At 55.1% G+C, this 54,627-nt stretch carries 44 protein-coding genes and 2 pseudogenes; 17 read left to right on the forward strand and 29 right to left on the reverse strand.

Features of this window, described 5'->3' with window-relative positions:
- The first annotated feature begins 185 nt into the window (after positions 1-185).
- On the forward strand, positions 186-362 hold the full coding sequence (locus tag E8K88_RS18410) for an integrase core domain-containing protein (protein ID WP_240754570.1): 177 nt from the start codon (positions 186-188) through the stop codon (positions 360-362).
- A 28-nt stretch (positions 363-390) separates the two neighbouring features.
- On the opposite strand, the pseudogene E8K88_RS15855 reads toward E8K88_RS18410, so the two are convergent.
- The 11 genes and pseudogenes from E8K88_RS15855 to E8K88_RS15905 all read right to left on the reverse strand — a co-directional run.
- Positions 391-864: pseudogene (locus tag E8K88_RS15855) on the reverse strand (transposase); the annotation flags it as partial.
- 95 nt (positions 865-959) lie between these two features.
- Positions 960-1,457 carry a hypothetical protein gene (locus E8K88_RS15860; protein ID WP_136407657.1) on the reverse strand — a complete coding sequence of 166 codons (498 nt, stop codon included), beginning with the start codon at positions 1,455-1,457 and terminating at the stop codon, positions 960-962.
- 366 nt (positions 1,458-1,823) lie between these two features.
- A pseudogene (locus E8K88_RS18640) lies at positions 1,824-2,006 on the reverse strand (RHS repeat-associated core domain-containing protein); the annotation flags it as partial.
- 272 nt (positions 2,007-2,278) lie between these two features.
- Entirely contained in the window at positions 2,279-2,725 is a 447-nt protein-coding gene (locus tag E8K88_RS15870; protein ID WP_136407658.1) for a hypothetical protein, read from the reverse strand.
- Complete coding sequence (locus tag E8K88_RS15875; protein WP_136407659.1) at positions 2,722-6,825, reverse strand: RHS repeat-associated core domain-containing protein; 4,104 nt, start codon at positions 6,823-6,825, stop codon at positions 2,722-2,724. The genes E8K88_RS15870 and E8K88_RS15875 overlap by 4 nt, the downstream gene beginning before the upstream one ends.
- A 38-nt stretch (positions 6,826-6,863) precedes the next feature.
- Positions 6,864-7,421 (reverse strand): hypothetical protein, encoded by a 558-nt coding sequence (locus tag E8K88_RS15880; RefSeq protein WP_136407660.1) that lies wholly within the window; start codon positions 7,419-7,421, stop codon positions 6,864-6,866.
- 556 nt (positions 7,422-7,977) lie between these two features.
- Positions 7,978-8,433 (reverse strand): ankyrin repeat domain-containing protein, encoded by a 456-nt coding sequence (locus E8K88_RS15885; RefSeq protein WP_136407661.1) that lies wholly within the window; start codon positions 8,431-8,433, stop codon positions 7,978-7,980.
- Between the two features lie 282 nt (positions 8,434-8,715).
- The gene (locus tag E8K88_RS15890) at positions 8,716-9,474 is read right to left on the reverse strand and encodes an ankyrin repeat domain-containing protein (RefSeq protein WP_168797357.1); all 759 of its coding nucleotides are present in this window, start codon (positions 9,472-9,474) and stop codon (positions 8,716-8,718) included.
- 118 nt (positions 9,475-9,592) lie between these two features.
- Positions 9,593-10,849 carry a Tle-like phospholipase domain-containing protein gene (locus tag E8K88_RS15895; protein ID WP_136407663.1) on the reverse strand — a complete coding sequence of 419 codons (1,257 nt, stop codon included), beginning with the start codon at positions 10,847-10,849 and terminating at the stop codon, positions 9,593-9,595.
- 3 nt (positions 10,850-10,852) lie between these two features.
- Positions 10,853-11,968, reverse strand: coding sequence for a DUF2169 family type VI secretion system accessory protein (locus E8K88_RS15900; protein ID WP_136407664.1), 1,116 nt, complete (start codon positions 11,966-11,968; stop codon positions 10,853-10,855).
- A 14-nt stretch (positions 11,969-11,982) separates the two neighbouring features.
- Positions 11,983-14,253, reverse strand: coding sequence for a type VI secretion system Vgr family protein (locus tag E8K88_RS15905; RefSeq protein ID WP_136407665.1), 2,271 nt, complete (start codon positions 14,251-14,253; stop codon positions 11,983-11,985).
- Positions 14,254-14,887: 634 nt separating this feature from the next.
- Here E8K88_RS15905 and E8K88_RS15910 point away from each other — a divergent pair.
- The 8 genes from E8K88_RS15910 to mmsB all read left to right on the forward strand — a co-directional run bounded on the left by E8K88_RS15910 (position 14,888) and on the right by mmsB (position 20,932).
- Positions 14,888-15,340 carry an HIT family protein gene (locus E8K88_RS15910; protein WP_136407666.1) on the forward strand — a complete coding sequence of 151 codons (453 nt, stop codon included), beginning with the start codon at positions 14,888-14,890 and terminating at the stop codon, positions 15,338-15,340.
- 327 nt (positions 15,341-15,667) lie between these two features.
- Positions 15,668-17,188, forward strand: a complete 1,521-nt coding sequence (locus tag E8K88_RS15915; protein ID WP_136407667.1) for a CoA-acylating methylmalonate-semialdehyde dehydrogenase — start codon at positions 15,668-15,670, stop codon at positions 17,186-17,188.
- Positions 17,189-17,216: 28 nt separating this feature from the next.
- Positions 17,217-17,531 (forward strand): YdhR family protein, encoded by a 315-nt coding sequence (locus tag E8K88_RS15920; protein WP_136407668.1) that lies wholly within the window; start codon positions 17,217-17,219, stop codon positions 17,529-17,531.
- Positions 17,509-17,904, forward strand: coding sequence for a lysozyme inhibitor LprI family protein (locus E8K88_RS15925; protein ID WP_168797358.1), 396 nt, complete (start codon positions 17,509-17,511; stop codon positions 17,902-17,904). Before E8K88_RS15920 ends, E8K88_RS15925 begins: the two co-directional genes overlap by 23 nt.
- Before the next feature lie 43 nt (positions 17,905-17,947).
- Positions 17,948-19,108, forward strand: a complete 1,161-nt coding sequence (locus tag E8K88_RS15930) for an acyl-CoA dehydrogenase family protein (RefSeq protein ID WP_136407670.1) — start codon at positions 17,948-17,950, stop codon at positions 19,106-19,108.
- Between the two features lie 33 nt (positions 19,109-19,141).
- Positions 19,142-19,552 carry a TfoX/Sxy family protein gene (locus tag E8K88_RS15935; RefSeq protein ID WP_136407671.1) on the forward strand — a complete coding sequence of 137 codons (411 nt, stop codon included), beginning with the start codon at positions 19,142-19,144 and terminating at the stop codon, positions 19,550-19,552.
- Positions 19,549-19,971: a fluoride efflux transporter CrcB gene (gene crcB / locus E8K88_RS15940; RefSeq protein ID WP_136407672.1), complete on the forward strand. Its 423-nt coding sequence runs from the start codon at positions 19,549-19,551 to the stop codon at positions 19,969-19,971. The genes E8K88_RS15935 and crcB overlap by 4 nt, the downstream gene beginning before the upstream one ends.
- A gap of 64 nt (positions 19,972-20,035) precedes the next feature.
- Positions 20,036-20,932 (forward strand): 3-hydroxyisobutyrate dehydrogenase, encoded by an 897-nt coding sequence (gene mmsB / locus E8K88_RS15945; protein WP_136407673.1) that lies wholly within the window; start codon positions 20,036-20,038, stop codon positions 20,930-20,932.
- Between the two features lie 103 nt (positions 20,933-21,035).
- On the opposite strand, the gene E8K88_RS15950 is transcribed toward mmsB, so the two are convergent.
- Positions 21,036-22,241, reverse strand: a complete 1,206-nt coding sequence (locus E8K88_RS15950) for an MFS transporter (protein WP_136407674.1) — start codon at positions 22,239-22,241, stop codon at positions 21,036-21,038.
- Between the two features lie 375 nt (positions 22,242-22,616).
- On the opposite strand from E8K88_RS15950, the gene E8K88_RS15955 reads away from it, so the two are divergent.
- The 3 genes from E8K88_RS15955 (at position 22,617) to E8K88_RS15965 (ending at position 24,886) form a co-directional block, all read left to right on the forward strand.
- Positions 22,617-23,213: a TetR/AcrR family transcriptional regulator gene (locus E8K88_RS15955; protein WP_136407675.1), complete on the forward strand. Its 597-nt coding sequence runs from the start codon at positions 22,617-22,619 to the stop codon at positions 23,211-23,213.
- 132 nt (positions 23,214-23,345) lie between these two features.
- The gene (locus E8K88_RS15960; RefSeq protein ID WP_136407676.1) at positions 23,346-23,936 is read left to right on the forward strand and encodes a TetR/AcrR family transcriptional regulator; all 591 of its coding nucleotides are present in this window, start codon (positions 23,346-23,348) and stop codon (positions 23,934-23,936) included.
- Positions 23,933-24,886: a DMT family transporter gene (locus tag E8K88_RS15965; RefSeq protein ID WP_136407677.1), complete on the forward strand. Its 954-nt coding sequence runs from the start codon at positions 23,933-23,935 to the stop codon at positions 24,884-24,886. Before E8K88_RS15960 ends, E8K88_RS15965 begins: the two co-directional genes overlap by 4 nt.
- 86 nt (positions 24,887-24,972) lie before the next feature.
- Here the strand turns inward: E8K88_RS15965 and E8K88_RS15970 are convergent, their stop codons facing one another.
- The 5 genes from E8K88_RS15970 to serA all read right to left on the reverse strand — a co-directional run bounded on the left by E8K88_RS15970 (position 24,973) and on the right by serA (position 32,812).
- Entirely contained in the window at positions 24,973-27,282 is a 2,310-nt protein-coding gene (locus E8K88_RS15970) for an NADP-dependent malic enzyme (protein ID WP_136407678.1), read from the reverse strand.
- Between the two features lie 322 nt (positions 27,283-27,604).
- On the reverse strand, positions 27,605-29,293 hold the full coding sequence (leuA, locus tag E8K88_RS15975) for a 2-isopropylmalate synthase (protein ID WP_136407698.1): 1,689 nt from the start codon (positions 29,291-29,293) through the stop codon (positions 27,605-27,607).
- 274 nt (positions 29,294-29,567) lie between these two features.
- Positions 29,568-30,398, reverse strand: a complete 831-nt coding sequence (pssA, locus tag E8K88_RS15980; protein WP_136407679.1) for a CDP-diacylglycerol--serine O-phosphatidyltransferase — start codon at positions 30,396-30,398, stop codon at positions 29,568-29,570.
- A gap of 221 nt (positions 30,399-30,619) precedes the next feature.
- On the reverse strand, positions 30,620-31,168 hold the full coding sequence (locus E8K88_RS15985) for a GNAT family N-acetyltransferase (protein ID WP_136407680.1): 549 nt from the start codon (positions 31,166-31,168) through the stop codon (positions 30,620-30,622).
- Positions 31,169-31,582: 414 nt separating this feature from the next.
- Entirely contained in the window at positions 31,583-32,812 is a 1,230-nt protein-coding gene (gene serA, locus E8K88_RS15995; protein WP_136407681.1) for a phosphoglycerate dehydrogenase, read from the reverse strand.
- Between the two features lie 704 nt (positions 32,813-33,516).
- Between serA and E8K88_RS16000 the strand changes: the two genes are divergently transcribed.
- Positions 33,517-35,571 (forward strand): DEAD/DEAH box helicase, encoded by a 2,055-nt coding sequence (locus tag E8K88_RS16000; RefSeq protein WP_136407682.1) that lies wholly within the window; start codon positions 33,517-33,519, stop codon positions 35,569-35,571.
- Between the two features lie 237 nt (positions 35,572-35,808).
- Here E8K88_RS16000 and E8K88_RS16005 read toward each other — a convergent pair whose 3' ends face one another.
- The gene (locus E8K88_RS16005; RefSeq protein WP_136407683.1) at positions 35,809-36,411 is read right to left on the reverse strand and encodes a nitroreductase family protein; all 603 of its coding nucleotides are present in this window, start codon (positions 36,409-36,411) and stop codon (positions 35,809-35,811) included.
- A 374-nt stretch (positions 36,412-36,785) separates the two neighbouring features.
- Here E8K88_RS16005 and E8K88_RS16010 point away from each other — a divergent pair, with 374 nt between their 5' ends.
- The gene (locus E8K88_RS16010) at positions 36,786-37,640 is read left to right on the forward strand and encodes a DUF3108 domain-containing protein (RefSeq protein WP_168797359.1); all 855 of its coding nucleotides are present in this window, start codon (positions 36,786-36,788) and stop codon (positions 37,638-37,640) included.
- 306 nt (positions 37,641-37,946) lie between these two features.
- Here the strand turns inward: E8K88_RS16010 and def are convergent, their stop codons facing one another.
- On the reverse strand, positions 37,947-38,471 hold the full coding sequence (def, locus tag E8K88_RS16015) for a peptide deformylase (RefSeq protein ID WP_136407685.1): 525 nt from the start codon (positions 38,469-38,471) through the stop codon (positions 37,947-37,949).
- A 192-nt stretch (positions 38,472-38,663) separates the two neighbouring features.
- Between def and E8K88_RS16020 the strand changes: the two genes are divergently transcribed.
- Entirely contained in the window at positions 38,664-39,881 is a 1,218-nt protein-coding gene (locus E8K88_RS16020; protein WP_136407686.1) for an MFS transporter, read from the forward strand.
- Positions 39,882-39,894: 13 nt separating this feature from the next.
- Here E8K88_RS16020 and E8K88_RS16025 read toward each other — a convergent pair whose 3' ends face one another.
- The 7 genes from E8K88_RS16025 to E8K88_RS16055 all read right to left on the reverse strand — a co-directional run bounded on the left by E8K88_RS16025 (position 39,895) and on the right by E8K88_RS16055 (position 48,450).
- Entirely contained in the window at positions 39,895-41,157 is a 1,263-nt protein-coding gene (locus tag E8K88_RS16025; RefSeq protein WP_136407687.1) for a putative Na+/H+ antiporter, read from the reverse strand.
- 256 nt (positions 41,158-41,413) lie between these two features.
- Positions 41,414-41,632, reverse strand: a complete 219-nt coding sequence (locus E8K88_RS16030; RefSeq protein ID WP_136407688.1) for a hypothetical protein — start codon at positions 41,630-41,632, stop codon at positions 41,414-41,416.
- Between the two features lie 248 nt (positions 41,633-41,880).
- Positions 41,881-42,585 (reverse strand): YebC/PmpR family DNA-binding transcriptional regulator, encoded by a 705-nt coding sequence (locus E8K88_RS16035; RefSeq protein WP_136407689.1) that lies wholly within the window; start codon positions 42,583-42,585, stop codon positions 41,881-41,883.
- 576 nt (positions 42,586-43,161) lie between these two features.
- Positions 43,162-44,481 carry a cryptochrome/photolyase family protein gene (locus E8K88_RS16040; RefSeq protein WP_136407690.1) on the reverse strand — a complete coding sequence of 440 codons (1,320 nt, stop codon included), beginning with the start codon at positions 44,479-44,481 and terminating at the stop codon, positions 43,162-43,164.
- Positions 44,482-44,597: 116 nt separating this feature from the next.
- Positions 44,598-44,915, reverse strand: coding sequence for a pyrimidine/purine nucleoside phosphorylase (ppnP, locus tag E8K88_RS16045; RefSeq protein ID WP_136407691.1), 318 nt, complete (start codon positions 44,913-44,915; stop codon positions 44,598-44,600).
- Positions 44,916-45,049: 134 nt separating this feature from the next.
- Positions 45,050-46,786, reverse strand: coding sequence for a GMC family oxidoreductase (locus tag E8K88_RS16050; protein WP_136407692.1), 1,737 nt, complete (start codon positions 46,784-46,786; stop codon positions 45,050-45,052).
- Between the two features lie 152 nt (positions 46,787-46,938).
- Complete coding sequence (locus E8K88_RS16055; protein ID WP_136407693.1) at positions 46,939-48,450, reverse strand: CoA-acylating methylmalonate-semialdehyde dehydrogenase; 1,512 nt, start codon at positions 48,448-48,450, stop codon at positions 46,939-46,941.
- A 156-nt stretch (positions 48,451-48,606) separates the two neighbouring features.
- Here E8K88_RS16055 and E8K88_RS16060 point away from each other — a divergent pair, with 156 nt between their 5' ends.
- Positions 48,607-49,590: a LysR family transcriptional regulator gene (locus E8K88_RS16060; protein ID WP_136407694.1), complete on the forward strand. Its 984-nt coding sequence runs from the start codon at positions 48,607-48,609 to the stop codon at positions 49,588-49,590.
- Between the two features lie 35 nt (positions 49,591-49,625).
- Here the strand turns inward: E8K88_RS16060 and E8K88_RS16065 are convergent, their stop codons facing one another.
- The 3 genes from E8K88_RS16065 to dapF are packed head-to-tail and all read right to left on the reverse strand — an operon-like array spanning position 49,626 to position 52,369.
- The gene (locus E8K88_RS16065) at positions 49,626-50,693 is read right to left on the reverse strand and encodes a tyrosine recombinase XerC (RefSeq protein ID WP_420813590.1); all 1,068 of its coding nucleotides are present in this window, start codon (positions 50,691-50,693) and stop codon (positions 49,626-49,628) included.
- A 6-nt stretch (positions 50,694-50,699) separates the two neighbouring features.
- The gene (locus E8K88_RS16070; RefSeq protein ID WP_136407695.1) at positions 50,700-51,488 is read right to left on the reverse strand and encodes a DUF484 family protein; all 789 of its coding nucleotides are present in this window, start codon (positions 51,486-51,488) and stop codon (positions 50,700-50,702) included.
- Positions 51,485-52,369 carry a diaminopimelate epimerase gene (gene dapF / locus E8K88_RS16075; protein WP_136407696.1) on the reverse strand — a complete coding sequence of 295 codons (885 nt, stop codon included), beginning with the start codon at positions 52,367-52,369 and terminating at the stop codon, positions 51,485-51,487. The genes E8K88_RS16070 and dapF overlap by 4 nt, the downstream gene beginning before the upstream one ends.
- Before the next feature lie 276 nt (positions 52,370-52,645).
- Between dapF and E8K88_RS16080 the strand changes: the two genes are divergently transcribed.
- Positions 52,646-54,562 carry a SurA N-terminal domain-containing protein gene (locus E8K88_RS16080; protein ID WP_136407697.1) on the forward strand — a complete coding sequence of 639 codons (1,917 nt, stop codon included), beginning with the start codon at positions 52,646-52,648 and terminating at the stop codon, positions 54,560-54,562.
- The last annotated feature ends 65 nt before the right edge of the window (positions 54,563-54,627 follow it).

A 54,627-nucleotide genomic window follows, 5' to 3' on the forward strand; every position in this document is an offset into this window, starting at 1 on the left:
CGGCTGAATCGGCCCTGGAGCAAGCGCTAATTAGCCGCTATGGGTGCTTGGGCAAAGTGGCGAAACCTTTTTTGCTCAGATCGGACAATGGCCTTGTATTCACTAGCCGCAGCTACACTGCATTGGCCAAAAGCTACGGGTTGCAGCAGGAGTTCATTACCCCTTACAGCCCTGAGCAAAACGGCATGGTCGAGAGAGTCATACGTACGCTCAAAGACCAATGCGTGCACCGCCACAGATTTGAAAGCTTGCAGCATGCCAGTCGGGTCATTGCAGACTGGATTGGCTTTTACAACAACCAACGCCCACACCAGGCGCTGGGTATGAAAACTCCCGCAGAGGCCTATGCTTTAGCGGCCTGACCTGTGCAGAAAAGGCTGGGTCAATACAGTGCTGCTTGGGCGCTGGCACCAGCGTTGCATCAATGGCTTGTCCACCTCTGGCGATGTAGCCGTGGCGGCGCAGTTGCAGCTCTGCGCCTTCAAACAAAGCCGTTGCGCCATCAATGCTCAATAGTTGTCCAAAGCGCCAAATGGTATTGCGATCTGGCACATTGAGGCTGTGCTCTAGCAGGCAAAATCGCTGGTAGCTCATGCGGTCCAGCAACTGGTACTCCATCTGTTCGTCACTGAGGTTGTAGAGCTGTTTGAGCACCAAGATTCGGACCATCACATCCACTGGGTAGGCCGGTCTGCCGCCTTTGCTGCCATTGCCTCGACCAAGAAATGGTACAACCAAGGCCGCTAGCTCATTGAAGTCGATGTGCTTGGCGATCACTTGTAGTGGATCGCCCACCGCTTCAAGCTTGCGATGGCGCCCAGCCTGGGCGAAGAGGTCGAACTTGGAGGCGCTGCGTGGTGTGATCATGGTTGTAATTTAAACCATCTCGGCTTTCGTTGGGTTTTGAGAGGTTCCCAATAGGCTGCGACAAAAAGCGCAATATCTCGCGGCGCGCTATTCTAAGCAGAAAAATACTTTCTCATCATGCATTCGGCATAACTGACGATTTCCTGAATTTCACAACAAGCCCAATAAAACTCAGGAGGAGTTGCAGCGCATTCAAATATCTCATCGTGAAATGAAAATAAATAATGCCTATAATCATCTTTTAAATTACCAACCTTCTTCAACAAACCAACTATTTCAGTTGACACACCAATATGTACATCGCCATAACTCAACCCTTTGCGCCCCTGTGAAAAATCATCGAAATATCCAGAACAAAAAGCACTATACTTGGACATCAGACAAGAATTAAAAAAAGAGAGAAGCCATGTCTTATTACATTCATTCTTCTCATTTCCAATTTCAACCCTATGCAATTTCTCAATATTAGCAGCTGGGAATTCACTAACCTCATATATCAAACAAAGTAAATCTTCTCTAGACAATATAGTTGCAGATGGCACTCCTGCCACCCAATATGCCGGCCACTTTATTTTCTTATATATTTCCATATTCTAAAACTTTGGTTTAATCGGCAAGCCATTTCTCGCAGTCCTTCTTCTCAAATCCTGCCTTTTTTCATTGCAGCCAGTTTCATCAATTACAGATATAAGTGCAGCCTTAGTTTCCTGCGCGATCAGAAGCCGACTATTACCATCTCTCGCAACCATCCTCCCCTTTATTACTAGCACACTTATTGGCGGAAAAGAAAACACCTGTTCTGCTCCTGCATTGATTGCAGATTTTATTGATATTTTTCCATCTGGCGTATCAAATCTGCCATTTACACTTCTTTGAGAAAAATTAATCTTACTCGGATCTGCAACACCAATTTTCCAGCACGGCTCACATTTCCCACAATTTACTTTATTTTTCTTATTTAATCCTAGAGGATCTACCCACTCAGTAGGGTTAGGTGCAAACTGGTATAAGTTATCTCCACCAAAAAGACCTATCGGATCCTGACTAACAAACCGCCCACAATCCGGATCATAGTATCTAAACCGGTTGTAGTGCAGCCCTGTTTCCTCGTCGTAGTACTGGCCTTGGAACCGCAGATGTTGCTGCGGTTTGTCTTGTGCCTCTTGGTCCAACCAACTCTCTTGCAGCGTATTGCCACTTTGGATCGTTTACCTGATCTTCGGATGCTCGATGGTTTCAATACTGCCCCACACTTTGTAGGTAGCGGCCAAAACAATTTCGCCTTCTCGATTAGTAAGTTCTCATGGCTCGCCTAAGTGGTTTATTAGCTGCTTGGCCTGCGCAAAAAATGCTGGGTTAATTAATATTTTCACATCACCCCATAAATAATTCATAAGCAATTTCAATTAAATTACGAAATACCCATTTCGGCACGCAACAAAAGTGCTAAGCAATTCTCGGCATCCATTAAATCTTGAAATACAGAATCATCTTTTGAAAATTCATTCATCCACTTATTTTTTATTTCAACCAATCCACTCATCGTAAGGGAAAAAACCTCCAACCAACTCATTTGCATATCATTAATACCATCTGATATTACAATCCCTTTATTTCGTCTCTCAAAATTCAAACAAAATGAAGAATCAGCACCGATAAACTCATATTTTTTTACATCTGATTTTACCCTCTTAAGGGCAAATATAAAATCAGATACAGCAACAAATATCATCATCGAATTCGCACTCTCGAATTTTGAGGAAATTATGACTCCATCTTTCCCAATTTCGATATCACCCATATCAAAACTAGAAAAACTCACAGAATCATGCTTGATGAAATTTATATACTCAGTCATTCACGCAACACCGGAAAAGTTGTGATAGTTCTATTTTGATCTTTTGAATCAAAAATCCCACGAAATCTAGCTCTAAGACCATTAACCTTCGTTTTAATCTCAAATGTTTGAATTCTTCTTGATGGATCTGTAATTCTCGTCCCTTTCTTAACAAGCAACTCACACAAACACTGAATCTGATCTTGAGTAGTCCCCGGAGGAAATAGATCACCAGGCCCTTGCTGAGAATTGCCAGTAATATGACGCTCATCTATATGCATCCAGCCTTCTTTAGAGTTTCCAGGTTCAATCCTAGGCTTTGAAGTTTTCCGCCCACTTAATCCATAAAAATCCGTCCACCCCGTAGGATTAGGAGCATATTGATATAGATTATCACCACCATAAAGACCAATCGGATCCTGACTCACAAACCGTCCACAATCCGGATCATAGTACCTAAACCGGTTGTAGTGCAGCCCTGTTTCCGCATCGAAGTACTGCCCCTGAAACCGCAGATGTTGCTGCGGTTTATCTTGTACCTCTTGGTCCACCCAACGCTCTTGCAGCGTATTACCACTTTGGGTCGTTTGCCTGATCTTCGGGTACTCAATACTTTCAGTATTGCCCCAGGCCTTGTAAGTAGCGGCCCAAATAATGTCGCCTTCTCGGTTCGTCAGCTCCCGTGGCGTGCCTAAGTGGTCGTTGTGGTAGTACAGCGTAGTGCTTTGGCTAGTTTCTTTTGGCTTGTCAGGTGCGATGCCCTGCGCTTTCAGTTTGGCCTGTAGTTTTCTCTGGAATGGCAGTACTTTGCCGCTCCAGATTGCAGGGTCGTTTTGCGCCTCTTGCGTGATTTGCTGCAAGAAGGGGTTGGACAAGGGCGCGTCTCTGGTCTCTTTGTCTTTGGCCCAAGTGCTGTCGATTTGCGCCAAGGGCACGAAGCTCTCTGGTTCATACAAGTACAGCCTGTGTCGGATGCTTGACTCTTCTTTGCTCTTGCTGCGGCGACGCTCTTGCTTGTATTCAGCCAATAGCCGATTCCCATCCCAGCTGAAATGGGTGATGTGCTCAGGATGCGGCTTTTTGTGTTTGCCAGCCAGTGTTTTCGTGTGCTCTTGCCATTTGGCGATGCGTCTGCCAAACGGGTCATAGGCGTAGTGCCAGGTGTGTTGTTGGCCTTCTTGCTGGCCGTGATGTTCTGTGCGGGCGCTGCTGAGTTGGTGTTCGGCATCCCAGCTGAAGTGCTGCACTTGGCGGGGACCACTTTTCTTTTCTATGCAGTTGCCCCATTGGTCGTATTGGTAGCGGTGTTCTTGCCAGACTTTGAGGCGGTTATCGCTGGTCGTAGTCCAACCTTCTGGGTTGGTGGGTTCGGTTTCTTGCGCTGCATCTGGGGCTTGCAAGGGGTTGAAGTCCGGGTCGTTGATGTGCGCCTGCACGTACTGCGCCCAGTCGGTATCTCTGCGCTCTTGCAGGGAGTTGGTGTCTGCTGCTGTTGTGCCGTTTGGCTTTGCCTGTGTTTGAGCTTGCGCCGGGTCAATCAGGTTGTGGGCTGGGTCAAAGGCAAAGCGTTCGTGTGTGCGCCCTGCCAGTGCTTGGGTCAGCCTGCCTATGGCGTCGTATTGGTAGCGGGTGCTGCCGTGGCGGCTGTCTTCTATGCGCAGTAGCTGGCCTGCTTCGTCGTATTGGTAACGCCTTGCGATTTGTTGGCCGCTGGTGGTGTTCTGGGCAGATGGCGGTTGTGTCGGCTTAAGGCTTGGCCCTAGGCTGCTGTGGCTGGCCAGCAATCTGCCCAAGGCATCGAGCTGGTAGTGGCTGCTGATTGCGCCTTGGCTGCGCTGGGTTTCGCGGTGCAGTGCGTCGCGCTCCATGTCACAGATGACTTCACCATCGATATTGATTTGGTGCACATGGCCTGAGCCGTAGTGCAAGGTGTTAATGGTGCGGCCATCGGGCAAGCTGGTGCTGGTGCGGTTGCCCAGTGCGTCGTACTGGTGTGCCAGGGTGCTGTGCTGGCCCAGCTGCGTGTGCAGGATTTCACTGGCTATTTGCCCGAGTGCGGTGTAGACCAGTTGCACCCGTGCGTGCTGGTTGCGGGCGATGGTGAGTTGGCCTGCGGCGTCGTACTGGTAGCGGGTGCGTTGCAGGCCGTGGCCTTGTTTATGCACTTGCCTTTGCAGCAAGCGGCCCATCGCATCGCGCTGGTAGTGGGTGCGGATGTTGGCTGGGCTGCTTGTCGGGTTATTGGCCATCCAGCGGCTGCCGGGAGCTTGGCCGTCGGCCATTTCCAGCAGCTGGCCTGCGGCGTTGTAGCGGTAGTCGATGCGCCTGCCATCAAAGCCTTGTTCGGCTTGTAGCTGGTCTAGTAGGTCCCAGGCAAAACGGTAATGGGCGCCGTTTTCATTGGTCAGCCGTGTCAGGCGGCCAAAGCCGTCGTATTGGTAACGCAGGCTGTGGCCTAGCGCGTTGGTGCGGGCCAGCGGCTTGCCTTCGGCATCGAGTTGGTAGCGGGTGATGTTGCCTAGCGCATCTTGATGGGTGGTGAGTCTGCCGGCTGCATCGTAGGCAAAGCGCTCGATACTGCCATCGGCGAGTTGCTGCATGACCAGCCGTTGCTGGCGGTTGATGCGCTCGTAGGTGTACGTGGTGGTTTGGCCCAGTGCATCGGTGCTGCTGAGCAGATTGCCTTCTTCGTCCCAGCTAAAGGCGGTGGGTTGGCCTGAGCAGTCTGTGTAATGGATGAGCTGCCCGCGTGCGTTGTATTGCAGCTGCTTGGTTTTGCCTAAAGCATCGGTGATGGTGGTGGGCAGGCCACGGCGGTCGTAGCTATAGCTGGTGCTGTGGCCTGCGGCGTCGATGCTTTGCAGCAGGTTGCCACGAAAATCCCAGATAAAGCGGCTGGTGCGGCCGAGCGGATCGGTGATGGTTAGCGGCTTGTGCAGCGTGGCGTGCCAGGAGGTGCTTTGGGTCGCACCATCCGGCGTGGTGATGTGCGTGAGGCGGCTGAGGTGGTCGTATTCGTAGCGGGTGGTGTGGCCTAGCGGGTCGGTTTGTGAGAGCAGATCTCCAAAACGATTGCGCTTTTTGGTGGTGGTGCCTGCTGCATCTTGTGTGGCGATCAAATGTTGATCTGCATCAAATACATACTGGCTTTGCCGCCGTAAGCCGTTGGCGGCCATTTCAATGACCTGCACACTGCGCGCTTCAATGTCGTATTTGAACTGCCATGCATGTTCAGCGGAACTGCCCCTGTCCTTGTACATGCGAACCACGCGGCCTTGAGGAGTGCGCTGATCCCATTCGTACTGCACTATTCGGCCATCGCTGTAGCGGTGTGCAATCAACTGCTGCGATGCATACTGAAAACTGCGGCAAAGTTGACCGCGACCATCGATGACTTGGCTGAGTTCACCAGCATCGTCATAGCGGTATTCAATCAATACATGGGAATGTGCGTGTCCAGATTGCGCTACACCATCATCAGGCGCACGCCTGCGAAGGTAGCGCTCAAGACTGCTTGGTTCGTCAAGCATTCGCAGGCTTGGCGTTTCTGCCAGTTTTTGCACTTTGTGCAAGCGTGGGCCGACGTTTGGTATATGGATATAGCTCAGGCTCAGCCAATCACCACCAAAGCCACGCACTGCGATGGGCAGACCTTTTTCTGCGCCTTCGGCAGCGTAGTCGATGCTCAATGCATTGCGATTGGCATCTTGCATGGCTTGCAGACTCAAACGCTGGCCTACAGCAGCTGGCTGCCCCTTTGCGAGCCCAAACTGAAACAGACCGCCTTCTGGTGTGAGTACATCGTAGTAGTGCTCACCTGTGCAGAGTAAAGTGATTTTCTCGTAGCGCGAGTAAAACGATTGACCCGGATTGAGGGCAGGAAATGCAATGCGCCTGCCATGCTGGTCGATGAAGACCAGTTCATCGTCCCCCAGCTCCACACTCAGCATCAAGGGCAGACTCCAGCCTTGACCTAGCAAACCGACATGGGCGTTGCGCGAGCGGTAACTGCGTTGCCAACTGAATGCAAAAATGCCATCGACAAAGAAATCGACATCGTCCTCAGACGACAAGCTGACACAGCCTGTGGCCAGGTGGATGGACTCTGGTACAACTGCCATTACTCTCTCCCTCTATTGTTTTAGTCCACGGCGGCGAACTACAGGCATTGCGGGCACCCATCGTCCGCTTTGCCTTTTTTTCTATTCTTGGTGTAACCGCCCAGTTTTTGGCCAAGCTTGGCGCCCACTTTTGCGACCGGACCACCAGCGACGCTGAATGCAATATCGGTCGCATCGGTAGGAAAGAACACTTCGTTCAAAGCCTTGGCAATTGCACCTGCCACCATTGCGCTTTGGCTAAACCCTTGACGCTCTACCCAGTCGTCAATGCTTTGGTCAAGGCCTTCTTTTTGGGACTCTAAATAGCTTTTTTCGTCGTCAGTTTCAGCAGTGATTGGGGGCTCTGTATTGGCACCAAGGTAAGGCTGCGTTTGCGGAACAATGACGCCTGTTGTATTGGCTGGAGAGCCTGGTTGTGGGAAACCGTTGGGCCGGATCGCATGTTGTCTGAGGGACTCTTCTACTTCGGCCTGCAATTGCTCCAGACGCTCAAGATTGGCTTTTGTTTCTGCTTCATAAGCCTCTTGCAGGGCTTTTGAAATTCTCTCGGCCTCCGTATCTGGTCCATCATTAAGAACGAGTCTGTCATCAGACATGGTTTCTCCTAGCCATGGGTGCGCCTCTCTCATCAACACATTGAACGCAGATAGACCAGTGAAACTGGGTGTGCGTTAACTGCGCAAACTAGATCAGCACCGTGTATAAATTGTGTTTACTTTAGATAAAAAATATGATTGACTCTTTGCATATGAGTCACGTAAAAATTTTTACAATAATTATGTTTTGGAAAATAATTATTTAAAACCGCCCAAAGAAGCCAATAAAAATAAAACGTACACCAAGGCACTTACAAAGCATGCATAAAGAAAAATATTAAGCTCCTGCGTTTAAATGAGCAGATTATTCATTGCAATGGCCATGTATTCAACGGCACCGATAGATCTAATACGCCAATCGCCCCCATGCGCGCATTTGTTCGCGCACTTTCTCAGGTGGCAAAGGAGGCCACTGCGCACCTTTAGAAATTAACAAATCGCGCAAGGCTTTAAATTGTTCGTGGATTGGGTTGCCAGGCACTGTATTCTCGATCATACGATTCAATACCCAAGAAGCAGTAACACCATTCACATTGCTTGTATTAAAGTCTGCACCTCACTCTACCAAGTTAGTTGCAATATTCGGTTTTCTTGCGTACATCGCTGTAGTTAAAGCAGTTCCGCCAAGGGTATCTTTATCATTCAATCTAGTTCCATATGATAGCAACAGATTAATATGATCTAAAGTACCAGCAGTTGCGCGCTGAAGCATCAATGAAACGTATCCAGGTCGAGCATAAGAATTTGGATCAAAACCACCGTCAAGTATCGCCTTTAAAAAACGTATATCTTTTGATGCAAAAGCAAAGTGCAATGCCGAACCAATACCATTCGCCATTTGTGTGTCTGGATTAACACCCAAAGCCACTAAAGCTTGAATCGCTTCATACTTCTGATGCAAAATGGCAAACCACATCAAGCTCATATTCTTCCTGCCTATTTGACTCAAATTTTGCCCTTGGGCCAGTCGCTGTAAACGGGGAATATCTTCATAGACAATGGCTTGAGCCATATTCAGGCAGAGGCCATCAAAGAATTCTTCTGGTGGGAGCCTCTCAAAACCTTAATCTCGAAAAATCCGCATCAACTAAATCAATGAGTTTCAATCGATGAATTCGCTTTTTTAGGGGTTATGAGAGGTTCCCTGGTGGGTTTTTCGGAGTTTGGAATGGCCAACCCGTTAATTTTCCGCAAGCGCTCAATAATATGACCATGCATACCAAAGTACATAGCAGAACGGCTTGACGTTGGCGCAAATAATGGCCTATTTCGATTAAATGGCTACGTGGATTATTCATTGCGGCGGCCATGGATTCGATGGTGTATTGTTCTGTGGCATGCCAATAGGCTCTCCACGTTCACGCATTTTTTCACGAACACTTTCAGGCGAACAAGGGGGCCATTGCATGCCCTTAGAAATCAATAGATCTCTTAATTTTTCGAATTCTTCATGCAAATAATCGCCAGGGAATCCTTTATCAATCATGCTTTTCACTCTCCATGAGAGATAAATACCATTCACATCACGTGTATTGAAGTCTGCACCTTCCTCTACCAAGTAAGCTGCTATTTTTGGTTTTCGCCACTGGATTGCTTCCTCTAATGCTGTTCGCCCAAGAGTGTCTCGATCATCAAGTCTTGTACCATATAAAAGAAGAAGTTTGACGTGATCCAATGATCCTCCAACAGCTCTCTGAAGCATTAAAGGATCATTACCTGGCCGATAATAGTAATTCGGATCAAAACCTCCATCAAGAATGGCCTTTAAGAAGCGCAAATCATTTGATCCAAAAGAAAAATTCAGTGCAGAATCCGCCTCACCATTGACTTGCAAGTCTGGATTAACGCCCAACTCCACCAAAGCCTTTACCATAGAAAATTTTTCATTCAAAATAGCAAACCACATCAAATTCATGCCATTTCGGCCTTTATGATTTAAGTCTTCTCCTAGCGAGTTTTTCTGCAGGGCCTCAATATCCTCCAGAAGAATGGCTTGCGCCATATCAAGATATTTTCCTTCAAAGAAATACTCTGGAGAATTATCTTTAAACATGAGAGAAAAACCTTCTATTTTATTACACGCAACCAATAAAATAACACATAAAAACAAACACAACCAGATATTAAAAAGAGACGCAAGCCGACCACCTATCATCATGCCTTAGACCCCACTACTTATCCCAATCACCAAAACCAATAAATACTTGAATAGAATCCATATCTTCATCTTTTTGCGACTCAATTCCTGCAATAACTTGATCCATGCCATGCCGATCCACTGGGTTAGCACCAGATCCTGGCAATTGATAAGAATTGGTATAGTAAGCATCCGGCATCAAATATGGGAATATACTTAAATACCCCATATCAAGACCGACACTGCGAGCCACCCCTTCCTGCAAGACGGTTAATATTTCACCATTAACCCTCAAAGCATCGATCAAAGGAGAATTTATTTTGCCACCATAGCGCCCCACAGTTTCACCATTCAACCCTGCAGAGTTAAAAGTTACAGCAGGCTTGTTTCCGGCAATTGCAGCTGCTGATGCTAAGCCTCCACCTAAAGAATGCCCAGCAATACTTATGGGAAGACTTGAATCACTAATCCGGTCACCGATAAACACTGCTCGCTCATAGTATGACGAATAGCGATTCAATCCCTGATTACCATTATTTATCCAATCCTCTCCATTTTGCGTCCCCTTGAAAACTAATGTTGCCGTCATGTTTTCACCAAAAACGTTAGGATTAGGTTCGTAAACACCAACACCAAAATTTGAATTACTCATGCTTAAATCACGAGTTTCAAGTCCAAATCCACCCAAACGCTCAGCATTTCCACTGATATCAATCCACCCCACCGGCGCTGGCTGATTCGGGTCGTAAATTTGCTGGGCTAGACGTGCCTTTTCGACCGCTACGTTATTGCGTTCAAACCGATCCACTGCTTCTTGCAGTTCTCGTTTGCGTTTGCCATCGCGCATGGCATTGAGCTTGTCTTTGGCCAGGGCCAATTGCTCCATGCGAAATTCCCAACGTTCTTTTTTTGCCAAGGCTGCAGCAGAAAGCCCTGGCTTAGCCCGGTTCATCCACACAGTATCGCCAGTGCGCACCATCGCATCGCCATTGATATAGACAGACTCGCTGCGTTCAATACTGCGGCTGATTTCAACATTGGTTTTTGACACAATGCCTTTGCCGGTCCCCGGCTCATCGCCACGCACATTGTCAACAAAGCTTTCTTCGTGCAAATAGGCCGATTTACCTTCAAAAAACACATTGGGTGAGCATTGCTTGCTTTGGCTGAACAAATGCACGATGGGGTATGGCACTGGCTTGCTTTTGCGCGTTGGTGTGCGGCATACATCAGGCAGTAGATTAATGAGCATGTACTGCGCGTCTTTAGCAGTTGCACGTTCGGTGGCCATCAGTTATGCCTCCTGCATTTTTTGGCATATCTCTAACACACGCACGCCAGTCACTGCGGCCACTGTCATGCGGTGGGTGCAGCTGAGTGTCATGGCTTTCATGTCAAAAGTCAGTGTGTCTAGCCACATGCTTCTTTGCACAATCGGGCCAGCTTGCAGGCGCACGCGGCTGTAGGGCGGATTGCTTGGCAACCTGGCATGGAATTGGCCGCCACCGGGCATGAGGCCCACCAACAAGATGTCTTCACCGCCTTGTGGAAACGGGATTTGCTGGTCTTCAGGTGCGCAATTCCAATAAGCAAAGTCAAAGTCTTTGGGTAAAAACGGCCAGCGGTTTTCTGTCCAGGCATCGTCGTAGCTGCCAGCCAAATCCAGGCGAGGCTGCCACCAACGGCCTATTGCACCTAAGCCAACGACTGGATAGCGCTGTTTGCGCAGTGCTTCGTTGTCAAAGGGTTTGCCAAACAATTCAATTTGCGGGCCGCGCAGTGCAGAAGGTTGGCGTTTAGCCAGCCAGGCTTTGTCGAGCCAACCACTGCCAATGGGGTTGGCGTCGTAGCGGCTGAGGATGTCGGGCTCCTGGTCCTCCTGCAAATCTTCTGGCCACTGGGCGCTGCCGCCAAAGGCCAGCTCGTAACGCAGCGGCACTTCGGTCGCTTTGTCTGGCTCATCAATGCTCCAGCCCAGCACGCCTTGGCGAATGGTGCGTGGGCCACACACGGCGAGCATTTTGCTCCATTTGCCCACGCGCGCACCAACTGGCCATCGCTGTGCCGGCTCACCATTCGGAGCGTAAGCGCGGGCGTTGGCAAACAGGATGTCGCATTGCGGTTTGAAAGGCGCGTAGTCACTCTCTTGCAAAGTACCGCTGGTATTGGCTTGGTAGTAGAACTGATCGGTATCGACCAGTGGTGTTTGCTGTGTCGCCAATTGCGGCACGCCTTGTGCATTGAGGCGTTGCAGATCGTAGGTCAGGCGGCTGACCATGACGTGGAACACCTCGTCATTGGCATTGATCATTTGGTAGTACTGGCTTGGATACGGTGTGTGGTTGCGCACCTCTGGTACGGGCGCACTTTGCACGGGAGATTCAAGAACGGGTTCTGGGCCGCGGCGCATGGTGTTGCTCCTGCTTAATTGACGTCGATGCGCTCGGACTCCATGCCAATATGGTCCTCGCCGACAACATCAATTTGTTTGCCATTGACGGTGATTGAGCCATCGGCCTTCATCACCAGTACGCTGGCACCGACTTTCAGAGTGATGCTGGTGTCGTCCATCGTGATACTGGAGCCGCCACCGCCGCCACCCGGGGCGCTGCTGCTGGGTGCGACGATGTTTTTGGCCAAACCACTTGAATCGCCACCGCCCCCTCCTCCTCCGCCGCCCACTTGGAGTTCGTATTTCTCGCCCACTTTGATGTCTTGCGTCGTGCCAATGGTGTCACTGCGGCTTTTGCCGACGTTGGTGATCATCGTCATGCCGACATTGAGGTTGTAGGCAATGCCGATATTGACCATCTTGGCCATGCCGACGTTTTGCATATACGCCAGCCCAATGGTTTCCGTTTTAAAACGGCCCACGCTGATCGACCAGTTGCGGCCAATGCTGTCTTTTTCGTGTTTACTCACCGCTTTTGTTCGGGACTGGCCGATGCTGATGTCTTCGTTAAGCACCACATTCCGGCTGCGGTTTTTGTTGACCGTCAGCGTCTCATCCAAGTTCACCACTTCCTGCCGCCAACCACCCACATTGATTTTTTCATTGCGGTCCACCACTTCCGTGCGGTCGCGGTGGATGGTGTTGAATTCGTCGCGGTCGATTTCCTTTTTGCGGTCATTGCCGACCCATTTGCTTTCGTCGTTCTCAACCTCAGTCAGCTGGTCTTTTTGCGCGTGCAGCCACAACTGCTCCTGGCCTTTGGCGTCTTCAAAGCGCAGCGCGTTGGCGTCACCCGCGCCGTCGCGCATGCCATCGCCTGGTGCGCCGCCGTTGGTCGAGCGGGTTAAAAAGCCCGATTGGGTTTTGTTGGCGGGCAGGCCCCAGGGTGGCATTTGCTCGGCGTTGTAGACGCGACCTGTGATCAAGGGCCGGTCGGGATCGCCGTATTCATAATCGACGATGACTTCCTGGCCAATGCGCGGGATTTGGATGCCGCCAAAGTTGCTGCCTGCCCAGGGGCTGGCAACCCTGATCCAGCACGAATCTGTGCCATCTTTAGCGCCGTAGCGGTCCCAGTGGAAGTGCACTTTCACGCGGCCGTATTGGTCGGTATAGATTTCTTCGCCAGCGGGGCCGACGACTGTGGCGGTTTCAGGCCCACGGGCGCGGGGGGCTTGTGACTTTGTGAGTGGGCGATAGCCACGGTCAGCCGGTTGGGCCTCAATTCTGACTTCAAAGCTGACGCCTTGGCTGTCTGCGCGGGCGTCATAATCGTTGTCACTGGCTTTGTAGCGGGCACTGACTATCAGCAGATCACGGTTTTGGTCTTGGCGAGGGTGTCGCCACAGGGTAAAGCGGTAGCCAGGGGTAGCGCCGCGCACTTTGCCTCGGAGCTCAATGCGGTCTTGCGCGGCTTGCAGCGCTTCCAGACGGGCGTTGGCATAGTTGCTGCCGTCGCTGGTTTCGGTGTAGTTGCCCGGGTATTGGTAGATTTCGTACTGGTCAAACAGGTGTCCGCGCGGGTCGGTGCTTTCGGTACTGAGGTCGCTATTGGGTTTTTCGAAATCGTAGTCGCTTTGGCTGAGTTTGCCGGGCTCGGGCTCGCGGCCCATGTGCCAGTCCCAGTAGTGGTCTTCGTCTTCGCGCGCTTCGTCAGGCGGGTAGAAAGGGATGCTTTCGTACTGCGGGAAGGGCTCGGGTGTGGTGAAGTGGTCGGCCAGCACCAGGGTTTCGCCACTCTGGCTGTGTTCAAACCAGAAATAAATGCCTTCGTGCTCTAACTGGCGGGTGAGAAAGTCCAGGTCGGTCTCACCGTATTGGACTTTGTAGGTCCAGGTTTTGAGGTCGGTTTTCAAACGCCAGTCGTATTGGATAGCGTTTTTGCCCAGGATTTCATCGGCAATGTCTTTGACAGTGGTGTTTTGCCAGATTTTGAAGTCCGAGCGTCGGCTGGCGTGCCAAAGTTTGGGCGAGACTATGGCCTGGTAGAGCCAGTGTTTGCCGCGTTTGCCCAAGGCAGAAAAGCGCACAATGCGACCACTAAAATAGCGTTTGCTGTTGTACTGGGCTTCGAGCTCAATCGCACAGACTTCGCCAATCAGTGCCTGGCAGTCGATGTTGGCGTCTTCGCTTTTGAAATCAATGGTGAATTGGTAAAGCGCGCTGAGTGCCTCGCGACCTTCCAGGTGATAGGCCCAGATGGCGGGGCCCAGTGGCGTGTATGCATTGAGAAAGCGATTCATGGGGCTTCCCCTCCCTTAGATAATGAATGGTTCACTCTCTTACTTTTGGCTGCAGGGATTCTAGGAAGCAGCTGCCGAAAGCGGGACTGGGGAATGTCAACAACTCCGTATATGTGTAAGTTGCCATCACATTTCTACAATTGATAACGTTTGAAAAGATTCGCCTGCGCTGATCTGTATTTAACCTATGAAATTGACGCACAAATAACAGGTTTGAGCACTCAACCCACTGCTCGCTCATCCCAGTCAAACACCGCCTAAATTCACTACCTGGTGCAGCGCGCAGGACACACTAGCGACTGCGGCGTGCTCAGAGCCTGTTAAAAATCTCCATGCAGCCGCATAAGGCACAAAAAAACAGTGCTAGGCGCCTGTTGCAACTCATCGTCTGCATGGGCACAACGGGCAACGCCGCAATGCGCTTTTTTGCCCAGCAGCTTCTTTTGGTGTTGGGGTTGAAGCCCAAAAGACGCACTGCTTTGTTACCTCCTGCCGGACAGGTAGCCCGACTGCGGTTTTTGCCGCGCATTGCATCCTTTTGGGCTTCAACGCTGCTGCGAGGTGAGTATGAACAGGCTCCCAGAACTTGAAGCACAATGGCGTGCAACTCAACAACAATCAGGAGACGCAGCCCATGCCTGCTTTTGTAGACACCTCGCCCCCCGGCGTTTGTATTTTTTGCAAGCTGGTCGCAGGAGAAATTCCAGCTGCTGTGGTGTATGAAGACGATCTGGTCATTGCTTTCATGGACATCGGCCAGGTCAACCCCGGCCATGTGCTGGTGGCCACCAAACGCCATGCGCAAGACTTGCTGGCGTTGACAGCTGACGAATGCGCCCGCGTCATGCAAGTGGCGCACCTGGTTGCTGCGGCTGTGCATGAGGCTTTTGCGCCTTCAGGGCTGACCTTGCTGCAAGCCAATGGCCACGATGGCGGGCAAACAGTCTTCCACTTTCATATGCATGTGGTGCCGCGCCATGCCGATGATGGCGTGCATTTGTCCTGGCCACGCAAAGAACCCGCCGGTGCGCTGCTGCAGGACTACGCCGAGCGCATTCGGGCCGCGCTGACGCAAGAGCAGGCTTAACATAGCAACGCGGCAAAAGCCTCAGGGCCGTTGCAGCTCTGCTCCAGCCCAGCCAGGTGGCATTCAATCGATTGGAAGACGGGCCACAAGACCAGCCGCCTTGTACTCCTGTCAATCTGCTGGTAATCAATCACCTACCGCTTGGAATACGCCATGAATCTGCAAATATGCAAAGAATAATTGCAGTCAAATCTATTGATATAACATTTCTGCACAGATAAGATCCACTGATCGACAAGGCATGCACCAAAGCGCAGCTTGACCATGCACCACCATGCCCTATGACGGCGCAACAACGCCAGGCAATGAACAAACCAGGAGACAGACATGAACGCCATTAGCGAACAAGGCCTGAAGGCCCCCACCGTCAAATTGCTGATCAACGGCCAAATGGTCGAATCGCAAACCACCGAGTGGCGCGAAGTCATCAACCCAGCAACCCAAGAGGTGCTCGCCCGTGTGCCGTTTGCAACGCAGCAGGAGATTGATGCGGCCGTCGCCAGCGCAAAAGCTGCTTTTAAAACCTGGAAGAAAACACCGATTGGCGCGCGTGCTCGGGTGTTCTTAAAGCTGCAACAACTGATTCGCGAAAACATGGGCGAATTGGCTGCGATGCTCACGGCTGAACAAGGCAAGACCCTGCCGGATGCAGAGGGCGATGTGTTCCGTGGCCTGGAAGTGGTCGAGCACGCAGCTTCCATTGGCAACCTGCAACTGGGCGAGCTGGCCAATAACGTCGCCAATGGCGTCGATACGTATACGCTGATGCAACCGCTGGGCGTGTGCGCAGGCATCACGCCGTTCAACTTCCCGGCGATGATTCCGTTGTGGATGTTCCCGATGGCGATTGCCACCGGCAACACTTTTGTGCTCAAACCGTCCGAGCAAGACCCTATGGTCACGATGCGCCTGTGCGAGCTGGCTCTTGAAGCCGGTGTGCCAGCCGGTGTGCTGAACGTGATTCACGGCGGTGAAGCGGCGGTGAATGCCATTTGCGACCACCCCGACATCAAGGCCATTTCCTTCGTCGGTTCGACCAAAGTGGGCACGCATGTGTACAACCGCGCCTCCCTGGCTGGCAAGCGCGTGCAATGCATGATGGGCGCCAAAAACCACGCCATCGTGATGCCCGATGCGAACAAAGAGCAAACCTTGAACGCCATTGCCGGCGCGGCTTTTGGCGCGGCCGGCCAGCGCTGCATGGCACTGACTACGGTGATCCTGGTTGGTGAGTCCCAGCAATGGATTGGCGACCTGGTGGCCAAGGCAAAAACCTTGAAAATCAGCGCCGGCACCGAGCAAGGCGCCGATGTAGGCCCGCTGATTTCCTGCGCCGCCCGCAGCCGCGTCGAAAGCCTGATTGCAAGCGGCGTAGCCGAAGGCGCCAAGCTCGAACTCGATGGCCGCAACCCGAGTGTGGTAGGTTATGAAAAAGGCAATTTTGTTGCGCCCACTATCTTCTCCGCAGTCAAACCCGGCATGGCCATTTATGACCAGGAGATATTTGGCCCAGTGCTGTGTCTGGTTGCGGCTGACTCGCTGGACCAAGCCATTGGCTTCATCAACGACAACCCCAACGGCAACGGCACGGCGATCTTCACGCAGTCAGGCGCCGCAGCACACAAGTTCCAGGAAGACATTGATGTGGGCCAGGTCGGTATCAACGTGCCTATTCCAGTGCCTGTGCCGCTGTTTTCCTTCAGTGGCTCGCGTGCATCCAAACTGGGCGATCTGGGCCCGTACGGCAAACAAGTGGTGCTGTTCTACACCCAAACCAAGACGATTACCTCGCGCTGGTTTGACGATGCATCAACGGGCACTTTAAACACCACGATCAGCCTAAAATAAGCGCCCTAACTTCGCCAGGAGTGTTTGCATGATCACCACCATTACGACGTTTGCGCTGCCAGAGGCCCTCACTGTAGAGCAGGCCAAGGCCATTTTTCTCAGCACTGCGCCCCACTACACTGCAGTACCAGGCTTGGTGCGCAAGAGCTATGTGCTGTCTGACGATGGCAAAACTGCTGGTGGTGTCTATCTGTGGCAGTCGCGGACGCACGCTGAGGCGCTGTACACCGATGCCTGGCGAGCCAGGGTGCGTGAAAAATACGGCGCCGAGCCGCACATCAGTTATTTCAACAGCCCTGTGGTGGTAGACAATGCCACCCATGAGATCATTGCTGACGAATAAAGCCATTCTTTGCGCTTTGACCGGTGTATTGGCCGGCGCTGTGCTGCAAGCCCAAACAGCTCCCGCAGTCCCTGCCTGCGATGCAAGCAACTGCACACTGCAGGACTTTGAAGCCATGCGCGAGACCACCGAAACGCTGTACGGTGACGTACTGCTGATCCTGTCAGCCCATGAGCGGCCGGCACTCAGAAGCAACCAGCAAAACTGGCGGCGGGTGGCACGTGCGCACTGCAACCAGGTCGCGCCTGCGGGCGGCGCCCTAGAAGCCAGCAGTGCCAGCGCCCACCATGCCTGCATGATTGAGCAAGAGCAAGAAAGACGCCTGCAGATTCGCCAATGGCTGATGCATGGCTACAGCGTAGATGGCGGCTGAAGCTGTCCAACACGCGTGACACAGAACGACGAGGAGACTTGCGATGAACTTTGAGCCTACCGAAGACCAACTGGCATTTGCCGAGACAGCCCGCGCGTTTGCGCAGGCAGAACTGGCGCCTTTTGCCGCGCAGTGGGATGAAAAAGGCATCTTCCCCAAAGAGGCGATTGCCAAAGCCGGCGAGCTGGGTTTTTGTGGCTTGTATTCGCCAGAGTCCATTGGTGGTCTGAATTTGCCTCGGCTTGATGCCACTTTTGTGTTTGAAGAGCTGGCTGCGGTCGATCCGTCGACCACAGCCTTCATCACCATCCACAATATGGCGACCTGGATGCTGGGCACCTGGGGCAGCCAGGCCGTCAAAGACCAATGGGGCCAAGCGCTGACCAGCGGTGCCAAACTGGCGTCTTACTGCCTGACCGAGCCGGGTGCAGGCTCAGATGCTGCCTCACTAAAAACCAAGGCCGAACTGCATGGCAACGACTACCTGATCAGCGGCAGTAAGGCCTTTATCTCGGGCGCAGGCAGCACCGATGTGTTAGTTGTCATGGCCCGCACCGGCAACCAGGGTGCCTCGGGTGTTTCGGCCTTTGCCGTGCCCGCCGATGCGCAAGGCATCAGCTATGGCAAAAAAGAACACAAAATGGGCTGGAACAGCCAACCCACCCGCACCATCAACTTCGACCATGTGCGCGTGCCAGCACACAACTTGTTAGGCCAAGAAGGCGAAGGCTTCAAAATTGCGATGAAAGGCCTCGATGGTGGCCGCATCAATATCGCCACCTGCTCGGTTGGCGCCGCGCAAGGTGCGCTAGGCCATGCCCAGCGTTATATGCAAGAGCGCCAGCAGTTTGGCAAGCCACTGGCGTCCTTCCAGGCGCTGCAGTTCAAGTTGGCCGATATGGCCACCGAACTGGTTGCAGCGCGCCAAATGGTGCGGCTGGCCGCCAGCAAACTCGACCGCCAAGACGCGAACGCCACGACCTATTGCGCAATGGCCAAACGCCTGGCCACTGATGTGGGCTTTCAGGTCTGCAACGAAGCGCTGCAATTGCATGGCGGCTACGGATACATCAAGGAATACCCGCTGGAGCGTTTGCTGCGCGATGCACGCGTACACCAAATTCTTGAAGGCACCAACGAAATCATGCGCGTGATCATCTCCCGACGCATGCTGGACGGTGATGCGCCTGAAGCCATTCGCTGAGCGCATACTGACCACCTCCACCGCTGCACTGCCATGCCACCCCGCCCTATTGCCCCTGAAACCCTGCAGTTGATCGACGCCGTGCGCAATGCTGTGCAAGAGCACAGCGATGTCGAAGAGAAAACCATGTTTGGCTGCCATGTGTTCATGGTCAACGGCAAGATGTGTTTGGGTGTTGAGAACGATGAGCTGCTGGTGCGCCTGCCACCGCATGAGCACGCCCAAACCGCCGAAATGCCGGGAGTGCGGCCATTGTCCTCGCGCGGCATGGATGGTTTTTTTCTCATCAGTCCCGTCGCTTATGCAACGCGCAGTGCATGGCAGCACTGGATTGACAGGGCGCTGGCTTTCAACCCCTTGGCCAAAGCCAGCCCCAAACGCAAACACAAAACCAGTGTCAAACCGGCCGATACCAGCACACAGCATACAGAGAGCACACTATGAGCACAGCCCTGAGTTGGTCCGGAGTTGGATTGGTTGCTGTTGGCGGCGCCATGGGCGCGGTCTCACGTTACGCACTCAGCGACAAGGTCGCACAATGGGCGCTCACGCTAAGCCCTACAACCCGATTTCCCTGGGGAACTTGGTCAGTCAACCTGCTGGGCTGCTTGATCATGGGGGTTTTGGCAGGTCTTGCATTGCGCCACGCCTGGTTTGACACACCGATGCGCTTGCTGCTGATGACCGGGCTGATGGGCGGCTTTACGACTTTCTCATCCTTTGGCCTGGAAACGCTGGACTTGGTCTTGGACAAACACTGGGGTCTGGCTCTGAGCTACTCCATCAGCAGCCTGCTGCTGGGCGTGCTGGCCGCTGTGCTGGGCATGGCACTGGGGGCCGGGAGCGCCGGGCTCAGCCGTTGAATGGGCTGGCACCCGAACCACAACAAACGCATCGATTCATTGAAATGACAACAAGGAGACACACATGAAAATCGCATTCATCGGCCTGGGCAATATGGGCAGCGGAATGGCTTTGAATTTGCACAAAGCAGGCCACGAAGTCACCGGCTTTGACCTGTCTGACGCAGCCAAGAGCCAACTGGCCGCCCAAGGTCTGCAAGTAGCTGCATCGGCAGTCGATGCCGTGCAAGGCGCCCAAGCCGTCATCACCATGCTGCCTGCCAGCGAGCATGTCGAGCAGTTGTTCATAGGCACTGCCGAGCAAGCGGGACTGCTGGCCATCCTACCGGCTGGCTGCTTGGTCATTGACAGCTCCACCATTGCCGCTGACACCTCACGCTCGGTTGGCGCGGCCGCTGCTGCGCGAGGTATCGATTTTCTGGATGCGCCAGTCTCAGGTGGCACAGCCGGCGCCGCCGCCGGCACGCTGACCTTTATGGTCGGTGCCAGCGACAGCACCCTGGCCCGCGCCAAACCTTTGCTGGAAGCGATGGGCAAAAATATTTTTCACGCCGGTGAAATCGGTGCAGGCCAGACCGCCAAAATTTGCAACAACATGCTGCTGGCCGTGCAAATGGCCGGCACCTGTGAAGCCCTGGCGCTTGGCATTGCCAATGGTCTGGACCCCAAGGTTCTGTCTGAAATCATGCGCCGCAGCTCAGGCGGCAACTGGACACTGGAAGTCTACAACCCCGTGCCAGGCGTGCAAGAAAACTCGGCCGCCAGCCGTGGCTACACAGGGGGTTTTGGCACCGACCTGATGCTCAAAGATCTGGGCCTGGCGCTGAACAATGCGGTGAAAAACAAAGCCGCCACACCGCTGGGCACACTGGCGCGCAGCTTGTATGCTGCGCACAGCCTGCAAGGCCGTGGTGCGGAGGATTTCTCCAGCATCATCAAAATGCTGCAAAAGCCGGTGTGAACTTGCGGGGGCACAACCGTTGTGCCCCCTGCCCCTGAGCTATGGGGCTTCAACGCAGTCTGCGAAAAGATCGTCAACAGGTGCTTAGAACATGTTGACGATCTTAAGCCTTGCTAACCACACCCGCCTGTGTCTGGCTGCGTCTTTGCAGAGCAACATACGCCATGGCTGCAGTCAACAACAAGGCGGCCAGCAAAATACCTTCGGCCAGCCACAGGTTGGCATGCAAACCTGCGTGGTCGACCATACGCCCACCCAGCCACGAGCCCAAAGCAATGCCCGCATTGAAGATTGTGATATTCATCGCCGCAGCAATCTCCACTGCACGGGGTGCGGATTGGATGATCCAGGTCATCAAGCCCACTGAAACCCCTCCGTAAGCCAGTCCCCATAACAGCAAGGCCGCAGCGCCACCGCGCTCGCTGTCACCGAATGCGAAAAACGCCAGCGGCACCAGCACCAGGCCCAGCGCAATCGCCAGCAACATACAGGCAGAGCAGCGTGGTGCAACCATACCGGCAAAGAAATTACCAGCAATGCCTGCGACGCCATAAGCCAGGAGCAGCACGCCAATGGCGGATGCCCCAAAACCGGCCATCTGCTGCAGCATCGGCCGCACAAAGGTAAACAGCATGAAGTGCCCAGTCACCAGCAGCAAGGTCAGGAGCAAACCGGCCATTAGCGCACGGTTGGACAGCTGAGCGCGCAGCTGCTGCATTTGACTGCCGCGTGCTGAAGGCAGCTTGGGCAACACCGCCCAATGCATCGCTAACACCACCGCACTGAGCGCTGCGACTGCGACAAACGCAGCGCGCCAGCCAAAGGCATCCCCCACCCATGCACCAAACGGCACGCCCAAGACAGAAGCCGCTGCCACGCCACCAAAAATGATCGCATTGGCCAAGCCCAATGAGTGTGCTGGCACCAGGCGCACAGCCAGACCACCAGCAATCGCCCAGATACCGCCAATGCAAAAGCCTACCAGTACACGGGCAGCCAGCATCGTCACAATGCCAGTGGCCATGGCCGAGGCCAGATTGGACAGCACCAGCATCGCCAGCAAGCCGCACAAGATCTTGCGCCGGTCAATGCCGCCCGAAGCCAACACCACCAACGGCGCAAAGAAAGCCGCCAACAGCGCAGGCAAAGAAATCATCAAGCCGGCTTTGCCAGCAGTGGTGTTCAGTGCCTCGGCAATTGGCGTCAACAAGCCAATGGGCAGCATTTCGGCTGTCACCACGATGAACGTGGCAAGCCCCACGGCCACCACTGGCAGCCACTGTGTTGTGTCATTTTGTCTATCAGTCATTGATCTATCCAAACCTTCTACCCTTGTTAGCAACAAGACAAGCCCATGGCTTGCCCCTGCACTGCTGCTTCGGCTGGCACTGGGCCTAACTGCCAGTATGTAACAGCAACGATCAGCACCAGCGAACCGGCCGCACTGAACCAGGCAGTGCCTGCTGCCGCCATCAGCTCTCAATAAGGGGTTACTTGTGTATTGGTGTGCTTGGGTATCCACTCATCCGAGTGTCGAAGCCGCATTTGACTCTGCTCAGCTCTTATCTGGCTTGAGTTGGCCACGCGCTTCACGGAAAATACATACAAGGCGTATGCATAGTATTATATATACATTCTGTCCGTATGTTAAATAAACATTCAACTCGTATGTATAAGGAACCCAATGGCCCGCCGCACCCGCGCAGAAATGGAAGCAACCCGCGCCAGCTTGTTGAGAGCCGCACGCAAAGCCTTTAGCGAATTTGGTTATGCCAACACATCCATGGATGAGTTGACCGCCCAAGCCAATCTGACACGCGGCGCGCTCTACCACCACTTTGGCGATAAAAAAGGCTTGCTGGCAGCGGTTGTGGCCCAATTGGATGCCGAAATGGACCAGCGCCTGCAAGCCATTACAGAACAGTCAGATGACCAGTGGCGCGGCTTTTACCAGCGCTGCCAAACCTATTTGGAGATGGCACTGGAGCCGGACATCCAGCGTATCCTGCTGCGCGATGCCCGCGCCGTTTTCGGGGGGTATGCTCCCGAGACACAACGCCATTGCATTGATTCGATGGCGCAACTGATTGCGAACCTGATGGCACAAGGCCAGATTGCCAACGCCCACCCGCAGGCGTTGGCGGCACTCATTTATGGCAGCTTGGCAGAAACCGCATTCTGGATTGCTGATGGGGACGACAACCAGACTAGGCTGGCGCAAGGCCAAGCGGCGCTGGATTTGCTGCTGCAGGGGTTGCTAGTGCAAAAAGCACCTATGTAAATTGTCCCAGAGGTGCTTGGCACTGCGGGCAAGCCATCCATCGCTGTATCCTTTCTGAAGTACTTAGTAACACCAAGTTTAGGCGCGCATGAAAAGTAGGTAGAATGGGCTACCTACCTTTTCGTAATCGCCATGCCAAAAGCCAAAGAAAACCACAAAGAAAGCGCCCACCACCGCCTGCTCCATGCTGCGGCCGACTTGTTCTATAGCGATGGCATTGCAGGCACGGGCATTGATGCCATTGTGAAAAAAGCTGGCGTTGCTAAAAAAAGCCTCTACAACAACTTCGAGTCCAAATCAGACTTGGTCGCCCAATACCTGAGCGTTCGCCACGCAGAATGGATCGCGCTCTACCAGGCCCGTGCCGCCAAAGCAGCAAGTCCATTAGCGCGAGTCATGGCCGTGTTTGAGGCCTATGCAGACCATGCCGAGCTGGAGTACGACGGTGGTTTTCGTGGCTGTGGCCTGCTCAATGCTGCGGCCGAATTGCCTGCTACTGGCACGGAACGCCAAGCGATACGTGCCCATAAGGAAGAGGTCGAAGCCATCGTCTACCAGCACTTGCTCGAATACCAGCCCAATCAGGCTGCGCGGATGCAGATGATGGCCAGGCATCTGGCCTTTTTGCTGGAGGGTTCAATATCGCGCGCTGGTTTGGAAGGCTGCAGCGACTGCGTCAAAGAAGCGCAAGCCATGGCCCAAACGCTGCTGGAAGCGGCATGAGAGGCTCGTCCACAGACCGTTTGCTAGGCATTGCTGGTGTCGTTGTAGCCGCTGTTTTGTGGGGCACGACCGGTGTGTCTGCCACGTTTGCGCCAGCAGTGAGCGCTGTCGCAATTGGTGCTGCAGCCATGGGCATAGGCGGCTTGCTGCAAGCGAGCATTGCCACACGCGCCATTGCCCGCAATGCCAAGGCCTTGTGCGCGCAATGGCCATGGTTGCTGGTGGGGGCATTGGCTGTGGCTATCTACCCCTTGGCTTTTTATGGCTCAATGCGTTTGGCAGGAGTCACTATTGGCACCGTGGTCTCAATCGGCTCGGCCCCTTTGCTGTCGGCGTTGATTGAAATGGCCATGGACGGCGTACGCGCCACCGCCCAATGGCTGATTGGTGCGGCGCTTGGCATTGCTGGCATGGTGCTATTGTGTGGCGCCGAGAGCAGCGCCCATAGCGCCAACGCTGCTGCCGCCCCTTCCCTCTTAGGGGGCGTGGCCTTGGGCCTGCTGGCAGGACTGACCTACGCCATCTACTCCTGGGCAGCACGCCGGCTGATGCAACGCCGCATCCCTGCGCGCGCCACTATGGGCTCGGTCTTTGGTCTTGGCGCGTTGATGCTGATGCCAGTATTAATGGCCACTGGTGCGCCGCTGCTGGCGTCATGGAGCAATGCCGCGGTGGGCCTGTACATGGCTGTGGTGCCGATGTTCGTCGGCTACCTCTGCTTTGGCTATGGCTTAGCCCGCATCCAGGCGAGCATGGCGACAACCATCACTTTGCTGGAGCCGGTCGTTGCTGCAGCACTTGCTGCTGTGGTCGTCGGCGAGCGCCTGCCGCCTATGGGCTGGCTGGGCGTGGCACTCATTGTCTTGTGCTTGGTGTGTATCAGTTGGCCCATCAGGCGTGCGACTCGACCACCAATCAACACCTCTTTGGTGCTGTCAGAAAAACTGTAAGGCCATCAAAAAAACCCGCCATTGGCGGGTTTGTATCGTATGTCTTAGCAGTCCCGCATAAGCAGGGCTGCCAGTGCTTTACGACCTCACTTGGCAGCTTCTGCTGCGTTGACGTTGGCCACAGCCAAAGCCGACATGTTCACAATGCGGCGCACAGTGGTCGAAGGCGTCAGGATGTGCGCAGAAGCGGCTGCACCCATCAAGATCGGGCCAATGGTTGTGCCATGGGCGCTGACTTCCTTGAGCACGTTGAACAAGATATTGGCCGAATCCAGATTCGGGCAAATCAGAATATTGGCCGAGTCATTGAGCGTATTGTCCAGCAGATTGCGGTCACGCACTAGCGCCGACAAGGCCGCATCGCCATGCATCTCGCCATCGCACTCGATGTCTGGATAGCGCTGCTTGAACAACTCCGTGGCTAGGCGCATTTTCAACGCGCTGGGGCGCGAAGACGAGCCAAAATTGGAGTGCGACAGGAAGGCCACTTTAGGTGGCAGGCCAAAGCGCTGCACTTCACGTGCGGCCATAAAGGCGATGGACACCAGACCTTCAGCGTCGGGATCTTCGTGGATATAGGTGTCAGCCACAAACAGATTGCGGTCGTCCAGGATCAAGGCGTTGAGGGTCGCCAGGCCTTCGGAGTCATTGCGCACACCAATGATGTTGTTGATGCGTTCGAGGTGGCTGTCAAAACGGCCAATCACACCGCAAAGCATCGCTTCTGCATCGCCCAAATGGACCATCAACGCAGCGATGATGGTGTTGGAGCGGCGCACCGCCGTTTTAGCAGCCTCTGGTGTGACGCCGTTGCGGCCCATGATCTTGTGGTAGGCCTCCCAGTACTGGCGAAAACGTGGATCGTCTTCTGGGTCAACGTTTTCCACGTCCACACCCAGCTGAATGCGCAGACCGGCACGCTTGATGCGCTCGGCAATCACTGCAGGACGGCCAATCAAAATCGGCTTGGCCAGACCATCGTCAACCACGGTTTGCACAGCACGCAGTACACGCTCTTCTTCGCCTTCAGCATACGCAATACGGCGCAGATTGGTTTTGGCAGCCTGGAACACAGGCTTCATGAACATGCCGGTTTGATACACAAAGCGCTGCAGGCTGTCGCGGTAAGCGGCAATGTCTTCAATCGGGCGAGTCGCCACTCCCGATTTGGCAGCGGCCTCTGCCACTGCAGGGGCAATGCGCAAAATCAGGCGACCATCGAATGGCGTCGGAATCAGGTAGTCAGGGCCAAAAAACAGCTCTTTGCCGGCGTAGGCGGCGGCCACTTCGTCACTGGCTTCGGCTTTGGCCAACGCAGCAATTTCGTACACGCAGGCCAGCTTCATTTCTTCAGTGATTTTGGTTGCACCGCAATCGAGCGCACCACGGAAGATGTAGGGGAAGCACAGGACGTTGTTGACCTGGTTAGGATAGTCCGAGCGGCCCGTGGCGATGATCACGTCTGGGCGGACGGCTTTGGCCAGCTCAGGACGAATTTCTGGCTCAGGATTGGCCAGCGCCAGAACAATAGGCTTGTCGGCCATGGTTTTGAGCATGTCGGCTGTCAGCACGCCTGGGGCTGAGCAGCCCAGAAACACGTCAGCACCGTTGACGATATCGGCCAATGTACGGGCCTCGGTCACATGGGCAAACTGGGCTTTTGTTTGGTCCAGATTGTCGCGACCGGAATGGATGACGCCTTTGGAGTCGGCCACAAAGACGTTTTCATGGCGCACGCCCAGGCCAATCATCACATTGATGCAGGCAATGGCCGCTGCGCCAGCACCGGAGACAGCGACTTTGACGTCGCCGATTTTTTTGTTCACCAGCTCCAAACCGTTGATCAACGCGGCCGAGGAGATGATCGCCGTGCCGTGCTGGTCGTCATGGAAGACCGGAATATTCATGCGCTTGGAGAGCTCTTGCTCAATGTAGAAGCACTCTGGCGCTTTGATGTCTTCAAGATTGATACCACCGAGCGTTGGCTCCAGCGCCGAGATGATCTCAATCAGCTTGTCCGGATCGCGCTCGTCCAACTCGATGTCAAATACATCCACACCGGCGAACTTCTTGAACAGGCAGCCCTTGCCTTCCATCACTGGTTTGCTGGCCAACGGCCCGATATCGCCCAGGCCCAGCACCGCCGTACCGTTGGTGATCACGCCAACAAGATTACCACGCGAGGTGTATTCGGCGGCTTTGGCTGGATCGGCTTGAATATCCAGGCACGGATAAGCCACGCCAGGAGAATAGGCCAGCGACAAGTCACGCTGGTTTGACAGTGGCTTGGTGGGTTTGACCGAGATTTTGCCTTTGCTGGGCGAAGCATGGTATTCCCGGGCGGCGACACGTAGCGCCTGTTCTGCGTCAGAGAGGGGGAGATTGGAGTTTGTCATCTTGGATCTTATTCAACGGAAAAAAAGGCAGGGGTAAAGTGCATGTTAGCAATTGCGGCAGCTTGTGCGTCGCAATTGTCAACATGTTCTCATCTGCAGAAACCCCATCCTCAGGTGTGTGTGCGGTAGCAGGACGAGCCGCCAAGCGTCTTTTGAACAGCTAGGCGGTAGCCATCGATGAGGAGAACTGTTAAAGCGAAGCGCCTGAGACCGTACTCAGACCACCGCTGACAGTTTTGCAGATCTGCCCTAAAACAAATGAGCCCAATGAATGCAGGCACTAAGCTGCACTCATGGGCTCAGGAAAACTCAGTCGCTGGGTTTAGGCTTCGACAGGGGATTGTGCCGTGCTTGGCAATTGCGTCAAATCGACACCGGCTCTTTCCATACCGGAGAGAATGGCTTTGATTGACGCCGTAACAATATTGGGATTCTGACCCACACCCCAAGCACGTTGGCCATCCACAGCAACTTCGACATAGGCCATGGCCAGCGCACCAGCACCGCCGCCAATTGCGTGTTCGGCATAGTCGAGCACCTGCACCTCTTTGCCAGTGGCGCGGTGCATGGCATCGATAAAGGCCTCGATCGGGCCTGAACCCTGGCCTTGTACCTGCACCGTGCTTGCGCCTTTTTGGATGCGGGCATCGACGCTGGTCTCGCTGCCATCGCCACCGAGTTTGTAGGCCGGTGCGGCTTCTTCGATGCGGTACTCGCGCTGGAAAATAGCCCAAATGTCTTTGGCGCTCATCTCCGTACCTTCAGCGTCCATGGTTTTTTGCACCACTTGGCTGAACTCGATTTGCAGCTTGCGTGGCAGTGCTACTTTGTATTCGCTCTCGAGCAGGTAAGAAATACCCCCTTTACCCGACTGGCTGTTGACACGGATCACGGCTTCATAGCTGCGGCCCAAATCCATCGGATCGATCGGCAGGTAAGGCATGTCCCAGATCTCGCCTTCCTTGCGTGCGCTGAAGGCTTTTTTGATCGCATCCTGGTGTGAGCCCGAGAAAGAGGTAAATACCAATTCGCCGACGTATGGGTGGCGAGGGTGTACCGGCAATTGGTTGCAATGCTCGACCGTGCGTTTGATCTCGTCGATATTGGAGAAGTCCAACTCTGGATCAACGCCTTGGATGTACATGTTCAAGGCAACGTTGACGATGTCAAGGTTCCCCGTACGCTCGCCATTGCCAAACAGGCAGCCTTCCAAGCGGTCGGCACCGGCCATCAAGGCCAGCTCGGCAGTGGCAGTCCCTGTACCGCGATCGTTGTGCGGGTGCACCGACAAAACGATAGAGTCACGGCGCTCCAAATGGCGGTGCGACCACTCCACCATGTCAGCAAAAATATTCGGCGTCGAATGCTCGACCGTGGTGGGCAAATTGATGATGCACTTGTGCTCTGGCGTAGGCTGCCATACTGCCGTCACCGCATCCACTACGCGCTTGCTAAATGCCAATTCGGTGTCCGAGTACATCTCTGGTGAGTACTCAAATGTCCACTTCGTATCGGGCTGTTTGGCTGCATAGTCTTTAAAAAGCTGGGCATTCTTACTGGCCAATTGCACGATTTCATCTTCGGACATGCCAAGCACCACTTCGCGCATGATCGGCGCAGTCGCGTTGTAGAGGTGCACAATCGCTTTGGGCACGCCTTGCAACGCCTCAAAGGTGCGCTCAATCAAATGCTCACGCGCCTGGGTCAGGACCTGCACCGTGACGTCATCAGGAATCAGGTTCTCTTCAATCAGTTTCCGTGTGAAATCAAACTCAACTTGTGAGGCCGATGGAAAGCCAATTTCAATTTCCTTGAAGCCAATGGCCACCAAGGTTTTGAACATACGCAGCTTGCGATCCATGTCCATGGGCTCGATCAAGGCCTGGTTGCCATCGCGCAAATCCACACTGCACCAAACGGGTGGTTTGGTGATCACGGCATCAGGCCAAGTGCGGTCGGTCAACTTGATAGGCGCAAATGCACGGTATTTGGTGGCTGGGTTCTTCAACATCATGTGTCAGGTTCCTGTTGCAGTGAGGGGTAATACTGCCAGTGAAAACTTCAGAGACGAGGCTGGGTTTGTTTCAAACGGAAAACGGCCCGTCGCTGATTAAGCTTACGGGCCGTTTGAGAAGTAGAAAAACTACGCGCGCACTACTTTTCCCGCCCGTTGGACGTTGCTAGTAGTGTTAGGGAGAATTTCTGCATGGGATTCAATGTATCACATTCGTTGCCAAATAACCAACAAATATTCCAATTTTTCGCGGATTCATCGCTCAGTGGTTTCACTCATGCAGGCCTTTTTCATCAGGTTCATCAGTCGAGGTGCTGATCACGCTGACCGGATGGCCCTTGGAGCGGCGGTAAAAATACACAACAAAACCACTGAAGGCATACGCGACAAACACCCCAAACAACACCAATGGCGGATCGATATTGATGATCGCAATCACCAGCACAACCAGCACCACGCTGACAAATGGCACGGAGCGGCGGGCACGCAAGTCCTTGAAGCTGTAAAACGGCAAGTTGGTCACCATGGTGATACCAGCATACAACGTGATCGCAAACATGGTCCAGGACACCACCTGCGGTGACACATAAGCCTCATAACCACGCCCCTCATCGGTCATCAACCAGATAAAACCTGCCACCAACGCCGCCGCCGCTGGCGATGGCAGGCCTTGGAACCAGCGCTTGTCAACCACCCCGGTATTGACATTAAAGCGCGCCAATCGCAGCGCCGCACAGGCGCAATAAATGAATGCGGCAATCCAGCCCCAGCGGCCAATGCCTTGCATTGCCCACTCCAGCGCCACCAGCGCAGGGGCAACGCCAAAAGACACCATGTCTGAGAGCGAATCCATTTGCTCACCGAATGCGCTTTGCGTATGGGTCATGCGCGCGACGCGGCCATCGAGGCTATCGAGAATCATCGCGGCAAAAATCGCCAGCGTGGCCAGATCAAAACGCTTATTCATCGCCATGACAATGGCGTAAAAGCCGCAAAACAAGGCCGCCAGGGTGACGGAATTGGGCAGCATGTAGATGCCTTTGCGGCGGATGGTGCCGCCAGGCTTGAAGGACGACGGATGACGCTCTTGTGGGTCGTTCATGGGCATTCCAAATGGCGCAGCTTTAGCACCATTCAACACGGTGTAAAGCCACGCTCAGCTATTGCTTTAAACACTGCATTATGGGCCAAGGCATGCACTGAACCTCGGCAAATCCTTGCTCCAGCAAGCAAAAATGCAAGCCACGCAGTCATAGCGGCGGCGCAGCCGTGCAGTGATGCCGCGTATTTGTCGCAAGCAATGGCATCAGCCACCCTACTCAATCAGCCATCCACGGGTTGCAAGGGTGTTTCCAAATTCAGCTGGTAAAACGCCACATCAAGCCAACGCCCAAACTTGAACCCCACCTGGGTAAACGTGCCGCAGTGCGCAAAGCCCATGCGCTGATGCAAGGCGATGCTGCCAGCATTGGAGGCATCAATACACCCCACCAAGACATGCACTTGCGCCGCTTGCGCACGACGGATCAGCTCTTGCATCAATTGCTTGGCAAGCCCTTGCCCGCGGTGGTCGGCATGCACATAAACACTGTGTTCAACTGTGTATTTGTAGGCCGGAAAGGCGCGGAACATACCCCAGCTTGCAAAGCCCAGCAGCTTGCCACGCACATCCACTACGCCGACCACCGGAAACCCATTGGCTCGCTTGGTTGCAAACCAGGCCACCATCGCCTCCGGCGGGCGAGGCACGTAATCGTACAAGGCCGTGGAGTTCACGATGGCCTCGTTGAGGATCTCCAAGATCGCCTGGGCATGATCGGTCTCGTTGCAGTCGATCAAACGCACACTGGTGTGCTGCGCAAGGGAAGTCATACAAGTGCTTTCATAGCAATATAGTTAATAAGCCATTCATCCCAACAACAGCCAATCTACATCAATATGTTTGGCCGCTTGCATCACACACCTGCTCCATGCATGGCCACGGCAGCACAGGCCAAAATCAAACAAAAGGCATTCATCTCATAGGATGAATGAAGGCCGGCGACTGCTTGGAACTTGGCCCGCCGATGGGCTGCATCTTCCAAAACGACACCGAATAGCCCTGCCGCTACGCAGTCATACGGCTGTCTACCTGATCAACGCACAATCTGACTGCGCGCTAGCAGTGAGACAGACTGCGCCATAGCCAAAGAAAAAGCCTGGCGCTTGGCACCAGGCTGAATCAGCCAAAGCATTTTTGGGCTTCAACCCAAAGAGCAAGACACAAAAAAGATCGTAAACAAATTCTTAGAACAATACGCGGGTGCGCACGGTTCCTGGCACTTGGCGCAAAGCCTCAATGACCTTGGCTGCGCCACCGGCTTCAGTATCAATCACCACATAACCCACGGCATCATCGGTTTGCAGGTACTGCGCAGCGATGTTGAGCTTGGCATCGGTGAAGATCTGGTTAATGGCCGACATCACACCTGGCGCGTTCTTGTGAATGTGCAAGATGCGATCGCGCCCTGGGTGCGCTGGCAGAGCAGCTTCCGGGAAGTTCACCGACGTCGTGGTTGTGCCGTTGTCAGAGTACTTGGCCAGCTTTTCTGCTACTTCCAGACCGATATTGGCCTGGGCCTCCATCGTCGAGCCGCCAACGTGCGGAGTCAGAATCACATTGTCCAGGCCGCGCAAAGGCGACTGGAATTCGTCCTTATTGGATTTGGGCTCGACCGGGAACACATCAATCGCAGCACCCAGCAGCTTTTTCGACTTGATCGCGTCTGCCAAAGGCTCGATTTCCACCACAGTGCCGCGCGAGGCATTGATCAAAATCGCATTGTCTTTCATCGCAGCGATTTCTTCAGCACCAATCATCCATTTGGTCGATGCCAGCTCTGGCACGTGCAAGGTCACGATATCACTCTGTGTCAGCAAATCCTTGAGATTGCCAACCTGGTGGGCATTGCCCAGTGGCAGCTTGGTGACCACATCGTAGAAAATCACATGCATGCCCAGCGACTCGGCCAGCACAGACAGTTGCGAGCCAATCGAGCCATACCCCACGATACCCAGTGTTTTGCCACGCGTCTCGAACGAGTTGTTGGCCGACTTGCTCCAGCCGCCACGGTGGGTTGCCGCGTTTTTCTCTGGAATACCACGCAACAGCAAGATGATCTCGCCCAGCACCAGTTCTGCCACTGAGCGCGTATTGGAGTATGGTGCATTAAACACCGCGACGCCTTTTTGGCGGGCCGCTTGCAAATCGATTTGGTTGGTTCCAATGCAGAACGCACCGACGGCCACCAATTTATGCGCCGCCTCCAGCGCTTCTGCATTGAGCTGCGTGCGCGAGCGGATACCCAGGAAATGCACATCGGCAATTTTCTCTTTGAGCTCCTCTCCCTGCAGGGCGCCAGGCAATGTTTCAATATTGCTATAGCCTGCATTTTTCAGCACGTCGACTGCGGATGGATGGATGCCTTCAAGTAACAGAAACTTGATCTTGCTTTTATCCAGCGATGTTTTGCTCATGATGATTAAGTAAAAGTTAATGGCGATTTAGCCATTTTTTGCAGAAGCCGCGATCATAGCACTTTCACCGCTACTTCGCTGGCCAGAACCTAGGGTTTTTCACAGGCTTGTAATTTTCAATGAATTCTGAGCTGCAATGCACACTTCAGGTGTCAATTGGCCAGGAGTGGGCACACAAGCAACACCTGCCTGCGCCAATACAGTACTACACCCCCCAATCTGGGCCGACACAACCAGCACACCTAATCCGTTGCAAAAAACAAACACGCAATGGAATCCATAGCGCAAAAAATCCAGAAAAAACACCATGCAGCTTGCGCCAGCTAGGTAAAACCCGCATAATTGCGCGTCTCTTCAAAAGCCACAGACGATCTATAAGGTCACTGATGTGTTTCACTCCCTACAGTGATCACAAGTGAGCATACAAATCGTCAAGTATGCTTGCTAGTTCCTTCTATCTGAAGAGCCTGTACATCTTTCTATCTCACTGGGCAGACAGCGGCGTGTCTGATGCAATACTTGATTGCACATGACGCACCGGACAAGGACCTCCCCAGGTACGCTGCGGCGAAATATCCATTTTCGCGCAATCGCTTATTCTCATTAGCGTACCTGTTTCGTTGGATGGATGATGTTTGTTATTTCATCCGTCCAAACACCGGCTTCCTGCCCGGTGTTATGCGGACTTTGCTTTTTCCAATTACATGTCTACAAATGAACTGAACAGCACGGATTTGCCGTCGCTGGAATCTGGCAGCACGCCTGCGTCTATTGAAACCACCATTGCGGCTCCAACCGTTGCAGCCACCGAAGTAGCGGCTGCTCCTGCCGAGCCAGCCAAACCCAACCCATTTGAGCTGATGGGCCTGGTGCCCGCCTTGGTTCAAGCCGTGGCCGATATGGGCTTTACTGAGCCTACCGAAGTGCAAAAGCGGGCTGTTCCTCTGGCAATGGGCACACAAAAAAATGCCGCCAACCAGAGCAACTACACCGACTTGATGGTCTCCAGCCAAACAGGTAGCGGCAAAACTGCTGCCTTTTTATTGCCGGTGCTCGACACCTTGGTGCGCGCCTATGAAGATGGCAAAGCCGCTGAGCGCGCGGCCTACGAGCAGCAAGTGGCCGATGCATTGGCACAAGGCTTGGCTGCGCCCAAAAAACCAAAACGTAAAAACCCACTGAATCGCCGCTTTGAGCCGGCAGTGCCTGGTGCTTTGGTATTGTGCCCTACCCGCGAATTGGCGATGCAAGTAGCCAGCGATGCGATTGACTTGATGCGCCACTGCCGTGGCGTGCGCATCGCCAACGTGATTGGTGGTCTGCCATACCCCAAACAAATTGCCCAACTGCAAAACGCCTCTTTGGTCGTCGCCACACCGGGCCGACTGCTGGACTTGCAGCGCAGTGGCCAATTGATTTTGGACAAAGTCCAATTTCTGGTTGTTGATGAAGCCGACCGCATGTTGGATCTGGGTTTCTCCGAAGACCTGGCCGCCATCAACCAGCTGACCGAACAACGCCAGCAAACCATGATGTTCAGCGCGACTTTTGCGCCGCGCATCCAGCAATTGGGCATGCGCGTCATGCACGATGGCGGCAAGCATGTACAACGCATTGAAGTGGCCAGCGCCCAGGAAAAACACGCCAACATTACGCAAAAATTGTTCTGGGCTGACAACAGCCAGCACAAACGTGATTTGCTCGACACTTGGTTGCGCGACACCTCGATTGACCAAGCCATTGTGTTTGCCAGCACCCAAATCGAATGCGACGCGCTGGCAGAAGACCTGCAACAAGCCAATTTCAGCGCAGTGGCCCTGCATGGCGCACTGAACCAAGGTTTGCGCAACCGCCGCCTGTCTGCTTTGCGCGATGGCCGCGTGCAAATTCTGGTGGCCACGGACGTTGCTGCACGTGGCATCGATGTACCCACGATTACCCACGTCTTCAACTACGGCCTGCCCATGAAGTCAGAGGACTATACACACCGCATTGGCCGTACCGGCCGCGCTGGTCGCGATGGTCTGGCTGTGACTTTTGCTGAATTCAAAGACCGCCGCAAAATTTTTGACATCGAGCAATTCACCCGCCAAGAGCTGGAGATTGATGTCTTGCCAGGCCTGGAGCCACAGCAACGCATCACCGCATGGCGCCCAACCCCAACTGGCGGCAAAGGTGGCCGCGGTGGTGAGCGCCGTGGTGGCGGCTTCGGCGGCGATCGCCGTGGCGGTTTTGGTGGTGATCGCCGTGGTGGTGGTGGCTTTGGTGGTGATCGCCGCGGCGGCGGCTTTGGCAGTGATCGTCGCGCCGAAGGCTTTGGCGGCGGTCGCTCTGAAGGCTTTGGTGGCCGTGGTGGCGATCGCTTCGAATCGCGCCAAGGCCATGGTGGCGAACAGCGCTTTGGCGGCGGTGAGCGCTTTGAAGGCGGTCGCGGTCAGCGTCAGGAGCGCGGTGACCGTGGTGCATTCTCCCAAGAGCGCGCCGTATTCTCGCCAGACCGCGGCGCACCGACACGCAAACCATTTGCAGGCAAAGACGGCCAGCGTGACTTCGCACCCCGTGGTGGCCGCGCAGGCGATCAATGGGAAGGCCGTGAGCGCCGCAACGACCGCAGCAATGCGCCAGCAGGCCGCGGCAATGGCGAGCGTTTTGCCAACAACCGCTCGGACAGCCGCGGCGGCCATGGTGGCTTTGGCAACAAACCAGCGGGCGGTGGGCAAGGCCGCGGTGGCAGCAGAACGCCTTCACGCAACTACTAATAACTGCTAATAGCCGCTAACACCACCGGGCACACCGGCGGTGTGCGCTTGAGACCAGGCATACAACGGCGGGCAGTACAACAGGTGGTACTAGGTTTTACAATGGACGTATCAGGGGTGGTTTGAGTGGCTCGAATCGCCACTGAGCCCATGCTGCGGGCCTGGGCTTGTTGTCCCCTTTAAAAATGCGCGTTTCAAACGCGCATTTTTTTATGCCACTCGCCAGTGCTTATTCGCTTAGCACCACTCTTTGGCAAAGACCGCTGGCTGCACGCGAGGCGGTGTAGTGGGTGTATGGGCAGGCGTGCCCAAATTCAGCAAGCCCAGCATCTGGTCACCTGCCCCAAAACCCATCACGTCTTTCAAAATATCCCCCAGCGCACCAGGGGTGCTGGACCAGAAACCATGGAAGCCCTGCAGGTGGGCCGCATTCAGCATATTCATTACTGCTGCACCACAAGACAGCATTTGCTCAAACTCAGGCGCCTTGGGGTGGTGCTTGACGCTTAAGGCCAACACCAGCACCAAGGGTGCGGTCGTGAGCTTGGCCGTGTATTTGCCATGCATGTCACGTGCTTCTTCGGTTTGTGCCAGCGGATGGGCCAGCACACGCGCCAGCAACGCCTGTCGGCCAGCGCCTTGGACGTACTGGATGCGCCACGGCGTCAGGCCCGCGTGGTCTGGCGCGCAGGCAGCGGCTTCCAAAATACGTTCAAACTGTGCGGCATTGGGCGCAGGCAAACCCAGAGGCCAGGCCGAGCGGCGCTCAAGCAAGGCCTTTAATCCTGTTGGCAGCTCGGTGTGATGCGCTGCAGCAGCGGTGATTGGGGTGGAATTCAAAACTCAGCGTCCTTTATGAAAACATGTGCCAGAGCCAAGTCTGGCAGCTCGATCCAAGTCCAAGTATGGCCAAGCGGCCATGCCAATGGCGCATTGTGCCTGCCCCGCGCAAGAAGGCGAATGAATCGCCGCTGTACACCGCTTGGCCGTATGGACACAGAGCCCCTTTGCTAGCCCATCAACTGTGATTGGTGATAAAAACAAGTCACAATGCAACCAACCAGCGCGTTGGTGACTCCATCCGCTATCGGCTGTTTCGCCAGCATCCTGCCAGCACTCGCACAGCCCAGTCTCGTCAAGAGGCTCCCTACACCATTCCTAGGTCCAGCCTGCCTCACCGCATGGCGGCCCTTCTTTATTGCACATTGACCACCATGATTCAACAGACTGCCCCCAAGCTACCAGCGACCATGAACACAGAGCCAGCCGCAAAACCATGGGCTTGCTACGCCGCCAGCGTGCTGGCATTGGCCATGGCGAGTGCAACACCTGCCTGGTCGCAAGAGTCAGTCGCAGCACCGGCCATCGCCGGTGCACAAACACGCCTGGACCAGCCTTTTACCGCTCCGCCATCGGCCGAGCTGGACTTTGAGGTCACAGGCAAAGTCAGCGGTTTTGGCTACAAAGCCAAGGCCAAACTCGACTGGCAGCACAATGGCAGCACTTACCAGGCGCAGCAAAGTATTCGCGCACCCATTATTGGCACTCGCTCACAGCAAAGCGAAGGCCAGATTGCCCAGCACTACCTGGAGCCGTTGTCGTTCAAAGACTCTTCACGCAGCAAACGCAATTTGACGTTCGATCCTGCCAACAGCACCGTATTCATCCCAGCAACAAAAGAAACACGCCCAAGCCCTGCAGGCGCGCAAGACCGCTTGAGTGTGTTCTTTCAACTCGCTGGACTCGTGGCAGCCAATCCATCGCTGCGCGAAAAAGGGCAAACCATTCCAATCTGGACTGTGGCCAATAACAAACAAGCGTCATGGGAGTTTGAGGTCGAAAGCGTGGAAAGCATTGGCCTGCCGGTAGGCGAGTTGCCAGCCATCAAGCTCAAGCGCATCCCTAAAAAAGAGGATGACCAGATTGCAGAAATCTGGCTGTCCTCAGAAGTCGGCTATTTGCCAGTGCGCATCCACTTTGAAGATGACGGTGACGCAGTGGATTTGCAAATGACACAATACCGCTTCAAAGAGGCGACAACCACACCGCCATCTGCGCCCCAACCTTGACAGCAGAGCCGCGGCGGCGCGGAAAGGATGAGCAGGCTCTTAGAGCCTGCTCAAAGTCTCGACGCAGTCGCGCAAGGCACAAAAAAGAGGCAGTACAAGACGCCTGTTGCAGCTCATACGTCTGTATGAGCAAAACGGGCAACGCAGTAATGCGCTTTTTTGTGCCTTGCCCTTCGGGTTGGCGCCCAAAAGGCAGGCTGCTTTGTTAAAAATCCTCGCCGGGCAGATAGCCCGACTGCGCTTTTTGCCGCGCACCGTATCCTTTTGGGCTCCAACGCGGTCTGCGTGGAGACTTTGAACAGACTCTTAGGCCTGTTGTTGCTGCGCGAGCAGCTCCTCATTGAATCCAAACTGGCTTAAATCCTTCATTTGCATTGGGTACAGCACACCCTGCAAATGGTCGTATTCATGCTGGACCACGCGCGCATGAAAGCCTTCAACCGTGTGCGCAATCGGCTCTCCCAGCGCATTCAGACCGCTGAAATGCACCGCATGCCAGCGTGGCACCTTGCCGCGCAGGCCTGGTATCGACAAACAGCCCTCCCAGTCAGACTCGATCTGCGTCCCCACTGGCGCGAGTTTGGGATTGATCAGCACTGTCGGCGGCACCTGTGGCCTGTCGCTGCCGCTGGACTGGGCTGAGCCAAACACCATAATTTGCAGATTGACGGCCACCTGTGGGGCCGCCAAACCAATGCCTCCGGCGGCGGCCATCGTCTCCCACATATCCCGTATCAGTTGCTGTATTTCTTGGCTGCGCACGTTCTGCACAGGAGCACAGGCAGCCAGCAAACGGGGATCCCCCATTTTGATGATGTTACGTATTGCCATGACTTGCATTATGCCGGCAAGCACCGAGCCGATTGTCGCTCCATCTTTGCAGTGTGCATGGACAGAGTGCGCATACAACACTGCGCACCCGTTGTACTGCCTACATCATCTTCCGGGATTCAACGCGGCTGTGCGGAGATCGTAAACACGTTCTAAGATGGTCAACACGCTCTCAGCAACGCACACCGCCCCATGCCTGCTTCTCATCGCCCATCGCCTGAATCGCCTGAACGCCTGATTGGCATACAACAACACACGCCCGCCTATTGGCGCGCCTCGCTCGCCTTGTTCTTTGCAGGTTATGCCACTTTTTCCCTGCTGTATTGCGTCCAACCTCTGCTGCCCTCACTCGCGCGCGCATTCGGGATCTCGGCAGCCAGCAGCAGCCTGGCTTTGTCGCTGAGCACGATGGCACTGGCACTTGGCTTATTACCAGCAGGCGCAATGGCCGAAGTAGTTAACCGCAAACGCATGATGCTGCTTGCCTTGATGGTTGCTGGCTGCGCCGCGCTGTTCTCTGCATTGGCACCTAACTGGCCTGCACTCTTGGCTGCCCGGCTTGTTTTAGGATTGGCCTTGAGTGGCTTGCCTGCCTTGGCCATGGCCTATGTCAGCGAAGAGTTTGACAAGCCGACTTTGCCAGCAGCCATGGGCTTGTATATCAGTGGCACCGTGCTGGGCGGCATGATGGGGCGAACTTTCTCCGCCATTTTGGCTGACTTCTTCGACTGGCGCTGGGCCATGGGACTGATGGCGGCATTGGCGCTGCTTGCGCTGGTGCTGTTTGTCTGGCTCCTGCCTGCCGCAAGGGCCTTTAAGCCACAAAAACCCGATCTTGTGCATTTGCTGAGCAACTTCACAGCCCATCTGAAAAACCCGCAGCTGCGTTCGCTGTTTGTGATGGGTTTTTTATTGATGGGCAGCTTTGTCGCCATCTTCAACTATGTCGGTTTTCGGCTGGAGCAGCCACCATTTTCCTTATCTGCAACCGCCGCAGGCCTGCTGTTTCTGACTTATTTGGGCGGCATTATCAGCGCCCGCTTGGCCGCGCCCGTGCGCGCCCGTTTGGGGCATGCACGGGCGTTGCGCAGCTCAGTTGCGGCCATGCTGGCTGGCCTGGCCTTGTGTTTAATTCCCTCGTTATTGGCCTTAGGCGTAGGTGTGGCGCTGTTTGCTTTTGCTTTTTTTGCCGCGCATTCCTTAATCAGCGCGCAAGTAGGCAGCACCGCCAACCACGCCAAAGCACAGGCTTCTTCGCTGTACCTGTGTTTTTACTATCTGGGCTCTAGCCTGGTGGGTTATGGCGGTGGCTATCTGTGGGAGCATGGCGGCTGGTACAGCCTGCTGGCCATGCTGGCGCTGCTACTGGCCCTGTCCTTTTGGATTGCCAAAGAGCCAAGCAGCAGTTAGGGACACACAGCCATCACAGAAACAAAAGTGCAGCGGCCGCGCAAGCGGTCGGGAACAAGGCGCCGCCAAGCAGACCCAAAACCCCTACTGATTCACCTGCAAAGCCTTTTTTCAACAACGCCACACCGGCAGGATTGGGCGCATTGGCAATCACGGTCAAGCCGCCGCCAGCGACAGCGCCGGCCATCAGCATGTATTTGGACTGGTCTGAAATGCCTTCAATCAACGAGCCCAAATAGGTCAAAGCGGCATTATCGGTAATCGCAGTCAGGCCAATCGCACCAACAAATAGCGCCAATGGCTCCAAACCGCCGACGATCGGCTGCAGCCACCAGCGCTGCATGCCGCCCAGCACAACCAGACCGGCCAGGAAAAAGCCCACCAACAAGGCTTCTTTCAGAATCAAGGGATTCTGGTGTGTTGCATAGGCCTGTGTATAGCCCAAAAACAAAAGAAACAGGCCCAGAAAAATCACCGGGTAGTGGGCCGTGATGACCACGCCCGCCAATAGCAAGACGTGCACCAACACGACACTGACAGGCATATCGGACTGCTGTGACTGGCTGCGATCACTGAGCAACGATGCGGGTAAATGCTTGCGCAGACAGTACGCCGCCACACTGGCATTGATCAGCACCGCAATCGCCGCCTTCCAGCCAAAATTCGTCAGCATGAACCAAGAGTCCCATTGCCAAGTGGCAGCCACCATGAGCACTGGCGGCGCAGCATAGGAGGTCAAAGTGCCGCCAATCGATACATTGACAAACAGCACCCCTAGGGCAAAGTATTTCAGGCGCTCAGGCATTTCGGGCCGAAAAATCAAACCCGCCAGCATCAAGGCCGCAATGGTCATGGCAGCCGGCTCAGTGATCAATGAGCCCAGCAAAGGCACGATCGCCAAGCCCAGCCAAGCCATCGCAAGCGGTGTAGGCAAAGGCAGCCACTGGGCCACATGCCTGACCCCTGCAATCACGGTGACCAAGATGGGCTTGGAGGCGGCAATCACCATGACAACAAAAACGAACAAAGGCTCGGTGTAATTGCGTGTCTGGGCATAGTCCAAAGCCACAGCACCGCCCGAGTGCAAAGCCATGGCGGCAATCAGCACCATGGCCCAAAAGCCAAAGACAACCTCAACCTCGCCCAACAAATGGAACAGGCCTGAATGCTTGGGATACCGGTAGGAAAGATCGTGAACGTGCTTGGCAGCAAAAGTATGGACCAAGGCAATGGCGAAAATGGATGCAGCAATCCATTCGATAGATAGACCGAACATAAATGAGTAGATACAAAAACGCAGCGAGGCGGCCCGACCTTCGCTGCTGTCCTGATGCATCCGACATGATGTACCACCCAACCAAAAATTCTACAAGATGCGTGCCGCATTGAAATGCAGAAACCCCGCGCCAACCAAGGTTTGCGCCAACCACAGCCGCGATCGCCAACGCTAAGAGCCTGTTCAAAGTCTGCACGCAGACCGCGTTGGAGCCCAACAGAATACGCTGCGCCGAGGTGATGAGCAGGCCATAAGATCAGTTCTCTTCTGTCGCACTCAAGCTGTCCGGGCCACAATGGGTCTGGCCCTGGGCGTTGGTAACACAGGTGATGCCGGGCATGTTCTCCAGCTCTTTAATGTCTTGTTTCTCTTGGGTCGTACATGCAGCGACCATGGCGGCAGCACACAATAAAGCGAGCAAGGGTGTTTTTTTCATGGCAATGGATTGAGTAACGAATGAATCAAAAGCATGCATTCTATGCATAGAACGGCCTGGCCTTGTCACCCACACCGCATGCAGCGCCTATTGGCTCAGAGCCTGTTGATCATCTCGAGGCAGCCGCGTTGAAGCCCACAAGGGTGCAATGTGCGGCAAAAACCGCAGTTGCCCGATATGCCCGGCGGGAATTTTTAATCAGGCAGCGCCTCTTTGGGACTGCAACCCCAAGGGCTGGGCACAAAAAAAGCGGCCATGGCCGCTTTTTGAATGGGTGGGTACATTGCTTAGTCAACCAAGCCGACGTAGACGTTTTGCACGTCGTCGTCGTTTTCAATACCGGCCAAAAAGGCTTGCACTTCTTCTTGTGCGTCGGCTGGCAGGCTGCTCATACTGACCGGATTTTTGGCCTTATAGCCCAGCTTGGCCGACAGCACTTTGATGCCCTGCTCTGGCAAGGCCTTGCTGACGCTGTCCAGGTCGCTGGGCTCGGTCAGGAACAAGGTCACGCCTTCTTCTTCACCGGCTTCAAAATCCTGTGCACCGGCCTCAATCGCGGCCATCTCCACATCCGCGCCGCCTTCTGGCTCGCCTTCGATCATGCCCACATGGTCAAAATCCCATGCAACTGCCGTCAGCTGGCCTTTACGAAAGCACACGCGCATATTGGGCGCGGTGCGGTTCGGGTTGTCGGTCAGGCACTCGACCATCACCGGCACGCGGTGTGGTGCATAGCCTTCAAACAAGACGGTCGAATAATTGACGGCATCAGCGCCAGCGCCCGAGCCTTTTTTAATCGCACGCTCCAATGTGTCTTTAGGCATCGAAGCCTTGCGTGCGGCTTCAATCGCCATGCGCAAGCGCGAGTTACCGGTCGGATCACCGCCGCCCATGCGGGCAGCCACGGTGATTTCCTTGACCAACTTACCAAACAGTTTTCCTTTGGCATCAGCGACCAGCGCCTTGCCTTTTGCTTTCCATTGCGCGCCCATGGTCGCGAATTCCTTTACAAGATAGTGGCAGCACGGTGGCTGCGATGAGGGCATTAAGAGCCTATTCAAAGTCTCCACGCAGACCGCGTTGAAGCCCAAACGGATACGCTGCGCGGCAAAAACCGCAGTCGGGCTATCTGCCCGGCGAGGATTTTTAACAAAGCAGCGTGCCTTTTGGGCTCCAACCCGAAGGGCAAGGCACAAAAAAGCGCATGACTGCGTTGCCCGTTTTGCTCATACAGACGTATGAGCTGCAACAGGCGCTTGTACTGCCTCTTTTTAGTGCCTTGCGCGACTGCGTCGAGACTTTGAACAGGCTCTAAGAATCTGGGCGCAACCCATTGCGTCGCATCGCGCCCATCACCCACGAACCGGCATCAGACAAANTCTGGGCGCAACCCATTGCGTCGCATCGCGCCCATCACCCACGAACCGGCATCAGACAAAACCTTTGCCCACGCCAATTCAATAACCAGCCCGCTATTATCTACCTTGCGCGCAGTCAAGCACTCTTATGCCACACGGCTGGCTTATAAATTGTGGGGCCAGGCGACTTGTGCTGGTGCATGAAAACGCTCAATCCTGCTCTTTCACTGCCCGCTGGTACACCTGCAAACAACGCGCGCGCGCCTCGGTGTGCTCGACCATGGGCGCTGGATAGTCGCCCTTGCCAAACTCAGGCACCCATTGGCGCACATAGGCGCCATCGGGATCGAACTTTTTGGCTTGCAGCGTCGGGTTGAACACCCGGAAATATGGCGCTGCATCGGCGCCTGAACCTGCCGCCCATTGCCAATTGCCCACGTTGGCCGCCAGCTCGTAGTCCAGTAGGTGCTTGGCAAAATAGCGCTCGCCCCAGCGCCAATCGATCAGCAAGTGCTTGCACAAAAAGCTCGCCACGACCATACGCACGCGGTTGTGCATAAAACCGGTGGCATTGAGCTCGCGCATACCGGCATCGACCAGCGGATAGCCAGTTTGGCCTTCGCACCAGCGTTTGAAATCGGCCTCGTTATTGCGCCAAACGATGTTGTCATAAGCGGGTTTGAACGAGTGCGTGACAGTTTTTGGGAAATGCCACAGCAGGGTTTGAAAAAACTCGCGCCAGATCAGCTCATTCAAAAATACCTCGCTGCCGTCAATCGCCTGCTGCGCCAAGGCCCGGATGCTGCCTGTGCCGAAACGCAAATGGATCCCCAAGCGGGACGTGCCATGCACGGCAGGAAAGTCGCGCTGCGCACCATACTGCGCCAATAAGCTGCGGGCAATGCGTGGCGGCGCAAACTGCAGGTCAGTGCGCTCAAAGCCCAGGCTGGCCAAATCTGGGCGCTGGGCCGGCAGTTGCAATTGCTCTGAGCGCGCCAAATTCGCTGCATAGCGCTCGCTCGGGTAGGCTTGGAGAAAAAACGGCGTCAGCTGTTTTTTCCATTTGCGGCTAAATGGCGTGAACACTGTATATGGGCTGGCATCGTCTTTGACGACTTCGCTTTTCTCAAACACCACCTGGTCTTTGAAGCGGTGTAGCGTCACGCCTCGGCTGGCCAGACTGCGTTCAACCACCGCATCGCGCTGCAGCGCATCGGGCTCGTAATCGCCATTGGTGTAGACCGCCTGCGCGCCATAGCGCTGCACCAACTCTGGCAGCAATTTGGTCGGCTCGCCCACACCAACATGCAAGGCACTGCCGTGGCTGCGCAGTTGTTGGTCCAGCACCTCCAGCGCTTGCGCAATGAAGTCGACGCGGCGGTCATAGCGCGGCAGCTCGGCCAAAATACCGGTGTCGAATACGAACACCGGAATCACACAGTCAAAACGTTTCAAGGCCTCGTACAGGCCTGCATTGTCATGGACCCGCAAGTCACGACGAAACCAGAATATGGCAGTGCCTTCGCGCATAGTGGCCTTTCTTGGTATCTGTGCTGAAAGAAAAAGCGGCCTATAGCCGCTTCATGGATGCTGCGCCTAGTGCCACAACGGCACGGCCAGGATCGCCAAACAAAGGATCTACCCAATCAACCGTAATGGCAAATGTAGTGGAAAGCGTCTTTCACACGGATATTGAATTTGGCGTTGCCAGCAATCTTAAACGATTGGCCTGCCGTGCATGGCAGCCAGGCACCGCCCTCTTCCAGCTGGTATTCGCAGCTGCCTGCCACACATTCCATGATCTCAGGGGCGGCCGTGCCAAACGTCAGCTCGGCGGGCAAGACCACACCGACCGATTTGTTTTCGCCCTCAGCGGTCACAAAGCTGTGGCTGACGCATTTGCCATCGAAATACACATTGGCTTTGGTGGTGATAGAGCGGGCGTTCAGGGTTTCAGTAGTCATGGCAATGCAAGCGAAAAAGACCGAGGGTCTGTGTTGGACAGATGAGCGTAAAGAATCCCAATTCTAGGGCTTGCAGGTTGAAGCCAGCGCAGATCGCTGCAAAAATTGGCCGTTTTTGCAGCGACCTGCCTATCTCATTGCTGTGCGCTGGCGAAAATCATGGCTGCCGCTTTCTCTGCAATCATCAGCGTTGGGCTATTGGTGTTGCCACTGGTGATGGTTGGCATGATGCTGGCGTCGACCACGCGCAGGCCAGCAATATGGCCGCCTTGCCCATCGAGCACACGCAGCTGTGAATCCACGACCGCTTGGCGGTCGTCAGCCCGGCCCATTTTGCACGTACCTACCGGGTGAAAAATGGTGGTTGCAATATCGCCTGCCAAGCGGGCCAGATCATCATCGCTTTGGTATTGCACACCGGGCTTGAATTCTACTGGCGCATAAGCAGCCAAAGCCGATTGCGCGACAATGCGCCGCGTCAAACGCAGGCTATCAGCAGCTACCTGGCGGTCTTCGGCGGTGCTCAGGTACTGCGGCGCAATCGCAGGTGCATCGGTGAATTTCGGCGAAGTAATTGTCACCGAGCCGCGCGAAGTTGGATTAAGGTTGCAAACACTGGCCGTGAACGCATCAAAACCATGCAATGGCTGGCCAAATGCCTCCAAGCTCAAGGGCTGAACATGGTATTGGATGTTCGCCTTGGTATAGTCAGCCGAGGAGCGCGTGAACACGCCCAACTGCGAGGGCGCCATGCTCATCGGCCCCGAGCGTTTGAGCGCGTATTCCAGTCCGATCATGCCCTTGCCCCACAGCGAAGCGGCCTTGGTATTCAAAGTCGGTGTGCCTTTGATCTGGTAGACCGAGCGAATCTGCAAATGGTCTTGCAGGTTCTGTCCCACGCCTGGCAATTGCACCACCGGCGCAATGCCGTTGGTCTGCAATAGCGCGCCATCGCCAATGCCAGAAAGTTGCAGAATCTGCGGCGAGCCAATGCTGCCCGCGCTCAGAATCACTTCAGCTGCCGCATGCACGGCCAGGCTTTGGCCCGCTTTGTTGACCTGCACACCGATGCAACGCTGGTTGTGATTGGGTTGCAGCTGCAGCAACAACCGCTCGACCTGGCTTTCGGTCCAGATGGTCAGGTTGCGGCGATGGCGAATCGGGCGCAAAAAGGCTTTAGCGGTATTCCAGCGCCAGCCCTTGCGCTGGTTGACCTCGAAGTAGCTGACGCCTTCGTTATTGCCTTGGTTGAAATCTTCGGTGGCAGGAATGCCTGCCTGCACACAGGCCTTGGCAAACGCATCCAAAATCGGCCATTGCAGGCGCTGTTTTTCCACCCGCCATTCGCCGCCCATGTCGTCTGCGCCACGGTTGTGCGCTGCGCCATGCCACTGGGCAAAAGCTGCGCGGGCCTCGGGCGTGGCAAACCCAGCCGCACCGGCGTCGAGCCGGTAATGGGATTCGTGCTGGCGAAAGTGCTGCAATACCTCGGGCCAGCGCCAGGAGTCATCGCCACTCAAGTCGGCCCACTGCTCGTAATCGCGCGCCTGGCCGCGCATATAAATCATGCCGTTGATGCTTGAACACCCGCCCAGCGTCTTGCCACGCGGGTAACGCAGCACGCGGCCATTCAAACCTGGATCGGGCTGGGTATTGAACAGCCAATCGGTTCGCGGGTTGCCAATGCAATACAAATAACCCACCGGTATATGAATCCAGTGGTAATTGTCTTTGCGCCCGGCTTCCAGCAACAAGACGCGCTTGCTCGGGTCGCGGCTTAAGCGATTGGCCAGCAAGGCCCCGGCCGTGCCTGCGCCCACCACAATATAGTCAAACGTGAGGCTTGCGCCTGCTGGCGTTGTTGCGGCCATGCGTTGTGTCTCCTTCCCATTACCATGGGCTTGGCGCAGGTAATTGTTCTGATGGGCAATGGCCAGCGCCGATGTTCTTTTCTCGTATTGGTGCACCGAGAGGCCAAGTGTGCTGCCGTTCAACAGACCAGCACACATGGCCATCTATGGCATTATTGACTGGTTGGCATCACAAACTCAGCACCTTTGGCCGTCGCTTCTGGCCAGCGCTGCATGATGCTTTTCTGGCGCGTGTAAAAACGAATGCCTTCTTCGCCGTAAGCGTGCATGTCACCAAACAGGCTTTTCTTCCAGCCGCCAAAACCGTGCCAGGCCATAGGCACAGGAATTGGCACGTTGATACCGACCATGCCGACTTCAATCCGGCGGCCAAATTCGCGGGCAATATGGCCATCGCGTGTGTAGCAGCTCACGCCGTTGCCAAACTCGTGGGCATTGATGATGTCAATGGCTTCACCAAAGTCCTTGACACGCACGCAAGCCAATACCGGGCCAAAAATCTCTTCCTTGTAGATGCGCATATCGGTGCTGACATGGTCAAACAAACTGCCGCCGATCCAGAAGCCTTGCTCGCAGCCTGCGCCGGTTTGCGCAGCATCGAACTGGCGGCCATCGACCAGCAGCTGCGCGCCTTCGGCCACGCCTTGCTCGATGTAACCGGTGATGCGCTGTTTGGCCGCGGCCGTCACAATCGGGCCCATTTCCGCATCCAGGTTTTCGCCATTGAGCACCTTGAGGGCTTTGGTGCGCTCAATCAGCTGTGGCAGCACTTTCTCGGCGGTCCCCTCGCCGACAAACACCGCCACGCTGACGGCCATGCAACGCTCGCCGGCTGAGCCATAGGCGGCGCCAACCAAGGCGTCAACCACTTGGTCCATATCGGCATCAGGCATCACGACCAAATGGTTTTTCGCCCCGCCCAGCGCTTGCACGCGCTTGCCATGGCGTGCGCCGGTCTCGTAGACGTAATTGGCAATCGGGGTCGAGCCGACAAAGGAAACCGCTTTGACATCCGGGTGTTCCAACAAACTGTCGACCGCCAGCTTGTCACCTTGCACAACGTTGAAGACACCATCTGGCAAACCCGCTTGCTTGAGCAAATCGGCCATGAACAGGCTGGGACTCGGGTCGATTGGGCTGGGTTTGAGCACAAAGGTATTGCCAGCTGCCAGCGCCATCGGGAACATCCACATCGGCACCATCACCGGGAAATTGAATGGTGTCACGCCAGCGACCACGCCCAGCGGCTGGCGCACAGTCCAGTTGTCGATATTGGTGGAGACCTGGTCAGTGAAATTGGTTTTGAGCAAATGTGGCGCGCCGCAGGCGAACTCCACAATTTCAATGCCACGCGTGACTTCGCCTTGCGCGTCGGTGAACACCTTGCCGTGCTCGGCGGTGATCATGCGGGCCAGGTCGTCTTTGTGGGTGTTGAGCAGCGCCAAGAAGCGATTGAGAATGCGGGCGCGGCGCAGCGGCGGCAGATTGGCCCAGGCTGGCCAGGCGTTTTTGGCCGCAGCGACAGCGGCATCCACATCGGCATGGCTGGCCAGTTGCACCTGGCCGGTCACAGCGCCGGTAGCAGGGTTGAACACATTCTGTTGTTGGCCGCTGGTTGCGGGGCGGACTTGGCCATCAATCCAATGGGCAATCGTGGTGGTCATGCTAACTCTCCCAAAAAGAACGCCATGCACAGACATGGCTTGATGAGCGCCAGTCTAGAAGAGCCTGCCTGTTTTGAGAAGTCAAAAAAATCAACTACATTGTTCAATATTTCAAACAATCAAAAAGCCATTGAACCAATGCAAGAGCAGTCCAGCATGACCGAACCCGCCCCCAACGCCCCATCGTCATTGCAAATTGGTGACAATCTCAGCGACATGCATATGCTGATGGTACTGGGCGAAACGCAAAGCTTCACCCAAGCAGCGCAGCGCCTGGGCCTCTCCAAGGCAACCGTGAGCCAACGCATCACAGCGCTGGAGCGCGCAGTCGGCATTGGTCTGGTACAACGGTCGACCCGCTCGGTGGCCTTGACTGCTGCCGGCCAGCAATTGGTCGACGACACGCGAGGCTCGTTCGCGCATATTGAGCACAGTTTGGCCGCAGTGCGCGATCTGGCCACGACCCCACGTGGTCTGGTGCGCCTCAGCGCGCCCGTGGCTTTGGGCCGCCAGCACTTGATGCCAGCACTGGCGAGCTTTGCGCACCAGTTTCCAGAAATTCGCATTGAGCTAGACCTCAACGACCGACTCGTGAATCTGGTGCAAGAAGGGTTTGATCTGGCCATCCGCCACAGCCAGGCCGCGCCCGATAACAGCGTGGCCTGGCCCTTGTGCAGCAGCCAATCCATTCTGGTGGCAAGCAATGCGTATCTGCAGCAACGAGGCATGCCCAGCTGTCCGGAAGATTTGGCCCAGCATGATTGCCTGGTCTACCTGCGTGGGCGCAACCACGGCCTGAGCTGGACGCTGGTGCGCGAACAAAGCCAGCAGCCATCGGAGCACCGGCATGTGGCGATTCAAACAGCTGCCTTCAAAGCCAATAACAGTGAGCTGCTGCGTGAGGCCGCGCTGGCAGGCCTGGGCATTGCCTTGCTGCCGGATTTCAGCGCGCAACTGCAAGCCCATGAGCCGCGCCGCCTGGTGCGGGTGCTGCCCCAATGGCAGTCGCAAGGTTTTTTTGGCAACCAGATTTTTGCGATCAGGCCGTGGGCACCGCAAGTGCCGCGTGCGGTGCGCTGCTTGGTCAACCATTTGCAAGAAGCCTTTAAAGCGGGCTTTACGCCCTTTGGCAACCAGTAAAGACGATGGCCTTGAATGCCAAACGCTGGGGGTTGTCAGCGCTCTGGCTCACCGTCCTTGCGCTCTGGCACAGACACCTGGGGCAAGTGCGCCCGCGGATGGGCAGCGTCATACACTTTGGCCAAATGCTGAAAGTCCAGCCGCGTATACACCTGAGTCGTCGCGATATTCGCGTGGCCCAGCAACTCTTGCACCGCCCGCAAATCACTGCTGGACTGCAGCACATGGCTGGCAAATGAATGCCGCAGCATATGCGGGTGCACCGGCACGGGCAGTCCCGCTTGCTGGCTGCGCTGGCGCAAACGCAGCCAGGCACTTTGCGCACTCATGCGCTGGCCACGGCTGCTGATGAACAAGGCGGGCTGGTCTGGCCAACGTGCCGCTACATCACGCACTTGTAGCCAGGCTTGCAAAGCCGCCAAAGCGGGCGCACCGACCGGCACGCTGCGGCGCTTTTGTCCTTTGCCAATGACATGGGCTTCACCCGCCAGCATATCAATCCAGCCACGGCCTTGTTGTTCCGCCTGTGCGCTGGCCTGGGTATCCAGGCCCAGAAGCTCGGCAATCCGCAGACCACTGCTGTAGAGCAACTCGGTCATCGCCGCATCGCGCAGCTCCAGCCAACCGGGCGCTGTGCCATTGCCAGCATCTGCCAGTTCGCTGCTGCTGCGCCTGAAGGCTGCCAGTTGCACGGCATCATCGGCACTCAGGGCTTTGGGTAAGGGCCTGGCCGCTTTGGGCGCCTTGATATCGAGCACTGGGTTATTGGGCACCAAACCTTGCAACACCGCCCAATGGTAAAAACCGCGCCAACCACTGAGAATCAGCGCAATGCCACGCGCACTGCGGCCTTGGCTGTGCATCAACGCCACTTGCTTGCGAATATGAAAGGCTTGCAGTTGCAGCACATCCTGCTTGGCTTCAGTGGCAGCGCGCTGCAGCTTGCGCATGTCCTCGGTGTACAAGGTGACTGTGCGAGCCGCCAAGCGCTTTTCCACCTCCACGTGTTGCAAGTAGGCCACCATCGCGCTGTGCAAATCGGTCTGAGCGTGCGTATCAGGCAATGGGTCTGCTGGAGGCTGGGACGAAGACGAACGCGCCATTGAGGCTTACTCCAGTGGCAGTTCAGCCTGCGCGTCTGTTTGACGGGCCAGCCGCTCTTGTTCCTTGACCCAGGTCACGGTCGCATCAGGCAGCAAACGCTGCATCGCAGCGCTGGCCAGGCTGGCCAGACGCACCAGCAACTCGGTGCCCATTTCCTGCTTGAAACGATGGCTTTCTGGCGAAGTCAGCAACAAATAGCCGAAGGTGATGAAGTTGTCACCGAGCACGCCAGCGCGCAACGGCAATAGGGCAATCGACTGCACCTCATCCAGATTCGCACCTTCACCGGCCAGGCCTTTGAGGCCTTCAACACTGCCACGCGGACCACAGTAAGGCGCGGGCAGACTGGCAATATGCCCTTTGCTCTCTTCTGCTACCAAAAGCACCTCGGGCAACTGGGCAAACTGGGCATCCAGGTCCCACAGGCGCAAATACACATTGGGCACATCAAACAGGGCCTGCAATTGTTGCGTGAGCACGGTAGGCAACTGCAAGGGATCGCGCTCCTTGAGCATCGCCTGCGTCCACGCATGGGCTTTTTCGATGATGTGCATGTTCTCGGAGCCGTAGCCCATCATCTCAACGATGGTTGCCTCCAGCCCTTTGACTTTCTCCCTGAGCATGCTGGTTTGCCGCTCATGCAGACTGACTGTTTTGCCACCATGGGGACTGGCCAATTGAACGGTACCCAGCACTTCGGCAAACTGCTCGAAAAATTCTGGATTGCTGATCAAGTAGCTGGCAATGTCCTCCTCAGAGCGAAGACTTGCTTGATTAGGTGGCAAATGTGTCATGGTGATGCAGGAATTTCAATAGTGCCTTCAAAAACGGTCAAAGCCGGCCCAGTCATCAGCACAGGACTGCCTGCGCCTGCCCATTCTATGGTCAGCATTCCGCCCTTGGTTTGGACATCGACGCGTGAATCCAACAGTCCCATCGCAATCCCACTGACAACTGCGGCGCAGGCGCCGGTGCCGCAAGCCAGGGTTTCGCCGGCGCCGCGCTCATAGACCCGCAGCGCAATCCGGCCTCTGCTTTGCACTTCCATAAAACCTGCATTGACCCGCTGGGGAAAGCTGGGGTGTGACTCAATCCATGGCCCCATTTGCAGCACCGGGGCCTGCGCGGCCGACTCCACCAGCTGCACGGCATGGGGATTGCCCATCGACACTGGCACCACCCACACGCCTTCGGCCCCCGCCTCTGCAGGCAGCGGCAGCCACCAACGCTCTGCCTCACCGGCTGCCTGGTTGCGCAAGCCGTTGGGCAGGAACGGAATAGCCTCTGCGGACCAGCGCGGCAGCCCCATATTGACAGTCACGCGCCCATCCTCCTGCAACTGAGGCTCAATGATGCCCGCACGCGTGCTGACACGGATCGCCGTCTTGGTAGTCAGCTGCTTGTCATACACATAACGCGCAAAGCAGCGCGCACCATTGCCGCACTGCTCGACTTCACCACCATCTGAATTGTGAATCACGTATTCAAAGTCGACTTTGTCGGCAAGAGAAGCAGGCGCTGCACGCACTGTCAGAATCTGGTCTGCCCCAACGCCAAAATGCCGATCGGCCAGCCAGCGGTACTGCGCCGCCGTCAAGCCCGAAGGGCCTTGCGTTTCATCGAGGACAACAAAATCATTGCCCGCGCCTTGCATTTTCGTAAATGGGATATTCATGCCTTCATTGTTCCATGAAACGTCTCTTCTGTCGCACAAGTGCCTTGGTCCAGGTACGCGATTGCGGCCTCTTGCAGACCACCTCCACCACCTCAATCAGAGTCAGCTTCGCAGCCCGCTTGAACAAGCCGATTAGAGCCAAATAAAAATACCATTTATTGTCACATCTACAGTATTAGCAATTACTTGTGCAGTCTTGGCGCCAACCAGCAACGCCTTATACGTTATAGTTTGTTATTTCTCGCCACACTTCAATTCAATATACGGCAGGCAAGCATGTTTGATTTCATACGCAAGCACCTCAAGGTGGTCATGATTGTGTTCTTTCCACTTGTGATCTTTGCATTTGTGTTTGTAGGGATGGATCCCTCCATGTATACACAACGCAGTCCAGTGGTCGCCAAAGTCGGCAGCACTGAAATCACACAAAATGACTGGGACTTCCAGCAGCGCAATTACGCAGACAATGCCCGTCAATCCAATCCGCAGCTGACCTCTGCCGAGCTGGACTCCCCTCAGCAGCGTTATGTCGTGCTCGAAGGCTTGGTGCGTGACGCGGTCTTTGCCCAGGTCATCAATGACCGCAACTATGTGATCAGCAATAACCAGTTAGCCCGAGACCTGGTCAAACAGCCTGAAATTGCAGCCCTGCGAGGCGCAGATGGCCGCATGGACATGCAAGGCTACCGCGACCTGCTGATGCAATACGGCATGAGTTCAGAAGGCTATGAGGCCAATGTGCGCCGCCAGTTGGCGATGCAGCAAGTGCTGGGCATTGCGCAAACCACCTCCATTCTCACGCCCGTGCAGGCGAACTTGGCTGTTGATGCCGTGTTCCAAAACCGCAATCTGCAGGTCAAGCGCTTCACCGCCGGCGACTACGCAGCGCAGGTTGCTGTCACGGACGAAGCCCTCAAAAGCTTTTACGACGCCAACCAGGCGCTGTTCCAGCGCCCCGAACAAGTCGACATTGAGTATGTGGTGCTGGATTTGCAGCACCTGATGGACCGCATCGAGATCAATGAAGAAGAGCTGCGCAGCTACTACGAGAACAACAAGGCGTCCTACGCAACCAGCCAAGAGCAACGCCATGCACGCCACATCTTGTATGCCGCAGACACCTCGATGTCCCAAACACAGCGCGATGCGGTGCGTGCCAAAGCAGATGCAGCGTTGAAACAGCTGCGCGAAGATCCGAGCCGTTTTGAGGCGATTGCCAAAGCCGAATCCGACGACACGGGCAGCAAAGACAGCGGTGGCGACCTGGGCTTTTTTGGCCGCGGCGCGATGGTGGCGGACTTTGACAATGCCGTCTTCAAGATGCAACCCAACGACATCAGCGAGGTCATCCCGACTGAGTACGGCTACCACATCATTGAGTTGGTTGACATCAAGCCAGCGGCCATCCCTGCGTACGAAGAGCTGCGTGATCGCCTGGCCCAGGATGTGAAGAACAACCTTGCACGCAACCAGTTTCTGGAGCAAGCCGAGACACTACGCAATATTGCCCACGACCAATCCGATTCGCTGCAACCAGTTGCCGATGAGCTGGGACTGAGCATTCAAACAGCCAAAGGCCTCTCACGCACACCACAGCCTGACAGCCCTGAGGTGCTGCAATCAGCGCCGGTACTGCAAGCATTGTTTGACAGCCGCGCGACCCAGGACCGAGAAAATATCGACGCAGTGGACATTGGCAACAGCCAAATCATCACCGCCCGTGTGGTTCAACTCAACCCAGCCCAGGTGCAGCCCTTGGACGAAGTCAAAGACCAGGTAAAAACTTTGCTGATTGAACAAGAGTCCGCACAATTGGCTCGCCAGGCTGGGGAAGAGGCCCTCAAAGCATGGAAAGCGGATGCGAAAAACACCGAAGGCAGCGAAGCGATGCTGATCTCGCGCCAGCAACCACAAGGCCTGTCTCCAGCGGATGTGAACACGATCTTGACTCTGCCAAGCACACAACTGCCACAAGTGCTGGGTTTCACACAAACCGACGGCAGCTACCTGGTGGCCAATGTACAAAGCATTGCCCCATTGTTTGCCGAGAGCATGGATGAGCAACAGCGCACCCAATTGCGCGATATGTACGACATGCAAGTTGCACAATCCTTGGCAGCCGCCGAGACTGAGGCCTACTACGAAGTACTCAAACAAGCATTAAAAGTGCAAATTCGCGCTCCTAGGCCTTAATAAACAAGAAAAATAGTATATACTTACGTTTTTATTCGGTGGCTGTAGCTCAGTTGGTAGAGTCC

Origin of the sequence: Lampropedia aestuarii (assembly GCF_004803635.1) — a bacterium.
GTDB lineage: Bacteria > Pseudomonadota > Gammaproteobacteria > Burkholderiales > Burkholderiaceae_C > Lampropedia > Lampropedia aestuarii.

Bases quoted from the DNA above. Each gene is read 5' to 3' on its own strand.
- E8K88_RS18410 (WP_240754570.1), top strand. From the start codon at position 186: ATGGTCGAGAGAGTCATACGTACGCTCAAAGACCAATGCGTGCACCGC.
- E8K88_RS15860 (WP_136407657.1), bottom strand. From the start codon at position 1,457: ATGGAAATATATAAGAAAATAAAGTGGCCGGCATATTGGGTGGCAGGA.
- E8K88_RS15870 (WP_136407658.1), bottom strand. From the start codon at position 2,725: ATGACTGAGTATATAAATTTCATCAAGCATGATTCTGTGAGTTTTTCT.
- E8K88_RS15875 (WP_136407659.1), bottom strand. From the start codon at position 6,825: ATGGCAGTTGTACCAGAGTCCATCCACCTGGCCACAGGCTGTGTCAGC.
- E8K88_RS15880 (WP_136407660.1), bottom strand. From the start codon at position 7,421: ATGTCTGATGACAGACTCGTTCTTAATGATGGACCAGATACGGAGGCC.
- E8K88_RS15885 (WP_136407661.1), bottom strand. From the start codon at position 8,433: ATGGCTCAAGCCATTGTCTATGAAGATATTCCCCGTTTACAGCGACTG.
- E8K88_RS15890 (WP_168797357.1), bottom strand. From the start codon at position 9,474: ATGTTTAAAGATAATTCTCCAGAGTATTTCTTTGAAGGAAAATATCTT.
- E8K88_RS15895 (WP_136407663.1), bottom strand. From the start codon at position 10,849: ATGGCCACCGAACGTGCAACTGCTAAAGACGCGCAGTACATGCTCATT.
- E8K88_RS15900 (WP_136407664.1), bottom strand. From the start codon at position 11,968: ATGCGCCGCGGCCCAGAACCCGTTCTTGAATCTCCCGTGCAAAGTGCG.
- E8K88_RS15905 (WP_136407665.1), bottom strand. From the start codon at position 14,253: ATGAATCGCTTTCTCAATGCATACACGCCACTGGGCCCCGCCATCTGG.
- E8K88_RS15910 (WP_136407666.1), top strand. From the start codon at position 14,888: ATGCCTGCTTTTGTAGACACCTCGCCCCCCGGCGTTTGTATTTTTTGC.
- E8K88_RS15915 (WP_136407667.1), top strand. From the start codon at position 15,668: ATGAACGCCATTAGCGAACAAGGCCTGAAGGCCCCCACCGTCAAATTG.
- E8K88_RS15920 (WP_136407668.1), top strand. From the start codon at position 17,217: ATGATCACCACCATTACGACGTTTGCGCTGCCAGAGGCCCTCACTGTA.
- E8K88_RS15925 (WP_168797358.1), top strand. From the start codon at position 17,509: ATGAGATCATTGCTGACGAATAAAGCCATTCTTTGCGCTTTGACCGGT.
- E8K88_RS15930 (WP_136407670.1), top strand. From the start codon at position 17,948: ATGAACTTTGAGCCTACCGAAGACCAACTGGCATTTGCCGAGACAGCC.
- E8K88_RS15935 (WP_136407671.1), top strand. From the start codon at position 19,142: ATGCCACCCCGCCCTATTGCCCCTGAAACCCTGCAGTTGATCGACGCC.
- crcB (WP_136407672.1), top strand. From the start codon at position 19,549: ATGAGCACAGCCCTGAGTTGGTCCGGAGTTGGATTGGTTGCTGTTGGC.
- mmsB (WP_136407673.1), top strand. From the start codon at position 20,036: ATGAAAATCGCATTCATCGGCCTGGGCAATATGGGCAGCGGAATGGCT.
- E8K88_RS15950 (WP_136407674.1), bottom strand. From the start codon at position 22,241: ATGACTGATAGACAAAATGACACAACACAGTGGCTGCCAGTGGTGGCC.
- E8K88_RS15955 (WP_136407675.1), top strand. From the start codon at position 22,617: ATGGCCCGCCGCACCCGCGCAGAAATGGAAGCAACCCGCGCCAGCTTG.
- E8K88_RS15960 (WP_136407676.1), top strand. From the start codon at position 23,346: ATGCCAAAAGCCAAAGAAAACCACAAAGAAAGCGCCCACCACCGCCTG.
- E8K88_RS15965 (WP_136407677.1), top strand. From the start codon at position 23,933: ATGAGAGGCTCGTCCACAGACCGTTTGCTAGGCATTGCTGGTGTCGTT.
- E8K88_RS15970 (WP_136407678.1), bottom strand. From the start codon at position 27,282: ATGACAAACTCCAATCTCCCCCTCTCTGACGCAGAACAGGCGCTACGT.
- leuA (WP_136407698.1), bottom strand. From the start codon at position 29,293: ATGTTGAAGAACCCAGCCACCAAATACCGTGCATTTGCGCCTATCAAG.
- pssA (WP_136407679.1), bottom strand. From the start codon at position 30,398: ATGAACGACCCACAAGAGCGTCATCCGTCGTCCTTCAAGCCTGGCGGC.
- E8K88_RS15985 (WP_136407680.1), bottom strand. From the start codon at position 31,168: ATGACTTCCCTTGCGCAGCACACCAGTGTGCGTTTGATCGACTGCAAC.
- serA (WP_136407681.1), bottom strand. From the start codon at position 32,812: ATGAGCAAAACATCGCTGGATAAAAGCAAGATCAAGTTTCTGTTACTT.
- E8K88_RS16000 (WP_136407682.1), top strand. From the start codon at position 33,517: ATGTCTACAAATGAACTGAACAGCACGGATTTGCCGTCGCTGGAATCT.
- E8K88_RS16010 (WP_168797359.1), top strand. From the start codon at position 36,786: ATGATTCAACAGACTGCCCCCAAGCTACCAGCGACCATGAACACAGAG.
- def (WP_136407685.1), bottom strand. From the start codon at position 38,471: ATGGCAATACGTAACATCATCAAAATGGGGGATCCCCGTTTGCTGGCT.
- E8K88_RS16020 (WP_136407686.1), top strand. From the start codon at position 38,664: ATGCCTGCTTCTCATCGCCCATCGCCTGAATCGCCTGAACGCCTGATT.
- E8K88_RS16025 (WP_136407687.1), bottom strand. From the start codon at position 41,157: ATGTTCGGTCTATCTATCGAATGGATTGCTGCATCCATTTTCGCCATT.
- E8K88_RS16030 (WP_136407688.1), bottom strand. From the start codon at position 41,632: ATGCATGCTTTTGATTCATTCGTTACTCAATCCATTGCCATGAAAAAA.
- E8K88_RS16035 (WP_136407689.1), bottom strand. From the start codon at position 42,585: ATGGGCGCGCAATGGAAAGCAAAAGGCAAGGCGCTGGTCGCTGATGCC.
- E8K88_RS16040 (WP_136407690.1), bottom strand. From the start codon at position 44,481: ATGCGCGAAGGCACTGCCATATTCTGGTTTCGTCGTGACTTGCGGGTC.
- ppnP (WP_136407691.1), bottom strand. From the start codon at position 44,915: ATGACTACTGAAACCCTGAACGCCCGCTCTATCACCACCAAAGCCAAT.
- E8K88_RS16050 (WP_136407692.1), bottom strand. From the start codon at position 46,786: ATGGCCGCAACAACGCCAGCAGGCGCAAGCCTCACGTTTGACTATATT.
- E8K88_RS16055 (WP_136407693.1), bottom strand. From the start codon at position 48,450: ATGACCACCACGATTGCCCATTGGATTGATGGCCAAGTCCGCCCCGCA.
- E8K88_RS16060 (WP_136407694.1), top strand. From the start codon at position 48,607: ATGACCGAACCCGCCCCCAACGCCCCATCGTCATTGCAAATTGGTGAC.
- E8K88_RS16065 (WP_420813590.1), bottom strand. From the start codon at position 50,693: ATGGCGCGTTCGTCTTCGTCCCAGCCTCCAGCAGACCCATTGCCTGAT.
- E8K88_RS16070 (WP_136407695.1), bottom strand. From the start codon at position 51,488: ATGACACATTTGCCACCTAATCAAGCAAGTCTTCGCTCTGAGGAGGAC.
- dapF (WP_136407696.1), bottom strand. From the start codon at position 52,369: ATGAATATCCCATTTACGAAAATGCAAGGCGCGGGCAATGATTTTGTT.
- E8K88_RS16080 (WP_136407697.1), top strand. From the start codon at position 52,646: ATGTTTGATTTCATACGCAAGCACCTCAAGGTGGTCATGATTGTGTTC.